Origin of the sequence: Bradyrhizobium lablabi, from assembly GCF_018131005.1 — a bacterium.
GTDB classification, from domain to species: Bacteria; Pseudomonadota; Alphaproteobacteria; order Rhizobiales; family Xanthobacteraceae; genus Bradyrhizobium; species Bradyrhizobium lablabi_D.
On record NZ_JAFCJK010000009.1, the window covers coordinates 226200 to 282583 of the forward strand.

General features: G+C 60.8%; 55 protein-coding genes, 1 tRNA gene and 2 pseudogenes (2 of these 58 cut by a window edge). 20 read left to right on the plus strand and 38 right to left on the minus strand.

The annotated features are described in order from the left end of the window. The 8 genes from JQ553_RS26165 to JQ553_RS26200 form a co-directional block, all read right to left on the minus strand. Positions 1–330, minus strand: the 5' portion of a protein-coding gene (locus tag JQ553_RS26165) for a UPF0262 family protein (protein ID WP_212502906.1). The gene continues 174 nt to the left of window position 1, outside the view; 330 of the gene's 504 nt are visible here — the first part of the coding sequence; its start codon is at positions 328–330; its stop codon lies beyond the left edge, outside the window. Beyond that, a complete protein-coding gene (hisD, locus tag JQ553_RS26170; RefSeq protein ID WP_212502907.1) occupies positions 327–1622 on the minus strand; it encodes a histidinol dehydrogenase in 1296 nt (431 codons plus the stop codon). Before hisD ends, JQ553_RS26165 begins: the two co-directional genes overlap by 4 nt. A gap of 174 nt (positions 1623–1796) precedes the next feature. Next, complete coding sequence (locus JQ553_RS26175) at positions 1797–2225, minus strand: DUF2948 family protein (protein WP_212502908.1); 429 nt, start codon at positions 2223–2225, stop codon at positions 1797–1799. Between the two features lie 105 nt (positions 2226–2330). Continuing rightward, positions 2331–2990 (minus strand): epimerase, encoded by a 660-nt coding sequence (locus JQ553_RS26180; RefSeq protein WP_212502909.1) that lies wholly within the window; start codon positions 2988–2990, stop codon positions 2331–2333. A gap of 109 nt (positions 2991–3099) precedes the next feature. Further along, positions 3100–3924 (minus strand): alpha/beta fold hydrolase, encoded by an 825-nt coding sequence (locus JQ553_RS26185; RefSeq protein ID WP_212502910.1) that lies wholly within the window; start codon positions 3922–3924, stop codon positions 3100–3102. A gap of 118 nt (positions 3925–4042) precedes the next feature. Continuing rightward, positions 4043–4552 carry a hypothetical protein gene (locus JQ553_RS26190; RefSeq protein WP_212502911.1) on the minus strand — a complete coding sequence of 170 codons (510 nt, stop codon included), beginning with the start codon at positions 4550–4552 and terminating at the stop codon, positions 4043–4045. Positions 4553–4729: 177 nt separating this feature from the next. Then, positions 4730–5038, minus strand: a complete 309-nt coding sequence (locus JQ553_RS26195) for a UBP-type zinc finger domain-containing protein (RefSeq protein ID WP_212502912.1) — start codon at positions 5036–5038, stop codon at positions 4730–4732. Positions 5039–5041: 3 nt separating this feature from the next. Beyond that, entirely contained in the window at positions 5042–6739 is a 1698-nt protein-coding gene (locus JQ553_RS26200; RefSeq protein ID WP_212502913.1) for a cyclic nucleotide-binding domain-containing thioredoxin-disulfide reductase, read from the minus strand. A gap of 561 nt (positions 6740–7300) precedes the next feature. On the opposite strand from JQ553_RS26200, the gene JQ553_RS26205 reads away from it, so the two are divergent. From JQ553_RS26205 to JQ553_RS26220, 4 genes are all read left to right on the plus strand, one after another. Beyond that, positions 7301–7375: transfer RNA gene (locus JQ553_RS26205), tRNA-Thr, on the plus strand. 145 nt (positions 7376–7520) lie between these two features. Continuing rightward, entirely contained in the window at positions 7521–7937 is a 417-nt protein-coding gene (locus JQ553_RS26210) for a hypothetical protein (RefSeq protein WP_212502914.1), read from the plus strand. Between the two features lie 598 nt (positions 7938–8535). Beyond that, positions 8536–9753, plus strand: coding sequence for a bifunctional DNA primase/polymerase (locus JQ553_RS26215; protein ID WP_212502915.1), 1218 nt, complete (start codon positions 8536–8538; stop codon positions 9751–9753). A 1539-nt stretch (positions 9754–11292) separates the two neighbouring features. Continuing rightward, positions 11293–12069, plus strand: a complete 777-nt coding sequence (locus JQ553_RS26220) for a hypothetical protein (protein ID WP_212502916.1) — start codon at positions 11293–11295, stop codon at positions 12067–12069. Positions 12070–12626: 557 nt separating this feature from the next. Here the strand turns inward: JQ553_RS26220 and JQ553_RS26225 are convergent. Next, entirely contained in the window at positions 12627–13622 is a 996-nt protein-coding gene (locus JQ553_RS26225) for an ABC transporter substrate-binding protein (protein ID WP_212502917.1), read from the minus strand. Positions 13623–14157: 535 nt separating this feature from the next. Here JQ553_RS26225 and JQ553_RS26230 point away from each other — a divergent pair. Beyond that, positions 14158–14403, plus strand: coding sequence for a hypothetical protein (locus JQ553_RS26230; protein ID WP_212502918.1), 246 nt, complete (start codon positions 14158–14160; stop codon positions 14401–14403). Between the two features lie 286 nt (positions 14404–14689). Here the strand turns inward: JQ553_RS26230 and JQ553_RS35345 are convergent, their stop codons facing one another. Continuing rightward, positions 14690–14755: a hypothetical protein gene (locus tag JQ553_RS35345; RefSeq protein WP_409363094.1), complete on the minus strand. Its 66-nt coding sequence runs from the start codon at positions 14753–14755 to the stop codon at positions 14690–14692. Between the two features lie 175 nt (positions 14756–14930). Between JQ553_RS35345 and JQ553_RS34655 the strand changes: the two genes are divergently transcribed. Both JQ553_RS34655 and JQ553_RS26240 read left to right on the plus strand, forming a co-directional pair. Next, complete coding sequence (locus JQ553_RS34655; protein WP_249144603.1) at positions 14931–14996, plus strand: DUF2237 family protein; 66 nt, start codon at positions 14931–14933, stop codon at positions 14994–14996. A gap of 368 nt (positions 14997–15364) precedes the next feature. Continuing rightward, on the plus strand, positions 15365–16234 hold the full coding sequence (locus JQ553_RS26240; protein ID WP_212502919.1) for a formylglycine-generating enzyme family protein: 870 nt from the start codon (positions 15365–15367) through the stop codon (positions 16232–16234). 252 nt (positions 16235–16486) lie between these two features. On the opposite strand, the gene JQ553_RS26245 is transcribed toward JQ553_RS26240, so the two are convergent. Beyond that, on the minus strand, positions 16487–17455 hold the full coding sequence (locus tag JQ553_RS26245) for an ABC transporter substrate-binding protein (protein WP_212502920.1): 969 nt from the start codon (positions 17453–17455) through the stop codon (positions 16487–16489). 41 nt (positions 17456–17496) lie between these two features. Continuing rightward, positions 17497–17856, minus strand: a complete 360-nt coding sequence (locus JQ553_RS26250) for a hypothetical protein (protein ID WP_212502921.1) — start codon at positions 17854–17856, stop codon at positions 17497–17499. 93 nt (positions 17857–17949) lie between these two features. Between JQ553_RS26250 and JQ553_RS26255 the strand changes: the two genes are divergently transcribed. Next, entirely contained in the window at positions 17950–18156 is a 207-nt protein-coding gene (locus JQ553_RS26255) for a hypothetical protein (RefSeq protein ID WP_212502922.1), read from the plus strand. Between the two features lie 68 nt (positions 18157–18224). Here the strand turns inward: JQ553_RS26255 and JQ553_RS34975 are convergent, their stop codons facing one another. Next, the gene (locus JQ553_RS34975) at positions 18225–18350 is read right to left on the minus strand and encodes a hypothetical protein (RefSeq protein ID WP_283817294.1); all 126 of its coding nucleotides are present in this window, start codon (positions 18348–18350) and stop codon (positions 18225–18227) included. Positions 18351–19208: 858 nt separating this feature from the next. Continuing rightward, positions 19209–19334 carry a hypothetical protein gene (locus tag JQ553_RS34980; RefSeq protein ID WP_283817289.1) on the minus strand — a complete coding sequence of 42 codons (126 nt, stop codon included), beginning with the start codon at positions 19332–19334 and terminating at the stop codon, positions 19209–19211. Between the two features lie 438 nt (positions 19335–19772). On the opposite strand from JQ553_RS34980, the gene JQ553_RS26260 reads away from it, so the two are divergent. The 4 genes from JQ553_RS26260 to JQ553_RS26275 all read left to right on the plus strand — a co-directional run bounded on the left by JQ553_RS26260 (position 19773) and on the right by JQ553_RS26275 (position 22243). Continuing rightward, positions 19773–20423: a hypothetical protein gene (locus JQ553_RS26260; protein ID WP_212502923.1), complete on the plus strand. Its 651-nt coding sequence runs from the start codon at positions 19773–19775 to the stop codon at positions 20421–20423. Between the two features lie 285 nt (positions 20424–20708). Then, the gene (locus JQ553_RS26265; RefSeq protein ID WP_212502924.1) at positions 20709–21185 is read left to right on the plus strand and encodes a hypothetical protein; all 477 of its coding nucleotides are present in this window, start codon (positions 20709–20711) and stop codon (positions 21183–21185) included. A 168-nt stretch (positions 21186–21353) separates the two neighbouring features. Then, positions 21354–21560: a hypothetical protein gene (locus JQ553_RS26270; protein ID WP_212423176.1), complete on the plus strand. Its 207-nt coding sequence runs from the start codon at positions 21354–21356 to the stop codon at positions 21558–21560. 326 nt (positions 21561–21886) lie between these two features. Further along, positions 21887–22243 (plus strand): hypothetical protein, encoded by a 357-nt coding sequence (locus tag JQ553_RS26275; protein WP_249144588.1) that lies wholly within the window; start codon positions 21887–21889, stop codon positions 22241–22243. A gap of 4 nt (positions 22244–22247) precedes the next feature. Here the strand turns inward: JQ553_RS26275 and JQ553_RS26280 are convergent, their stop codons facing one another. Next, the gene (locus JQ553_RS26280; protein WP_212502926.1) at positions 22248–23201 is read right to left on the minus strand and encodes a TIGR03619 family F420-dependent LLM class oxidoreductase; all 954 of its coding nucleotides are present in this window, start codon (positions 23199–23201) and stop codon (positions 22248–22250) included. Between the two features lie 111 nt (positions 23202–23312). Here JQ553_RS26280 and cofH point away from each other — a divergent pair, with 111 nt between their 5' ends. Next, complete coding sequence (gene cofH / locus JQ553_RS26285; protein WP_212502927.1) at positions 23313–25673, plus strand: 5-amino-6-(D-ribitylamino)uracil--L-tyrosine 4-hydroxyphenyl transferase CofH; 2361 nt, start codon at positions 23313–23315, stop codon at positions 25671–25673. Here the strand turns inward: cofH and cofC are convergent. From cofC to fgd, 4 genes are read right to left on the minus strand one after another with little or no spacing between them, the layout of a single operon-like run. Beyond that, on the minus strand, positions 25670–26347 hold the full coding sequence (cofC, locus tag JQ553_RS26290) for a 2-phospho-L-lactate guanylyltransferase (protein ID WP_212502928.1): 678 nt from the start codon (positions 26345–26347) through the stop codon (positions 25670–25672). The genes cofH and cofC overlap by 4 nt on opposite strands. Next, positions 26344–27288: a 2-phospho-L-lactate transferase gene (gene cofD / locus JQ553_RS26295; protein ID WP_212502929.1), complete on the minus strand. Its 945-nt coding sequence runs from the start codon at positions 27286–27288 to the stop codon at positions 26344–26346. The genes cofC and cofD overlap by 4 nt, the downstream gene beginning before the upstream one ends. Continuing rightward, the gene (gene cofE / locus JQ553_RS26300; RefSeq protein ID WP_212502930.1) at positions 27285–28058 is read right to left on the minus strand and encodes a coenzyme F420-0:L-glutamate ligase; all 774 of its coding nucleotides are present in this window, start codon (positions 28056–28058) and stop codon (positions 27285–27287) included. The genes cofD and cofE overlap by 4 nt, the downstream gene beginning before the upstream one ends. A gap of 17 nt (positions 28059–28075) precedes the next feature. After that, positions 28076–29080: a glucose-6-phosphate dehydrogenase (coenzyme-F420) gene (fgd, locus tag JQ553_RS26305; RefSeq protein WP_212502931.1), complete on the minus strand. Its 1005-nt coding sequence runs from the start codon at positions 29078–29080 to the stop codon at positions 28076–28078. 106 nt (positions 29081–29186) lie between these two features. Here fgd and JQ553_RS26310 point away from each other — a divergent pair, with 106 nt between their 5' ends. Beyond that, complete coding sequence (locus JQ553_RS26310; RefSeq protein ID WP_212502932.1) at positions 29187–30077, plus strand: LLM class F420-dependent oxidoreductase; 891 nt, start codon at positions 29187–29189, stop codon at positions 30075–30077. A gap of 373 nt (positions 30078–30450) precedes the next feature. Here the strand turns inward: JQ553_RS26310 and JQ553_RS26315 are convergent, their stop codons facing one another. The 6 genes and pseudogenes from JQ553_RS26315 to JQ553_RS26340 form a co-directional block, all read right to left on the minus strand. After that, entirely contained in the window at positions 30451–30744 is a 294-nt protein-coding gene (locus JQ553_RS26315) for an LLM class flavin-dependent oxidoreductase (protein ID WP_283817291.1), read from the minus strand. A 109-nt stretch (positions 30745–30853) separates the two neighbouring features. Beyond that, positions 30854–31156: pseudogene (locus JQ553_RS26320) on the minus strand (transposase); the annotation flags it as partial. 113 nt (positions 31157–31269) lie between these two features. After that, positions 31270–32187 (minus strand): alpha/beta fold hydrolase, encoded by a 918-nt coding sequence (locus tag JQ553_RS26325; protein WP_249144589.1) that lies wholly within the window; start codon positions 32185–32187, stop codon positions 31270–31272. Between the two features lie 345 nt (positions 32188–32532). Beyond that, positions 32533–32994, minus strand: coding sequence for a nitroreductase family deazaflavin-dependent oxidoreductase (locus JQ553_RS26330; protein WP_212502935.1), 462 nt, complete (start codon positions 32992–32994; stop codon positions 32533–32535). Between the two features lie 516 nt (positions 32995–33510). Beyond that, complete coding sequence (locus JQ553_RS26335) at positions 33511–33807, minus strand: recombinase family protein (protein WP_212502936.1); 297 nt, start codon at positions 33805–33807, stop codon at positions 33511–33513. 697 nt (positions 33808–34504) lie between these two features. Beyond that, positions 34505–35416, minus strand: coding sequence for a hypothetical protein (locus tag JQ553_RS26340; protein ID WP_212502937.1), 912 nt, complete (start codon positions 35414–35416; stop codon positions 34505–34507). A 350-nt stretch (positions 35417–35766) separates the two neighbouring features. Here JQ553_RS26340 and JQ553_RS26345 point away from each other — a divergent pair, with 350 nt between their 5' ends. Beyond that, positions 35767–36324: a hypothetical protein gene (locus tag JQ553_RS26345; protein ID WP_212502938.1), complete on the plus strand. Its 558-nt coding sequence runs from the start codon at positions 35767–35769 to the stop codon at positions 36322–36324. 111 nt (positions 36325–36435) lie between these two features. On the opposite strand, the gene JQ553_RS26350 is transcribed toward JQ553_RS26345, so the two are convergent. Genes JQ553_RS26350 through JQ553_RS26380 form a run of 7 tightly spaced genes read right to left on the minus strand, consistent with a single transcriptional unit; the run spans position 36436 to position 46120 of the window. Then, on the minus strand, positions 36436–38586 hold the full coding sequence (locus tag JQ553_RS26350; RefSeq protein ID WP_212502939.1) for a geranylgeranyl reductase family protein: 2151 nt from the start codon (positions 38584–38586) through the stop codon (positions 36436–36438). Beyond that, positions 38583–39557: a polyprenyl synthetase family protein gene (locus JQ553_RS26355; protein ID WP_212502940.1), complete on the minus strand. Its 975-nt coding sequence runs from the start codon at positions 39555–39557 to the stop codon at positions 38583–38585. Before JQ553_RS26355 ends, JQ553_RS26350 begins: the two co-directional genes overlap by 4 nt. A gap of 10 nt (positions 39558–39567) precedes the next feature. Next, complete coding sequence (locus tag JQ553_RS26360) at positions 39568–40020, minus strand: hypothetical protein (protein ID WP_212502941.1); 453 nt, start codon at positions 40018–40020, stop codon at positions 39568–39570. 36 nt (positions 40021–40056) lie between these two features. Then, positions 40057–41445 (minus strand): S8 family serine peptidase, encoded by a 1389-nt coding sequence (locus JQ553_RS26365; RefSeq protein WP_212502942.1) that lies wholly within the window; start codon positions 41443–41445, stop codon positions 40057–40059. Between the two features lie 19 nt (positions 41446–41464). After that, positions 41465–41776 carry a hypothetical protein gene (locus JQ553_RS26370; RefSeq protein ID WP_212502943.1) on the minus strand — a complete coding sequence of 104 codons (312 nt, stop codon included), beginning with the start codon at positions 41774–41776 and terminating at the stop codon, positions 41465–41467. Beyond that, complete coding sequence (locus tag JQ553_RS26375; RefSeq protein ID WP_212502944.1) at positions 41773–45531, minus strand: PKD domain-containing protein; 3759 nt, start codon at positions 45529–45531, stop codon at positions 41773–41775. Before JQ553_RS26375 ends, JQ553_RS26370 begins: the two co-directional genes overlap by 4 nt. Next, positions 45524–46120, minus strand: coding sequence for a hypothetical protein (locus tag JQ553_RS26380; RefSeq protein WP_212502945.1), 597 nt, complete (start codon positions 46118–46120; stop codon positions 45524–45526). Before JQ553_RS26380 ends, JQ553_RS26375 begins: the two co-directional genes overlap by 8 nt. Positions 46121–46390: 270 nt before the next feature. Here JQ553_RS26380 and JQ553_RS26385 point away from each other — a divergent pair. Further along, a pseudogene (locus JQ553_RS26385) lies at positions 46391–46889 on the plus strand (transposase); the annotation flags it as partial. A gap of 493 nt (positions 46890–47382) precedes the next feature. Here the strand turns inward: JQ553_RS26385 and JQ553_RS26390 are convergent. From JQ553_RS26390 to JQ553_RS26400, 3 genes are read right to left on the minus strand one after another with little or no spacing between them, the layout of a single operon-like run. Beyond that, on the minus strand, positions 47383–48222 hold the full coding sequence (locus JQ553_RS26390) for a DUF3037 domain-containing protein (RefSeq protein WP_212502946.1): 840 nt from the start codon (positions 48220–48222) through the stop codon (positions 47383–47385). Beyond that, on the minus strand, positions 48206–48967 hold the full coding sequence (locus tag JQ553_RS26395; protein ID WP_312015203.1) for a HipA family kinase: 762 nt from the start codon (positions 48965–48967) through the stop codon (positions 48206–48208). The genes JQ553_RS26390 and JQ553_RS26395 overlap by 17 nt, the downstream gene beginning before the upstream one ends. Before the next feature lie 58 nt (positions 48968–49025). Continuing rightward, positions 49026–49460, minus strand: a complete 435-nt coding sequence (locus JQ553_RS26400) for a hypothetical protein (protein WP_212502948.1) — start codon at positions 49458–49460, stop codon at positions 49026–49028. A 377-nt stretch (positions 49461–49837) separates the two neighbouring features. Between JQ553_RS26400 and JQ553_RS26405 the strand changes: the two genes are divergently transcribed. From JQ553_RS26405 to JQ553_RS26415, 3 genes are all read left to right on the plus strand, one after another. Continuing rightward, positions 49838–50137, plus strand: coding sequence for a hypothetical protein (locus JQ553_RS26405; protein ID WP_212502949.1), 300 nt, complete (start codon positions 49838–49840; stop codon positions 50135–50137). A 456-nt stretch (positions 50138–50593) separates the two neighbouring features. Next, positions 50594–50791 carry a hypothetical protein gene (locus tag JQ553_RS26410; RefSeq protein ID WP_212502950.1) on the plus strand — a complete coding sequence of 66 codons (198 nt, stop codon included), beginning with the start codon at positions 50594–50596 and terminating at the stop codon, positions 50789–50791. Then, the gene (locus JQ553_RS26415) at positions 50788–51384 is read left to right on the plus strand and encodes a hypothetical protein (protein WP_212502951.1); all 597 of its coding nucleotides are present in this window, start codon (positions 50788–50790) and stop codon (positions 51382–51384) included. Before JQ553_RS26410 ends, JQ553_RS26415 begins: the two co-directional genes overlap by 4 nt. A gap of 146 nt (positions 51385–51530) precedes the next feature. Here JQ553_RS26415 and JQ553_RS26420 read toward each other — a convergent pair whose 3' ends face one another. From JQ553_RS26420 to JQ553_RS26430, 3 genes are all read right to left on the minus strand, one after another. Beyond that, the gene (locus JQ553_RS26420) at positions 51531–51968 is read right to left on the minus strand and encodes a hypothetical protein (RefSeq protein ID WP_212502952.1); all 438 of its coding nucleotides are present in this window, start codon (positions 51966–51968) and stop codon (positions 51531–51533) included. A 438-nt stretch (positions 51969–52406) separates the two neighbouring features. After that, positions 52407–53126, minus strand: a complete 720-nt coding sequence (locus JQ553_RS26425) for an outer membrane protein (protein ID WP_212502953.1) — start codon at positions 53124–53126, stop codon at positions 52407–52409. A gap of 435 nt (positions 53127–53561) precedes the next feature. Then, positions 53562–55628 (minus strand): hypothetical protein, encoded by a 2067-nt coding sequence (locus tag JQ553_RS26430; RefSeq protein ID WP_212502954.1) that lies wholly within the window; start codon positions 55626–55628, stop codon positions 53562–53564. A gap of 504 nt (positions 55629–56132) precedes the next feature. Here JQ553_RS26430 and JQ553_RS26435 point away from each other — a divergent pair. Next, positions 56133–56384 carry the 5' portion of an outer membrane protein gene (locus tag JQ553_RS26435; protein ID WP_212502955.1) on the plus strand. Its footprint extends 1179 nt past the window's final position, so only the first 252 of its 1431 coding nucleotides appear in the window; the start codon lies at positions 56133–56135; its stop codon lies off the right edge, out of view.

The window sequence follows — 56384 nt, forward strand, 5'->3', positions numbered from 1 at the left end:
GCGGATCGCCTGGTAATAGCTGTCGCAGATCATGAAGTAGTCCTTCACGACGCGGCGGAACGGTGTCAGCGACAACAGATGCGCGACCACAGGGGCGCCGTCCTCCTGGCGGATATCGAACATCAGCCGGTTGCCGGTAATGGCAATGTGCAGCGTATAGGGGCCCGCCGTCGCGCCTTCGGGTGCGAACAAATTCTCCTCGATCAGATCGTAGATCGCGATGGCGCGCTCATGTTCGATGTCGGGCCCGGAACGGCCGATCGATTCCTCGTCGAGCGTCACCGCGACGATGCGATTGTTGGAATCCGCGTCGGCAGGCTGCTTGGTCATGAGAGGTTGAGGCGCATTCCGACGGAGCGTGAGTGGGCATCGAGACCCTCGGCCCGGCCGAGCGTCATCGCGGCAGGCCCGAGCGCACGCAACTGATCCGGCCCGCACTTCAGGATCGAGGTTCGCTTCATGAAGTCAAGCACCCCGAGGCCGGAGGAGAACCGCGCCGAGCGCGCAGTCGGGAGCACGTGGTTGGAGCCGCCGACATAGTCGCCGATCGCTTCCGGCGTATGGGCGCCCAGGAAGATAGCACCGGCATTGCGGACCTTTCTCGACAGGCCTTCGGCATCCGCGGTCATGATCTCCAGATGCTCGGCGGCGATCGCATTCGCGAGCTCGACGGCGTCGTCGAGCCGCTCGACCATGATGACCGCGCCAAAATCCTTCCACGAGGCGCGGGCGATTTCGGCGCGCGGCAAGGTGGCAAGCTGGGCCTCGACCGCGAGCTCGACGTCGGCGGCAAGCCGCGCCGAATCCGTGATCAGGATCGACTGCGCGCTGACGTCGTGCTCGGCCTGCGCGAGGAGATCGGCGGCGATCCAGTCGGCGTTGCCGGTGTCGTCGGCAATCACCAGCACTTCGGAGGGACCCGCAATCATGTCGATGCCGACCTTGCCGAACACCAGCCGCTTGGCGGCAGCGACATAGGCGTTGCCGGGGCCGACGATTTTTGCAACCGGCGCGATCGTCGCGGTGCCATAGGCGAGCGCGGCCACCGCCTGCGCGCCGCCGACGCGATAGATCTCGGAGACGCCGCCGAGATGCGCAGCCGCCAGCACCAGAGGATTGAGCCTGCCGTCCGGCGCCGGCACCACCATCACCATGCGCGGCACGCCCGCGACCTTGGCCGGCACCGCATTCATCAACACCGAGGACGGATAGGCCGCTGTGCCGCCCGGCACGTAGAGTCCGACCGCATCGACCGCGCTCCAGCGCCAGCCGAGTTCGACGCCGGCGGCATCGGTGAAGCGTTCATCCTTCGGCATCTGGCGCCGGTGGAAGGATTCGATCCGGTCGCGCGCGAACGTCAGGGCATCCACGGTCCTTTCGTCGCAGGCCTTCACCGCGGCCTCGATCTCGGCCGGGGTTACGCGCAGGCCCGAGGCATCGATGTCGAGCCGGTCGAACTTGCGCGTCGCCTCGATCAGCGCCGCATCGCCCCGGGCCGCCACGTCATCGACGATGGCGCGGGTGGCGCGCTCGACATCCGCCGACGCCTCGCGCTTGGCAGCCAGGAAGTCGCGGAATCGCTGGTCGAAATCGGCGCTCTGTCGGTCCAGGCGAACGGGCATGACGGCTTTCTTACGGGGGTCAAGGGGTCAGGGTCCCCTGCTCAATGGCGCGGCGGCCAATGGCCGTCAACCCTTGCCGGTCCGTAAGACGGGCAAAGACGCCCTTCGCACCGTGCCCACCTTATCTTGGGACGTCGCGGGCATGCTTTGCTTTGCCCTCCCGACCAATTGTGCCTATTCCGGCGCGGTACCGAGGTCGTCGGTCCCGAGATCGGTCAGCTCGCATTCCAGGCACTCGACATCCAGCCGCAGCGCCGCGCCATGGCCGAACATCAGGAGCGCGCAACCGCTGGGCGGATCGGAGGCATAGAACTCGATCCCGAGCAGTTCCAGTGTTGCTTCGGGCGCCTCCAGGTCGATGTTGCGCGACTTGCATGCCAGCACTCGGTCGAAGCGAAGCGCGGCGATCAACCTTCGCGAACAGGTCCCGCCCGACAGGGTCTGCTCCCAGTCCAACCTGAACATACCGATCACCAGTCGCTTCTCGTCCTGCCGCCAGACGATGTCCGAGGCCTGGACGCGGGCGTCCTGCACATGGGCGGAGATGACCGCGAGATCATCCGCATCGAGAGCGATCAGTTTCAGCGGGGCGGGCGGCGACATGGCGACACTTATAACGCCTCGGCGTGCCGGAGGTAGCCGCATGCGGGAAGAAATTCCGCGATCCGCCGTTGCGGTGGGCGGAACCGGGACCGGACGCCGATGACGTCAGAGACGATTGATATCTGCGCTCTCGAGCACCGGCCTCCGATGGCCGTCACGCGCCACCTTGAGCATGGCGCGGCCGAGTTGCTCCGACGTCGTCATGTAGTCCGGCGCGACGCGCACAAGAAGGGAGAGCAGTGGCGCGGTTACGACATAGATCGACTGCACCCAGGCAGTCTTGGAGCGCACGCCATGCAACGGCTGGATGCCGGCGGGCCGGAACATGTAGGCAGCCTTGAACGGCAGCTTGAGCAGATCGTTTTCGGTCTTGCCCTTGACGCGCGCCCACATCAGCGAGCCGCGCTCCGTTGAATCGGTGCCGCGGCCGGTGACATAGGTGAAGACCATGCCGGGATTGAGCCGCGCCAGCGTCGTCGCGGCGGCCATCGTGATGTCGTAGGTAAGATGGCGGTAGCGCGCCTCGTCCATACCGATTGACGATACCCCGAGGCAGAAGAAGCAGGCATCGTAACCGGAGAGCTGCGACTCGATCGCGCTGTAATCCACGAAATTGTCGTGGATGAGCTCGACCAGCCTGGAATCGCGCTGGCCGGTCGGGCTGCGCCCGACCGCGAGCACGCGCTCGATGCCCGTGTCGCGCAGGCATTCGCGCAGCACGCCCTGTCCCACCATGCCGGTCGCACCGAACAGGATGACCTTCATGGACCTCTCCAGTCTCGCGGGGTCACTCAGACAACGTCACGAACCGATCGCCGCAGATCGCGGTCAACTGGCCCCGCAAGGACGGCCAGAGGCGCGTTGGTGCCACTGCTCAGCCCTTGATGAAGGCGAGCAGATCGGCGTTGATCGTGGCGGCTTCCGTGGTCGGCATGCCGTGCGGAAAGCCCTTGTAGGTCTTCAGCGTGCCGTTCGGCAGCAGCTTGGCCGACAGCGGGCCCGAGTCCGCATAGGGCACGATCTGGTCGTCGTCGCCATGCATCACCAGCACCGGCACGGTGATCCTCCTGAGGTCGTCGCTGAAGTCGGTCTGCGAGAACGCGACGATACCGTCGTAATGCGCTTTCGCGCCTCCCATCATGCCCTGGCGCCACCAGTTCTGGATCACGGCCTCCGACGGTTTTGCCCCCGCCCGGTTGTAGCCGTAGAACGGCCCGGCCGGGAGGTCGCGGTAGAACTGCGAGCGGTTGGCCGCGAGCTGCGCCTGCAGCCCGTCGAACACCTCCTTCGGCAAGCCTCCCGGATTGGCCGGCGTCTGCACCATCAAGGGCGGCACCGCGCTGAGGATCGCCGCCTTGGCCACCCGGCTCTCGCCGTGCCGCGCGATATAGTGCACGACCTCGCCGCCGCCGGTGGAGTGGCCGACGTGAACCGCATTCCTCAGCTTGAGATGCAAGGTGAGCGCCGCGAGATCGTCGGCATAATGGTCCATGTCGTGCCCGTCGGAGACCTGGGTGGAGCGGCCATGGCCGCGGCGATCGTGGGCGATGACGCGAAAGCCGTGATTGAGGAAGAACAGCATCTGGCTGTCCCAATCGTCCGAAGACAGCGGCCAGCCATGGCTGAACACGATTGGCTGTCCCGAGCCCCAATCCTTGTAGAAAATCTCGACGCCGTCCTTGGTGGTGACGGTGGGCATGGAGCTGCTCCTGTTCTGGCCGTCATGCCGGGCGCACGTCGCAGCGTGGCCTGCAATCGGGTGCGGTTGACTTCGGATGACGGGCCGGCGCGGCCGCCTGGCCCGACTCACGTGCCGATCAGGCGAACGCCATCGGCCTGAACCGGCGCCACGCGCCGATGATCACGAGGACGAAGAACAGCAGCACGATGCCCTGCACGACGGCGAACACCGGCCCGGACGGCGGGTTGGGCGGCACCGCCGGTGCCAGCGCCTGCAGTGCCGGTATCTTGAGGAAGCTCTGAATCACCAGCACGAAGACGTTGAGATAGAGCGAGACCATCGCGGTCACGACATAGATCGGGCGCCAGACACCGTTGAGCCGCATCCCATAGAGCGCGATGCAGGCGATCGCGAGCAGCACCAGCGAGAGAATGCCGATCATATGCGAGGGCAGGAGCTGCGTGAACGGAAACAGAAATCCGGTGGCGCTGGTCAGGATCGTGAACAGGAGGAAGATCGCGGTCAGTCCGGGCATCGGCTTCGAGCCGAGCAGGCCGGACATCACGACCAGGCCGCTCGCGATTGCAATCAGACTGATGATCACGTGGACCATCGTCACCGTTGCCAGACTCATGCCCAGGATCATGTGACGCCACTCCCCGTTGAGGACCCGAGATCAGGTTACGATGCGTCCTGGAGAATTGCTAGTTGGAAGGACGGCCAACATCTCATCCAAAGCCGAAGCAGGGCTTTTTTGAAAGAGTAAGGCCTTTTTGAAAGTATCACCCGAACGTCACATTCCTGCGTGCGATGAGAAGCGCACTCAGTAATAGCGCGGGATCGGTCCGTCCTGTGGCGTCTTGCGCCCTGACAGATCGAACAGCACCTCGTCGACATAGCACCAGCCCCAACCTTCCGGCGGGTCATAACCTTCGATGACGGGATGGCCGGTGGCGTGGAAATGGGCGGTTGCATGCTTGTTGGGCGAGTCGTCGCAGCAGCCGACATGACCGCAGGTGCGGCAGATCCGCAAATGCAGCCAGCGGCTGCCGCTCTTCAGGCATTCCTCGCAGCCACGCGCGCTCGGCGTGACGTCCTTGATACCGGCGATGTGCGTGCAGCTCTTTGACATGATCTAGAGGGGGGCGTTCTCATTGTCGGCGAGGAAACCGTGCAAGGCCGCAACCACCTGCGCGCCCTCGCCGATCGCGCCGCCGACCCGCTTGACCGATCCAGAGCGGACGTCGCCGACCGCGAACACGCCGGGCACCGTGGTTTCGAGATGCGGCACGGCGCGCATCCCTTCGCCGCTCTGAACGCCGGTCAGCACGAAACCGCCGCGATCGACCTGCACCCCGCAGCCCTCGAGCCAGGCGGTGGCGGGATCAGCGCCGACGAACAGGAAGAGATTGCGGCTATCGAGAGTGAATTCGTCGGGCGCGAGCCGGCTGCGCCAGCGCACGCGCTCGAGCGTCTCGGCGCCCTCGAGACCGACCACTTCGGTGTTGAACATCAGCTCGATGTTCGGTGTCGCCTCGATGCGTTCGATCAGGTAGCGCGACATGCTGGCCCCGAGGCCGCCACCGCGGATCATCATGTGGACCTTGCGGGCATGGGTCGACAGGAACACCGCGGCCTGGCCCGCGGAATTGCCGCCGCCGACCAGCACGACATCCTGGTCGGCACACAGCCGCGCCTCGATCGGCGAGGCCCAGTACCAGACGCCGCGGCCCTCGAAGGCTTCGAGATTGTCGATCCTGGGCCGGCGGTAGCGGGCCCCGCTTGCGACCACGACCGACTTGGCGCGCAGCGTGTGCCCGCATTCGGTCGCGAGCGCAAAGGCGCCGGAGGCTTTCGAACAGTCGAGCGACTTGATCGAGACCGGAATCAGCATCTCGGCGCCGAACTTCTGCGCCTGGTTGAAGGCGCGGCCGGCGAGCGCAAGCCCGGAGATACCGGTTGGGAAACCCAGATAATTCTCGATCCGCGCGCTGGCGCCAGCCTGGCCGCCATAGGCACGCGAGTCGAACACCGCGACCGACAGTCCTTCGGACGCCGCATAGACCGCGGTCGCAAGGCCCGCCGGGCCGCTGCCGATCACGGCGACATCGTAGAGCTTGTCGTGCGCATGGCTGCCGATCATGCCCATTGCCAGCGCCAGCGCCGTCTCGCTTGGATTGCGCAGCACCGTGCCATTGGGGCAGACGACCAGCGGCAGGTCATCGCGGGAGGCCGAATAGCGCGCGATGAGATCGGCGGCGTCCTTGTCGGTCTCCGGATCGAGGAAATGATGCGGCTGTCCGTTGCGTGAGAGGAAGTTCTGCAGCCGCGCCATGCTGCCGAGCGACGCCGGGCCGATCAGCACCGGCCCGCCGACGCCGCCCTGGATCAGGCTGACGCGGCGCAGGATCAGCGCGCGCATGATGCGCTCGCCGAGATCGGCCTCGGCGACCAAGAGCGCGCGCAATTTGTCGGGCCGAATCAACAGCGTCTCGACGTCGCCCTCGGCGCGACCATCTACCAGCGCAACGCGCCCGGCGAGCTGGCCGATTTCGGCGAGAAATTGTCCCGGTCCCTGGTCGATGATGGGCGTGACACGGCCGAGGCCGTCGCGCTGGGTGAACGAGACGTTGCCCGACAGCACCACGAACATGCCGGGGCCGGGCTTGCCGGTTTCGAACAGCGCATCGCCGTGTTGGAAGGAGCGTGGTTCGCCGAAGCGGCGCATCCGCTCGATCTCTGGCGCCGTCAGGGCCGGGAAAGTCTGCTCATGACGCGGAAAGGCGTAGGTGGTTGCGTTCAGTCGATTGATCCTCGCCTCGTCTACAGCCATCTCACCGACCCGATCTTCGAACAAACACACACGATCCCGGCTAACGCTCGGGCTCGTTTCCGCCTGCGTCATCTAAGGGGACCGCGGCCGCTTCGGAAGATGCAGCGTCGCCGCGACCGCGCGCCTGGGACTTTCGCCGCTTCAGGTTCGCGCGCAGGGCCAGTTTCAACCGGTCCTGCCGTGAATCCTTCACGCGAGGACCGCCTGGATCGTCGCCCTTGTCAGGATCGCCTGTCACTTTCAAAACCCGCACCCGCCGGTGCCTGCCACGGCGAAGGATAGACAATGGCCGCCGCCGGCGCACCGGCCGCCCGACAGTCAGCGCGCGTTTTCTGGCATGATTCGGGCGTCGATTGGCGCCAAACGCAGGCGCTTCGCGCGATCGGGAACCAAATCAACCCGGAACCGGCCGAATTGGCCGGGATCGCTGATCCACAATGCCAATTTCGGCCGGCTTCAACTCCTGCGAACGCGCCCTTTTGCTTGCGCCTCACTGGGCCCTGTGGCAAGAACCGCCCCGCCCGTTGGGGCCAATTGGGCCGATTCCTTTTTTCCGGGCATGCTGCCGTAGCTCAGTGGTAGAGCACTCCATTGGTAATGGAGAGGTCGACAGTTCAATCCTGTCCGGCAGCACCAGCAACAGCTTGAAATTGCTTATGCTGTCGGAGCAGCCGCTCCACATTCCCCCACGCCATCACCGTGAACGGACTTTGAACTTCCCCCAAGGATTGGGGGAAAGCGCGGGGACTCTGTTCGCCGGTTGTTCTGCGGAGTCGCTGTGATGGCCGCGCCTGACATCAAGGCCGCAGCCCTTCAGCTGCGAAAGCGGGAGCGGCATGAGCTTGAGAGTTACGACGAGTATTCCCGTGTCGTGGCTCATCTCGACGACGCGACACGGGTGATTGAATGCCGGGATCGCATTCAATGGATCGTCCAGCGCCGTTCCGGGCACCGATGGAACGGCGTCTCATTCTGCCGGACCAAAGAAGCCCTGTTGTGGTGCAGTGGGGTTAGGGCTGGCGGGAATGCGTCTCTCGATGCCCTGCCGGACCGCTTTCCGGAGGCCGCCGAGGCCAACACAGCCGAGATGGCGGATGGGCGCGGGTTAGAGAGTGGTGACGGCCTCGTCACGGCTGTGTCGCCGTCCATTGTGGGATTACCGCGCCGGTTGGACATTGGGGAACGCACTAATGTCTAAGAAAGCCCGGAGACGAGCGGCCATTGCCAAGGGCCGCAGCCCTCAAGAACGCTACGCGCTGTACCTGCATGCCCGCGTGGCCGATCTAGCGAGCCTCTTGCGAGAGATAACCGCACCGTCGGCTAGCGCCGCCGCTGTGCGCGAGATTGTCGCTTTGCTGCCGCCCTTTGGCGGCTTTAGTCCGACCCCGAACCGGCACATCACCGCGCCCGCTGTTGAGCCAATTGAGGCCAAGCGAGATGTAGCCCCGCTGCGTTTGTCGCACGAGCGGGCACCGCTCGCACCGAAGACGGCGGCGCCTCGGGCCAAGCCCAAAAGCTACGATTGCATCTGCGCCGAGTGTGGCGCGGCATTTGAGTCTCCGCAGTACGTCCGCAAGTTCTGCGGATTTACCTGTCACGGAGATGGAGCAAGACGTCGCTCCCGCGAACTATGGCTGGAAAGCCGCAGGTGGCCGCCCGGCGCCAGATCGGCGGGCGTCGCATGAACACCCCCGAGCAAATCTATCAGCGCGACGACGGCCGCTTTCAGATTGGCCTCACCGACGAGGCAGCCGGACCATTCGAGTCGCGGCAATTCGCCGAGAGTGTCGCAGCCCATGAGGCCACGCGCGCCGCTTGGCTGCGGCGGGATTCGAGACACTCACCGCCGCCGCTCGGCGGCTTTTAGCACCATAGGAGGGGAATCCAATGGCCCACACAAAGGAAAAGCCGCCCGGGCAAGGGGCGGCTCCAGAGAAGGTATTTTTATGCGTATCGGTACAAAAACACATCCGGAGGCTTTTTGCAAGCCTCCAGGACTATTCGCAAACGCGCAGCCTCAATACGCCGCGCTGAATATCGCGACCTTTCCGTTCGACGGCGCGACCAAGCGCCCGATGGTGTCGCACTATAATCGGATTGGCCTGCCGGCGAGTCAGCAGATGGCGATCCGCTTTCCGGACGCGCCAGGGCTTGCCGCTGTAGCCGGTGCCCGCAACCGCTTCACCGTGGTCGATATCGATGAACGTGGCCCGGCCGGCGAGCGGCTTCTAGCTGACGTCCAGCGTCAATTCGGCAATTCGCGGTTTGTGGTCAGAACCGGCGGCGGTGGATTCCACGCCTACTACCGGCACGTTGGCGAGGCTCGGAAGATCCGACCCGATCCGCGCAAGCCCATCGATCTTATCGGCGGCGGACCGATCGTCTTGCCTCCGACCCGTGGCGCTCGCGGAAGCTATGAAATCATACACGGCCGCCTCGAGGACTTGGTGGCGCTCGAGCCTATGCGAGCCAAATCCGAAACCGTTGCGGATTCGGCCTTCGACGGTCTCCGATCGGCTCGAGACGGAGAGCGAGACAAGAAATTCTGGCCGCACGTCGCGCGCCAAGCCCACCACGCCCGAAGCCTTGACGAACTGATCGAGATCGCAAGGGAGATGAATGAAATGATGACTGAGCCGTGGCCCGATACCGAGGCACACTCCGAGATCGTCAAGCGGTGCAAGTATTGGTGGGACAAAACCCAGAAGGGCGAGAACTGGTTCGGAGTCGGTCGCCACGTAAGGATCGATCACGCGCTCGTCGACGACCTGATGATGGGCGACCCCGACGCCTTCACCCTGCTCATGTTCGTGCGCCGGCATCATTGGGGCCGCGATTTCTGCCTCGCAAATGAAGCCTGCAATTTGATGCCGGGAGGTGGATGGCGCCGACAACGCTTCACCGCCGCCAGGTCGCGGTTGATCGAGGGCGGCTACTTCATTGTGGTCAAGCCGGCGACCTTCCGCCCTCCAAGCCCCATGCTCCTCAGACTGTCCAATAATGGCCAGCAATAAGAAAAGAACACTCTCCCCCAGTTCTCTCCCGCACCCCCAACCCTGAGACAGGACCTATGCCTATGACTAAGACCATGGCCGACACCAAAACGAAGCGCACCGAGCAAGACCTTGGCGCAGCAATTGTCCAGCAGATCAAGAACGTCCTCGCCGCCACCGACCGCGATGAAAGGGCGGCCGCGGCCAAAATCGCAGAGCTGGAAGCCGAGGGATACCGGCCGAGGCGGCCACGGTCGAGGGCCTGCCGTATGGCATGGGGTCCGCAATCCAAGACATGGCCTGGGAGTCTGATGATGAGCTTCGGGCTTGGCTTGCACCATGACCGACACATGCTCACTACCTGCTTGCACCGCTGGCGCCTACCCCCCGCCTGCCCCGCTCGTCCGCGGCCTGCAGGCCGGGGCAGGCTACCCCTGCGGCGTCGGCCAGCCCTCGAGCGCCAGCCGCTCTTTTGCGAGGCCGGATGCGGAGAGCGCACCGGTGGGCGCGACAAGGGCGCAGCGGGGCAATTCCGCGAAAAAAAATCAAGGGACCGTATCGCGGCTTTTCTCCATCACGGGTCGGGACCCTGCAACATTTCAGCGTAGCCGGGATTTCCGAAATTCAAGTTGTCTTTCCAGGAGTTACCCCAATGCCATCGGCATTTAGGCTCGAAACGGGCTTTTCTGGAAAGCCGAAAGCCTTGCGTCGGGCGATCCTCGAGGCGTTGCGACGCAGGGACAGGCTGACCGCGGCAGACATCGCCGGCGCCGTCTACAGCTTCCGGCGTGTAATGGTTCGGCCCGGCTGGCGCCGGTGCACCGTTTCGGAGTTGGTCTGCACGAGGCGCGCGCTGCGCAAAATGGTTGCCAAGGGCCTTGTCCAGGAGTTGCCCCGGTGGCGGCGGCGGAAGCTGTACAGCCTGAGCGAGGATGCGCGATGACCGACGCCGAGATATCCGAGCTCGACGCCGTCATCGCATCGTTGCGGTCGACCATAGACGAAGCCGAGGCGACCTCGGCAAGCTGATCGCTCAACGTCCCGCCCGTTACATAGCGCCGTCTCAAGCTACGGCGTTCTGCGGCCGGTCGGAAAGCCAAGTTCGCAAAGACTGCGAGCAAAATCCGATCGACCGCGGCGGCTTCGGCTTGAAAGTCGCTGGTCGATGGCTTGTCGACGAGGCGCGATATCGCTTGATGCGCGGCCGGTTGATCTGATGCGTGTTTTCGCGCGTTTGCTTTGTAGCGACGCAGCGCCGCCGCTGGCATTGTATCGGCGTCGACAGGTCCAGACAGCCTGTTGATCCTCATGGTTTGAACTCGGGCGGCGCGGTTGACGCACCGTTTTTAGGAAACCCAGTGCCCCAAGAGAGCCGAGCTTGCCGCGATTGCCGATTTGCCGAACCGACGGCGTACTCGGACCAGAAGATTTGCCGCCGCGCTGCCCCGTCTGGCGTGGACGTCGGAAAGTGGCCGCGCGTCCTAGCTACCGATTGGTGCTTTCAGTACGAACCCGCTCAGAGTGGTTCGCAACCCGCGACATCGCGGGCGTCGTCTCAATATGGCGTCATCGCCGCCGGCCGAGGTGATCGTGACGCTTGCTGGTATCTGCGCCGATGTCGGAATCGAGATCATCCCCACCACGCAACGGCCAGGACCGGGTCAGACAACGGCGCGGGCAACCCTACAAGACATCCTCCGCGATCATGGCGAGGGGCACACCATCCAGCTACTTCGCACATTCACAGAGACCGAGAACCGAACCAGGGCGCGGATCGACGCGTTCTCGCTCCACGCCATCAGCGACATCCTGATCGCGTATCCGGAGTGGGCCGACTCCGGTCTCCGCTGGTTCGAGGTATTCGATGGGATAAACCTCGGCGCCATCCAGAGGCAAGCCAGAGCGAACCGCGACGCCGTTCCGCAGCGCTGGGGACTCGGCACGCTGCTGCACCGTGAGCTTGCCGAAGCATTTGCCGAGAAGCAGGACGTCGCACCGCCGAAGCAGACAGCACGGCAGCGAACCGAGGCGTTGGCGGCGAAGGCGGCGGCGATTGTCGAGAAGAAGGTCGCGCTTGGCAGGGAGTTGGCCGCGGTACGCGCCACCGTGTCGAGCAACAGGAAGTTCGGCGCGATCATTCGCCGGCAATTCGATATCCACAACGCGACCGAAGTGGGCGAGATGGCCCGCATTGCGCGGCTGTACGGCGACCGTCCAGAGATTTATCGGACCGTCGGCTGGAATGCTTTGGTGCAGTTGTCCTCGCCGTCGACGCCGGAAGATGTTCGGCAGAAGCTCGAGGCCCGAATCCTCGAGGGCGAGCGGGTGAGCGGGTGAGCGGCCAGGAAGTGGTTCGGGCGCGGCGGCCCTAGGTCGGGTTTGAGGCGCGCGCAAACCCCTTAAAAAATAGGCTCCGCGGAGGCTCTGACGACGTCTGGGCTAGGGGTATAGCTCACCGCCCCGTTTGCCACACGAAAGCGGTAAAAAGTGCCCGTTTATCGCGGGAATTTGACGTCCCTAGCGCGAGCTCGACCAGCGGCCGGACCACCACCTCAGAACGTCGAGGGCTGATCTTCCTACTTCGCGGCTCCTCGTTGGACCGACGAACAGATAGAAGTGGCTGAATAACGGCAGCGGCTGGCTCTGGCCCGGGGGTGATAGGCGGGTGCCGATCACAGCCGGCTCTGGATCGTCAAACCATCCCTAAGTCGCTCAGGTCGAGGACTTCGCGGCGCAGCGGCCCACCAGCGTGACCCGGCATGCCTGCATTCCCACTTTTCCCGGTGATGTGAGCCCGATCACAGTACCTTCCCCCTCGCAGCGGACTTCTCTCGCGCCGGTGGAGGAGTCGTTCCACAGCATCAATTCCGGACTCATACATCGCAAACAAAGACTCACTCGATCACCTCGTCGGCGCGGGCGAGCAGCGGATCCGACACTGTAAGTCCGATTTCTTTCGCAGCTTTGAGATTGATGACAAGCTCAAACTTAGTTGGCTGATAGTAGGGAATATCGGCGGGGTTTGCGCCCTTGAGAATTTGATCAATGTCACTCGCAGCCCGGCGAAAAATTTCCACCAGATCAATTCCATAAGACATAAGCCCACCCGCCTCAACAAACGACCGAAATGGATAAATGGCCGGTAGCCGGTACTTCGCTGCCAACTCCCCAATAAGTTGTCTCTTGGTGATGTGTTCAGGACTTCCATCCACGAAGAGGGCGTTGGCGCCTGACTGCGACATCGTGGCGAAGACCTCCCGGTACTCCTCATCGTTGCCTTTATCCACATAAGACGGACCTACGACCCCGATACCTGCTTTCTCGGCCGTCTCCTGCATCACGGCTGCTTCGGGGTTTTTTTGTACGCCTAAAATTCCTAATTTCGATATTGTTGGAACGACCTCCCTGAAAAGCTGAAGTCGTTTCGCCCAAAGCTGAAGACCCGCATCTACGCTAACACCAGTGATGTTTCCGCCCGGCCGGGCCATACTCTTCACAAGGCCGAGTTGGACCGGATCGCTGGTCATCGCAACAATTGGGATCGTGGAGGTTGCCTCTTTGAGAGGGCCGACCATCCAAATAGTGATCGCAAAAATAACATTTGGATTGCGAGCAGCGGCTTCACGAGCGAGCTCAGGGTAATGGTCGATATGCCCTTCACCCGAAAAACGCTCGACCACCAAGTTGTTTCCCTCAATGTACCCGACTTGACGAAGTGCATGAAAGAACTCTCGCCAATATTTGAAGCGGCTGTTTTCAGTCAGCTCGGATACCGGATGCGATGGGTGCAGTAGCGCGATCCGGTACACCTTCTTCGATTGCTGCGCCCCTGCGCCGAGCGGCAGCATGACTCCTGCACCAACGAACGCAATGAACTCCCGACGTCGCATGCAATCCTCCTTCCAAGGACCACGCTCAAAGACAGATCGAGCCTACAGCTTCCAAATTGGCTGAGGGCGGCGCGATTAGCCGCATGCAGGAGTAGCTTGATCGTTGAATTTCCGGTTTGCGTCAAAACCGGCCGAGGCTGTTCGAACATGAGCAGTTCCTCGGCTTGGGGCGGGAGCGCAATTGGTCTCTCGGTCACCGGCAAATGCCACGGATCCGTTCGGTGACGCCTATTAACGCGTATGGAACCTGATTGGTTGCCTTCGATCGTGGCTGCAGTGCTGACGGAAATCGCGGTGCCCGCTTTTGGCCGGCTGGTCCTCTGGGTCCAATTTGCAGACTGTCTCGGCTCCTGGAGGGTGTCCGCTTGACCCCGGCAAGCGGCGGGGGCGATGTCCAAAACGCCACGTTCCAACATTTCCGAGCGCGGCGGCGCTCCAATTTTCGCGGCCGCAAACTTGGCAAAACGCAAAATTCCGTTTCTCCGTGGAATTATCTACCGCCTTATCAACGCGCCTCGGCTAACGGGGATTGCCAATGATCGAGCCGTTCTACGGCAGCTTCGACGGCCACGCTTGCCGATACACGGCGAGTGAGGCTTGGGTGCTGTGCGGCTCCTGGGAGCAGCACGACATCGCGGCGGTTCTGAATGCCGTGTGTGACGTGCCCAGGGAAGTATTCGATCAGCTCTTCCCAAGCCTGCCCAACCTGCCACGCCGCGCTTTCCTGACACCAGAGGAGCGCGAGATCATTAAGGCGCTGATGGATGGACATCTGGGCTAACCTTCGAGCAAGCGCTGGAGATGCTCAACACTGGCCGGATGTAACAACTAAAGCGCAGGCCATCGGTCGGGACTTTTTTCTCTGAGCGGCGGCGAACCACTGGCCGCCCGGATGCGTCATTTCGCGCTAGGCCGCTCAGCAGACCGCAGATCAGCGTCGGGTACTGGCCGGCGGCTTCAATGCTTGGTGCCCGACTTCCAATAGATCAGACATACGCAAAACAATTGCTCGGCTGCAGAGCGGACCTCAATTGCCATATCGGGCCGTTCGTTTGCAAAGGCGGACTCTACTCCTTCACCATCCCGGCCAGGGTTTGCATCGCTTCGATTTCGGCGGCCTTTTGATCGGGCAAATCCAGCCCTTCTTCATCCGCAAAAGAATTCGCGGCCGCTTTGGATATCGAAGAAATAGAGGGCTATGGTGAGTGCTCCCCCCATCCGTGAAAGGCGGGAGCGTATAGAACTCTCAGCCACTGGCGCCCAAGCGTCTCGTGCCAGTGATCTTGGCCGGAATTCTGCTTTCGCGGCCTGAAACCCGGCGACCGTTGGTGCCTCTGTGCTCCGCGTTGGCACGAAGCACTCGAGGCGGGGTAGCGCCTCGCGTGGTCTCTTTGCGCGCCACTCAGTTGGGTCAAACTGCGAAAGTCTCGCATCGAGCACAAGTGGTCCGATCTTGCTCAGAGATCTGACCTCACAGGGGACATGTTGAATCGGCAGCAACGGGCCAAAGGCGGACGTCAAAGGATTTTGCGGACTGTGACCCAGTTCACACCGCTTCGGTCCATTGCAGACTATTCAATTGCGAACCGCCTCGAACTCGATCGACCGCGCGAATCCGACGCAACCCGCAGGGTACGCATTTGAGCAGAGCCACTAGCTCAATTGTTATTGCGGTACTGGCGGCAATCATCCCCGCTCAGCGAACACTATCGCAACCGGCACCGGCGATCGCGGGCGGCTCAATGTCGCCAGCCACCATCCTTGAAGAAATAAAAGATCTGCGTTCGGCGCGACCCCTGTCACGCAAGGAAGAGCGCGCGCTAAGACCTTTGGATCAGTTCAAGGAATGCGAACAATGTCCTGAAATGATTGTGGTGCCCGTAGGTAGCTTTTCGATGGGTGCGAATGATGGAGAGCCGGGAAGCACCGCCGGCGAAAGGCCACGGCACGAAGTAAACTTTCGACAGCCCTTTGCCGTAGGTCGCTTTCCTGTGACGATGGCCGAATGGGACGCGTGCGTTGCTGCAAAGGGGTGCAGCCATCGGCCCGCTGACAGCGGCTGGGGCCGCGGAGATCAGCCCGTGATCGATCTGCTATGGAATGATGCCAAGGAATACGTGGCTTGGCTTTCCCGAGCCACCGGTCGACATTATCGCCTGCTGAGCGAAGCTGAGCGCGAATATGTCACGCGTGCCGGGACGACGACGGCTTACTGGTGGGGAAATTCTTTCGCACCTTCAAAGGCAAATTGCGATCCAGGCAATCGTGAATTGATTTCTGCAAGCGCCGGCGATTTTCAGGACGTCGTTGCAGGAGCACGGCCTCTACCCGTTCAATCGTTCGCGCCAAATCCATGGGGGCTCTATCAAGTCCATGGCAACGTCTATGACTGGGTCGAGGATTGCTGGAACGAAAACTACGACGGAGCGCCATCTGATGGCTCAGCCTGGCTGACCGGGAACTGTGACCGTCGCGTTCTGCGTGGTGGCGCCTTCAGCCGAACTGCCCAAACGGCCCGATCATCTGCGCGACTTTGGTCCGGCTCGCCCAATCGCTTTGTCTATATGAGCGTCCGTGTCGCAAGGACATGGACCGTTAGATCCACCGAATGATGGCGCGTCGGTTTGGAAGAAGCGCCTTGCCTCGGCAAATTTCCGCTCAGGTTCAAAACCGGCAATGCTCCGGTTGCAGATTTCTGCTTAGTCCCCAAAGCACGCATCCGCGCCCTAGAATTCATCCGCGGCCGTACGCCGCGTGCTCGCGGTTCTTCACCTCAATCGGCGATGTCCGCTTAACCCCTAACAGCGGCACAGAAGCGGACATCGCGCGAGGTCCGAAAAGGGCCAGAAGCGGAAATGACCAACTCATTCGATAACCTTATCAGCACGAATGATGACCGGTTCTGGTATCGATAAGTTCAGCAACTTTGCAGTCTTGAGGTTAAGTACCAATTCAAATTTGGTAGGTCGTTCGACTGGCATGTTGGCGGGGTTCACGCCCTTAAATATTCTATCTACGTATTGCGCTGATCGCCTGAACATGGCCGACAAGCTTGGACCGTAACTTGCCAATCCACCGGCCTCAACATACTCGCTGATTTGATAGATTGCCGGGATTGGAACGGTATTGGCAAGATCAACAATCTTTCGCCGAATTGGATCGGCGAGCACGAACACAGCGTCACACTGTTCTCTTCTGACATCCTGAAACGCTCGCTCCAGATCGGCGGGAGTTAGCGCAACAACAGGAACCGTTGATAACCCGACGGTAGGCGCGGCTGCGCGCGATACCTCATACAGCCCTTGGTGGGTAGGATTTGACGACATCAACACAGCAATCTTTCTGGCGGTCGGAAGCATTGCGCTGATCACGTCAAAGATCTTGGTAGTGGTGTCGCCGTACATATTGGCTAAGCCGGTTATGTTGCCTCCGGGATGAGCAAGGCTTTTCACAAAACCGGACCCTACGGGATCAGTCGCAGGTGTCATCACAATGGGAATGGTCGATGTTGCTCGCTGCGCAGCGGCTATCGCCGGTGTTGAAACAGTAACAAGCGCGTCGGGACGAAGTGCAATGAGTTCACCAACCAACGCAGGCAACCGGTCATTTTGTCCCTCAGCTTGCCGCTTGTCGATAATGAGGTTCTTGCCTTCGATATAACCGAGAGTGCTCAACTCTTGTCTAAATACCTCAAACAGGTTGATGTCTGGACTAACTATGAAGCCGGGCGTTAGATACCCAATTCGCCAGATTTTCTCCGGTTGCGACCACCCGACCTTCGGCAAAGTAATGGCCCCGCCTGCAAGAGCCGCAATAAACTCTCGTCGTCTCATGGGCTTCGCCCTCACGTGCAGCCCCGGCAATAATTACACCCCTACCCGAAGCCCGTACATCGCTGACACTGGGTTAAGCTGCGGAACTCGGTTCGCTGAGAGTCCTTCGGCGGCAGCGCTAACTGTGCGCCGATCGGCCGGCCGAGATAGCTCTCGATGAAATCGCGGAGCGCGTCGGACACCTCAAGACCCTCGGCGACGATCCGCCACTCCAGATCATGGGCCACTTCGGCGGATGCGTCGCGCGCCCAGGCCTCGGCCGGGTTGAAGGCGACTATCCGCAGCACATGATCGTATTGGCCCGTGAGCAGCTCGTCGATGAGAGTCGGGCAGTCACCAAGCAGCGTGAGCGTACCAGATGTAGCCTCTGGCTCCCCAAGATGTAGAAACAGGCAAGCCATTATGGAACCAGTACCGCTGCCACGGCATCCGGCTTGCGGCGCTGACCCGCAGGGCTGATACCTCCCCAACATGCGTTAGACAGGAGGGAGACGATGGGACAAGATCGTGACATTCTAATACTTTCATGGCTCGCGCGTCAGCCAGAAGGGTCTGCCTACGCTGACGAAATTCCCCTTGGGCCTACGGAGGAAGAGCTTGCATCGCTTGTGCGGCGAGAGCTCATTTCGCGGGTCAAGGCGGGTGGTAAAAATAAATATGTGATCACTCGGGAAGGCAGGCAATTTCAAGAAGGCGATTAATCGCCCGACCCGTTTCCAGAACGCGCTGTCACCCGTTTCGGTTTCGGCAAAACGGTTCCGCGTCCACACTACTCCCTAGTGTGAGTCACCTCATCGGTCTCACGGAAGGCCGCGCCGCTCGTGAAGTCCTCAAGCACGAGGTAGAAGGTTCGATCCAGCCGGTCGTTCGGAATGATGGAGGGAGCCTGACCCATACGCAAAACTCCATGAACCGGAGCCAAAGGTATGGGCGGCGAGGCGCTTAAAGCGAGTCTTTAACGTTGCCCAGAATGGTACTGGGCTCTTTCTTCCGGAGTCGGGGCTCGATCTCGAATGCAAAGTTTGCCACCACCGTGCATTCCCTTGATATTACGCACGTGCCAACCCGGTCTGACGTAGTGGTGGCGGTTCATGTCCTCTTCCTGCCAACCTGGCTTCGGATGGCCGACTCTGACGCCACTATTGCAATAGCAATAGACGCCAACAGGCGTGTTGTGCGTGCAAGGAGCTGTCCCGACAGCGGCGGATACGGGGCCGCCGGCAAACAAGAACAGTAGAATGAGAGTCACTCTCATGGGAAACACTGCCCTCCGCAATTCATAAAAAATATTGATTAAGTTCCCAAGAAAGCAACCGCCTGTCAATTGCTCAACTCAGGGTTATTTGTCCGGTCGGATTCTACTTGTATCGTCGCGTTACTGATGGCGAGTTTTCCGGGCGTTGCATCGGCGCAGGTGGACTGCGGCGCGATACCCCGAAGACCGGCGCGCACCGACTGCTACCGCGGTCTAAACCAGTATCTATCATGGACAATCGGACCTTGCCGCTGCGAGAGCGCGCGGGCAAGCCGAGGCCGCTTGGTTTCGGGAAATTACCGGAACAGGCCTTCCGAAACACAAACCACATCGGCAACGATATGAGCTCAGGCCATTCCCGCGCAGCAGTCCGGGAAGTCGCACAGATCGGTCGTGCTTCCGTTTGTCGGCCGCTGACAAGTTAGTCCGACAGCTATCGCCTCCGCGTGTGGGACGTTCGGCCAGCCTCGGGCCAACCAATGGTGTGGCAGGACGATGTCAACCGTTGCCGCCGCCCTCGACAATCTGCCTGATCGTGATCCTGAGATCGCCGCCGTCCTCGCCGTCGTGGGACTGCGGCGCGCGGCCCCAGCCGCGATCCAGCAGGATGCTCGCCGCCGACACGCGCGCCGCCGGTGGCACTGCCTCTTGGCTGACGATGCCCGCAAGCACCTTAATGCATAGCTCGGTGTGCCCCCGCGCCAGCGACCGCAAATCGGTTGGTATTTTCTTTCGGGACAATGACTTGCGGGGTGAGCCTACCCCCTCCTGTTGGCGCAGGCATCGGGCCCGCATCCGGCGCGGCGACAGTCACCCACATAATCTAGCACAAAAGAGATGTACCTCCTGACAGAAGTGCGCGTCCTGCGTTTTTTACAGATCGGCCCTAACAATAGGGCTGGCCGCGTTCTACGTGATGCAAGCGAGGTCGGCGGGGTCGGCCCGTCTCCGACCCGGCCGATGGCCCCACTGTGGGAGCCATGATCCAGATCAACGCCGTGGCCCGGCGGATCCAGATCAACGCCGTGGCCCGGCGGTCGCTCAAGGAATTCGCGCTTTAAGTTGCTCAACCCGTTTTTCCGCGCTGGACGCTTCTGGGTCGCCGTCGCTTCCTGTTCGGTGATTGAGGGCATGTCACCAATGAACCGCTGTCTTGCTGCTTTCGCAATCGCCATAAGCTTGTTCACCCCAATTGCGCACGCCAACGACGCCTTGGAAGCCAAGGTGCGGGCCTACGTTCCGGTCGTCTCCCTCGCCAAGGTATGTGACATAAGGATCAATGACGCCACCTCGGGTGACCACCGCGCCATGCTCGAAGCAGCGAAATCTGACCCGGACGCCAACAAACTCGCCTACCGCCTCCATTACGAAACGCAGACGGCCTACATCAAGGCCCGCGACGGAGGTCAACGGGTCGCCTTCTGCAAGGACTTCATCACAGCCAACAGCAAATACGCCAAAGCGCGCTTCACCGCCGTGGTCGAGGGCCACATGAGTGACGTCAGCACTAGTGTGCAGAAGGCGATTGCCCACAACGTCTGCGGTGCGCCCCCCGTCAAGCTGTCCAAGGCCGACTGGAAACCGTACGCGCTTATCAAAAAGATGCTTCAGACCGAGCAAAAGTTGGCCAAGGAAAACGCCGAGACGAACGGCTGGAACGTCAACGAGGAAACGACAGCGGTCACAGAACAGTTCTGCGCGGCGATGCGGTGACTGGTACGGCATCGATCTGAAAGACTTTCCAATGCTAGCCTGCGCAAACTTGAACACGAGATCGAAAAACTGGCATGCTCCGAGTTGATTGGGCCATTTGGCGCAACAGGCGTTGCAAATCGTCCCGGGCTGGATCCTTGTCACTGGGCAGCTTTCCTGTGCCGCGTCCCACTGCCTGCCGCGTTCCGGCCGACACCTCTCGGCATGCAACTTCTTAACCAACCGTTAACCATAGCTATTCATGATGCTGCTCTTGTGTGTGTGTTGGCGACGAGCTTGAACTGCATGGCGCAGAGCAATTCCAGAACGCCAGCTGGAGGGGATGAGGACGTCCTTCCCTCACCGCTGGCACCAGACCAGGGAGCAACAGCCCTCGATCTGGTGTATCAAGCGGCCGACGCCTTCCGCAATATGGAAGAGCATGCTCGCAAGACCGAAGCCCGCGCCCAATCGCTTTGCAGCAGCGCCTTAGAAAGATTGCGGCTTGCAGAAATCCGAGCTGAGTCCGCCGAGCGGGCGCAACGTGAACTCATCATCACCGCCGAACATAAGCTGCAATATGCGTGCAAAGCACTAGAACAGGCCCGGTCTTGTATTGAAGCCCAGAAGGATAAGCTGACGGCAGTAGAACTTCGTGCCGAAGTGGCTGAAGCCGAAGCGAGACAAGCCAAGGAAGCGCTCGCGCTTGTTGAAGAAGCAATTCGCAAGCGTCTGCTTTGCGCAAACCCGAATGCCGATGGCAGGTTGACAGCGGTAGCCTGATCCATTGCGGCTGCCATGGACCACGCGCCGCGTCACCCGCGCGCGTCTATTCAAAATGACAGAGCCAAGCGGTAACTAACTATTAACCAAGTTGGATTATCTGAAGACTTGGGCATTCGGGGCGCGTGTGCTGGCTTGCGGGCCAGCCGGTAGTGTAGGCGTGGACCCATGGCCCTTGACCCGGAAGAGTTCGTCACCCTGACAAATCACGGCTCGATGAAACTGCGCGCGGCAGTATTGCGCGCGATGACGTTGCTGCCCAAGGAACGCAAGCGGACAACAATCGTCCGCGAGGGTGAACCGGCGATCCTGAATTTCGAGCAGATCAAGAACCTTGCGGCGCAGTGGGACGAACGGCTCGTGCCAATCGACTGACTAATTTCGCTGTGCTGGTTTCAATCGGGCCGCCCCCAAGAGGCGGCTCGTGCACGACCCGTCACGCGCCTCCTCACATAATGGTGGGGCCGTGCTTTTGATCTCTCACAGTGCTACGTCCGATCATCGCGACTAGTCGCGCCGCGTCGTCATTGGTAGACTTGCCGCGCGCTGTGGCAGCATGTTTTGGCGGGCGTCAACCACGGCACTGCTTTCGCAAGTCGCCACAAGCTTGCGCGCGGGCGTGTCGAGGCCATGAAGGTCATCTGGATTGAGTCAAGGGCCGAGTATCATAGCGAGTTCGTGAACTTCGAGCCGATGATGGCGTGGCCGAAGCCGGTCCAGAAGCCGCATCCGCCGGTCATCGTGGCGGCGCCTTCCCGTACGGCGTACGGCGGGCCCTGCGCTGCGGCAAACGGCCGGATGCCTCACCGCTCTCGCGCCCAGTACGCGGACGTGCAGCCCTGCTGCCGAAGTTCCGCGAGATGGCGACTGAGACGCGCCGCGATCTCGCGTCGGTACCGATCACGATCTGGGGCGCGAAGGAGAATCTGGACCTACTCAAGCGCGACCGCGACGACGGTTTCTCACGCGTGGTCGTCAGCCTCGATTCCGACAAGGGAGATAAGATGCTGCCGGCGCTCGATCGCTCGGCGAATTTGATCCGCCAGCCCGGTAGCTAAGAGGTTACACGAGCGGCAAGACCTCAGCCCTGAATTTCTGCATGGTCGCGAGGACTTCATCCGCTGCAGACCCACCGAATCCAAAATCGATGCAGCCAACACCCATGTCGCGCAGCGCGCGGATATCGGCGGCAAGCAGCGCCGGCGAACCGGCGAACAGACGATGTTCGCCGTCACTGGCCTGCGGTGGCGCGGTCTCGCCGAACACCGTAACCCGCAAGCCTAAGGCCACCACCTTAGGATCGCGACCCGCCTCAGTGACCATCTTGCGCAGGCGCGCCGCCTGGGTCTTGAAACGCGTCAAGCTATCGAGCGGATTCTGCGGGTTGGTACCGATCGGATACCAGGCATCGCCGAGGCGAGCAGCTCGCCGCAACGCCGGGCCGCTCTCGCCTCCGACCCAGATGGGCGGATGCGGCTTCTGCACGGGCTTCGGCGCGAAACCGATATTGGAGAACCGGACGTGCTTGCCATCGAATTTCGGCGCACCCTTCGTCCAGAGCTCAACGAAGGCGCGCACATATTCGTCGGTCACCGTTCCGCGCGCATCGAAGTCCGGCGCGTCGATGGCCTCGAACTCCTCGCGCATCCAGCCCGCACCGATACCGAGCGTCAGCCGGCCACCCGAGAGCACGTCGATGGTCGAGAGGATCTTGGCGGTCAACACGGCCGGGCGATGCGGCACCACCATCACGGAGGTTACGAGACGCAGCCGTGTCGTTTTCGCGGCGATCCAGGCGATCTCCGTCAGCTGTTCGTGCCGCTCGCCGCGGGTGCCGCTGGGGAACTCCCCGGAGGCGCTGTAGGGATATTCGGCCGCGATCGACGTCGGGATCACAACGTGGTCGCTGAACGTTGCATAGTCGAAGCCCATCGCCTCGCCGCCGACCACGATCTTCGCAAGGTTGTCCGCGGCCGACAGGGGTCCGGCGGTCGGTGCGTTGAAACCAATCAGCATTTGTTGCGTCCTTCATTGCTTTGCACGCGTCGATGCGACACCATGTGGCCGCCAGACGGTGGGGGCAAGCGCATCCCGCGATGACACCCCTGACGGGGGAGACGAGCGATAATGACGGCCGGTAGACAGACGAGGCGGCGGTTCGACGCGCCGCTGGCCGAACTGACAGCAGAAGCCGCGGCCTTGCGGGATTCCGCGCACGGCCGACTGCTCTCCTACTCGCGCAAGGTCTTCATTCCCCTCACCAAGCTCTGCCGCGATGTCTGCCACTACTGCACATTTGCGCAGGTGCCCCGCAAGGGCAGGCCCATCTACCTCTCACCCGGCGAGGTGCTCGCCATCGCCCGCGCCGGCGCAGCCGCAGGGTGCACCGAGGCGCTGTTCACGCTGGGCGACAAGCCCGAGCTGCGATACCAGGCCGCGCGCGACGCATTGAAGGCGCTCGGTCATGAAACTACGATCTCCTATCTGACCGCGATGTGCGCGCTCGTCCTGCGCGAGACTGGATTGCTGCCGCATGCCAATCCCGGCGTGATGACGCGCGAGGAGGTCGCAAGCCTGCGCAAGGTGACGGCCAGCCAGGGCATCATGCTGGAGTCGACCAGCGAGCGGCTCTGCGACCGTGGTGGCGTCCACTACGGTTCTCCCGACAAACATCCCGCAGTCAGGCTGGAGACCCTGCGTCTGGCCGGCGAACTGAAGGTTCCCTTCACGACTGGCATCCTGATCGGGATCGGCGAAACACGCGACGAGCGGATCGACGCGCTGGAGGCGATTGCCGATCTTCACGCCGCTCATGGTCATGTCCAGGAGGTCATCGTCCAGAACTTTCGGGCCAAGCCCGACACCAGACTCGCCGATTCGGAGGAACCCGATCTCGAGGACCTCTTGTGGACAATCGCGACAGCGCGCCTGATTCTCGGGCCCGGCATGAATATCCAGGCTCCGCCAAATCTGTCGCCGGGAGTCTATCAAAAGCTGATCGACGCGGGACTCAACGACTGGGGCGGGCTCTCACCGGTCACGCCCGATCACGTGAACCCGGAAGCACCGTGGCCTGCGATTGCCGAGCTCGCCCGCAAGAGCGCGGACACCGGCAAGCTGCTAGTGAACCGCCTGCCCGTCTACCCTGCTTATGCGCGTGCCGCCGACATTTGGCTCGCTCCCGATATTGCCGCTCGCGTGCGGAGCATGAGCGACACTGAAGGTTTTGCGCGCGACGACGACTGGGCACCGGGTAATACCAAGCCGCCACCGGCGCCGTTGGTGCTTGCTAGCAGTGTCGATGCCGGCATCGCCGGAATCATCGAGCGTGCCACATCCGGCGAACGGCTTGCTTTGAACGACATCGTGCGTTTGTTTGCGGCACGCGACGCCGACTACCGGCACATCACGCAGGCTGCCGACGCGCTCCGACGCGCGGTCAGTGGCGCCGTCGTGCGCTACGTTGTCAACCGCAACATCAATTACACGAACATCTGCTACTTCCGATGCAAGTTCTGCGCTTTCTCGAAGGGCCGCACGCACGAGGGTCTGCGCGGTTCGCCTTATGATCTCGCCATCGAGGAAATCACACGCCGTGCGATCGAGGCGTGGGATCGCGGGGCAACGGAAGTGTGCCTGCAGGGCGGCATCCATCCCGACTACACCGGGGCAACTTACGAAGCCATCTGCCGGGCAATCAAGGCGGTCGTCCCCGCGATGCACATCCATGCGTTCTCGGCTCTGGAGGTGACGCAAGGTGCGGCCACGGTCGGACTGCCGATTGAGGCGTTCCTCGCGAAGCTGATGGCGGCTGGTCTCGGCACCCTGCCCGGAACGGCGGCCGAAATTCTCGACGATGAGATACGCGCCATCATCTGCCCCGACAAGATCAACACCAGGCAATGGCTGGACGTACAGCGCGCCGCCCACCGGGTGGGATTGCGCACCACCTCGACCATCATGTATGGACACGTCGAGACCTCTCGTTCGTGGGCGAAACATCTCCTCGCGTTGCGCGATTTGCAGGCGGAAACCGGCGGCTTCACCGAGTTCGTGCCGCTCCCCTTCGTTCACATGGAAGCGCCGATGTACCGCCTCGGCATGGCCCGTCCCGGCCCGACGCTCCGCGAAGCCGTGCTTATGCACTCCATCGGGCGGCTCGCCCTGCATCCGCTGATCTCAAACATCCAGACCTCCTGGGTGAAGATGGGCCTGGCCGGCGCCGCCGTCTGCCTGAAGTCGGGCGCAAACGATCTCGGTGGCACGCTGATGAACGAGAGCATCTCCCGCGCCGCCGGCACCCAGCACGGCCAAGAGTTTCCGCCGCACGAGATGGAAGCGCTCATCCGCTCGATTGGCCGCGAACCGATGCAACGCGACACTTTGTATCGGCCGGCGCCAGAAGAACGTCGAGCGGCATCAATGACCCCGGCCGATCTCGAGCCGGTCGTGCTGACGCCGCCACGCAGGAAGGCGGCGGTCGGTTAGGCGATGCCCCGCCTGGCCAACAGCGCGGGCACGCCAAGTTCCTCGAGCAGCGTGCGCGTGCGCGTGCCGGCTGACTGCGGCAGACGCAGGAAGAGCGCCAGGTCGATCGGATGGTCGATATCAATTGCGATTCCGGGTTGACGGATCACCGTCGGCTCAATGCCTTGAAGACGCGCGGCCTCAAGGTGCGGGAAGTAGCTGTTATCGCCGAAGCGAAGCGGCACCGATTCCGGCGGCGAGCAGACCACGGCGTTAGATCCGAGATCGTCATGCGCCGGTGAAATCGTAAAAGAGGGCGCTGCGAGATGCGCCGACAATATTGCGTCTATCTCGCTTGCGCGGACGGCTGGAATGTCGCCAGGCATCGTGATCATGCCGCCGCGTCCTTCGCCCGCGAGAAGGCGGCGGCCGGCGTTGACGCTGCCAGTGTGTCCGTCGCGCGCGCCCTCGGTCACGATCCGCGCGCCGACCTTTTCACCAAACGTCGTCGCATGCGGATCGAGCGTGACGATCACCACACCGGCGAGACACCGGGAGCCGATCACTGCGTCGAATACGTCCGTCAGCATGGTCTCGGCGAGACAATGACGTTCTTGCGGCGACAACAGGCTCGACAGCCGATGCTTGGCGCCAATGAACTCTTTGACTGGAATGACAGCCCAGATGTTGCTCATCGCGAGGCCAGTGCTTCCGCAGCGTCGAGCGTCACGCGTGCCAGCGTCTCCCTGTCATGCAGACTCGTCATCAGGGTTTTGGCGATCGTGATCCGCGCGCCGACCTTGCCGATCGCGGCGTCGGCGTGGTCGACGACAAAACCATCAAGCAGGTCGCCATAGCGCGCGGCAACGCCAGCGGCACTGGCCTCCAGACCGAGTTCGCCCATCATCTTTGCAGTCGGACCCTTGACTGCCTGCCCGCCGATAATGGGCGAGACCGCAACGACTGGTGCGTCGCTCACCTTGATCGCTTCTCGCATGCCTGACATCGCGAGAATCGGCTCGATGCTGATGAAGGGATTGGACGGACAGATGATCACGGCCCGCACATCGCCCGAACGCAGCGCCGCCATTATGTCGGCCTGGGGGCGCGCGAGCGTCGCACCGTCGAAAGTCAATTCATGGACAACTGGCCGGCACTGCTGGCGCACGAAGTAGTCCTGGAAGTCGATCCAGCCCGCGTCGCTGCGCAAGCGGGTCCGCACGCGGTCGTCGCTCATCGGCACCACGCGAACACCAATGCCGAGACGTCGGCAAATGTCTGATGTCACCTCGGACAGTGTCTGCCCCAAGCGCAGGCGACGCGTGCGCTCGACATGCAGCGCGAGATCGCGATCGCCGAGCCGAAACCAGTCCTCGCCGCCGAGCTCGCCGATGCTGTCCATGAACGACCACGTCTCGTCACGCCGGCCCCATCCGGTGACGGGATTGTCGAGACCAGCAAGAACATAGGTCAACGTGTCGACGTCGGGCGAGATACTCAGTCCAAGATGCTCGAAATCGTCGCCGGTGTTGGCGACCACGAGCAGCTCGTCGGCCGGTAATACTCGGCTCAGACCGAGCGCCAGTTTCGCGCCGCCGACCCCGCCGGATAGCGCCACAACAAGTCGTTTGCTCATCGGAACATGTCCTCGGCGGCCGGGCGCACCAGCTCGGAGGCCGCATTGTTGGGACCCCGCCACGTCAGGCCGCGCACGACCACGACAGGCCGGCGTTCGGCACCCTGGCCCATCACGAGCGAGGCTGCAGCGGCGATCTCGTCCGCATGCCCGGTGATGCTAACCTGAAGCGCGCGGCCGAACAGATCGGGCGAGCCACGCAAATCCATCAGCGATGGAACGCCGGCGGCACCAATCGCCACACCGCAGGTGCCGCGCCGCCAAGCACGGCCAAAACTGTCGCTGATGACCACGGCCACCGTCACACCGAACTTTTCCGACAGGCGCCCGCGCAATATCGCCGCGGTGCCGTCTGGATCGACCGGCAGCAGCAGCGCGCGCTGGGGCTCATCGGGCGAGGCCACATTGGATTGGTCGATGCCCGCATTGGCCATCACGAAGCCCAGCCGATGCTCGACGATCAGAATACCGGGCCTCGCCCGCACGACCCGCACCGATTCCGACAGGATCAGCTCGACGAGACGCGGATCTTTCTGGACTTTCGCAGCGAGTTCGATCGCTTCAGTCGAGGGTTCGACAGTTGCGAGATCAACCATGCGCCCTTCAGCCTTGGACACGATCTTCTGCGTCAGCACGAAGACGTCGCCGCCACGCGGTGAGATGTCGCCGCGCGCCAGCCCCTGGCCGATCAACGAGACGAGATCGTCGCCCTTGCGCACCAGCGGAATACCCGGGACGGCGAGGATCTCGACGGCGTTGCTACGTGTCATCGGCCGGTCCCGCGCACTCAATCAAAACGCTTGCGCAGTCGCGGCAGCACGTGTTCGCCATAGAGCTTCAGGAAGCGCGCCTGGTCCGGTCCCGGTGCGTGGAAGACCAGATTCCGGAAGCCGAGACCGACGTAGTAACCAACCCGGTCGACGTGCTCGTCGGCGTCACTGGACACGATCCATCGGCTGGCGGCGCGCTCGAGCGGCAACGCGTCGGCAAGGTGCTGCATCTCGACGGGATCCTCCACTGTCATCTTCTCTTCCGGCGTCAGCGCCAGCGCCGCCCAGTGGCGCGTGTCCTCGAGCGCACGCACCTTGTCGGTGTCGAACGACACCTTGACCTCGATCATGCGATCGTAGGACCGCGACGGATCCTCCGAGGCCGCAATTCCTTCGGCAACCTTCGGCAACAGCGTCTGGGTGTACAGCTCCGGCTTCTTGCCGCTGGTGCAGATGAACCCATCCGCGGAGCGGCCGGCGTAGCGCGCCACCAGGGCACCCGCGGCTGCGACATAGATCGGCACTGGCGTGTCGGGACGGTCGTAGATCGTCGCCTTGTCGGTTTTGTAGTACTGACCTTCGAAGCTGACCCGCTCCTGCGTCCAGAGTGCTCGTATCAGCGCGACGGATTCACGCAGGCGAGCGAAGCGCTCCTTGAAGTCCGGCCAGGGCTGGCCGGTCGAAGGCACTTCGTTGAGCCCTTCGCCGGTACCGATGCCGAGCACGACCCGTTCGGGGAACATCGCGCCCATCGTGCCGAACGCCTGGGCGACGATGGACGGATGGTAGCGAAACGTCGGCGTCAGCACGCTGGTGCCCATGACGACGCGCGACGTTGTAGCGCCCAGTGCGCCCAGCCAAGTTAGCGAGAATGGCGCATGGCCGTCGACATGCTTCCACGGCTGAAAGTGGTCGCTGATGAAGACCGAATCGAAGCCGACTTCCTCGGCAAGGCACGAGAAGCGCAGCAACTTGCCCGGCGCGAACTGCTCCGCCGATGCCTTGTATCCGAGCTTGATCACCGCACCTCTCCTGGCTGGCGCCGGTCGATGCCGATGCCGTAGTACCCGCCGCGGAAGTCTATAGACTAGAGGGAAGCCGGCAACCAGCCAAAGTGAGGAAATGACCATGCATCTCGGACTTGCCTTGCCTTTCGGCGACATCGGTGGCGATGGCCCGATCGTGCGCGAATTCGCTGAGCTCGCCGAGGCCGAAGGCTACGATGGCCTGACGCTGGCGGACCACGTGCTCGGCGGCAACCCGGCGAACCCCGCCAGCGGCCGTGCGGGTGGGCTCGGCCTGTTTCACGATCCATTCGTAGCGTTCGGATTCATCGCTGCCTGCACGAAAAAGGTCGAGCTCTCGACCCAAGTGCTAATTCTCGCGCAGCGCCAGACGGTGCTGGTTGCCAAGCAGGCTGCTAGTCTCGACGTGCTCAGCGGCGGCCGCTTCCGCTTCGGCGTCGGCGTCGGCTGGAACGAGTTGGAGTTCGTCGGCCTCAACGAGAATTTCCACAATAGGGGCAAGCGATCCGAGGAACAGGTCCAGGTGATGAAAGCGCTGTGGGCCGATCCCTATGTTACATTCGAGGGCAAGTGGCACCGCCTCCCAGACGCCGGCATCAATCCCCGGCCACCAAGCCGTAAAATTCCGCTCTGGTTCGGCGGCCATATGGACGTGACGCTGCAGCGGATCGCAAAGTGGGGCGACGGCTGGATGATGCTGTCCGAGCCGCCGGGGCCCAAGGCGGTTGCCGAATTCGACAAACTGCGCCGCCTGGTGGAAGCCGAGGGACGCGACCCGGCCTCAGTTGGTCTCGAAGTCTGGACGTCAACCGGCACTGGCACGGAGAAGGATTGGCGCGAGGAAATCGGCTTCTGGAAGAAGGCGGGTGTCACGCATGTCACGCTGCACAACACTTTTGGCGGCTATCACCACAAGCGCATGGCGGGCCGGAGCATGAGCGACCATGTAAATGCCATGCGCCGCTACCGCAACGCCATCGCCGACCTGCTCTGAGGACCGGCGAGCGCTCAGGTATCGACGAGCGCGGCCAGCATGCAGTCGCGAGCGCCGAAATCGCCGTCGGCGTGGACGGCAGACAGACATGCGTGGCGCCGGCCGTGAGGTGCGCCCGCATGCCGCGCCTGATCGTCTCGGCGTCACCCGAGAATACCATCGCATCGATGAACCGGTCACTGCCACCGTCGGCCAGGTCAGCCTCGGTAAAGCCCTGACGGAGCCAGCTGTTGCGATAATTCGGCAGCACCATGTAACGCGACAGTCACTTGCGTCCGAGCGCCCGCGCCTTCGCGAAATCGGTTCAAGCGTGACCTTCTGCTCCACTGCGAGCCACTTCGAAGACCCGAGGATCGCGGCCGCTTGGGTCGTGCTACGGCGTCACGTTGTATGGGACGGCGCCACGCGACTTGGCATCGCTCAGCGCCAGCGGTTTCTCGTAGCGATGGCCGCATACACCTTCGACCATCGGAATGTGACCGACGCCGAGACAGAGAATGAACTGGCCGCCGTAGAGCGTGTTCAGTGAGACCATAGCGCGCTGGGCGGTGAAGGAACCGCGCGCATAGATGTTAGCGATCGAACTACCGATCGTCAGCTTCTCTCTGCTCGATGGCAGACAGGCCGCCAGCACCATCGACTCGCAGCCCCGCGATTCCGGGTACAAGCGGCCGGGTAGCCGTTGTTCTCGACCATGATCGCATCCGTGAACTGATTTAGGAGCAAGGTGCCCCCCTTACATCCCGAAGAGCAACCGGCGCTGGAAGCCCTGCTTCGTTGATGAGCTGAGTTCGCTGCCGGACCAACAGGTCTCGGGTCCGAAACGCCTGGCCCGCCGCCTGCTGCTGTTGGCTCTTCACCGCCCACAAACCGCATGTTGGGCGATGCGTCGCTTCGCAGATCGCTTCGGCATCGATCGCGTCGTTCTTCCGCCTCACAAACGGATTTACATAGGCGGGCGGGATCAGCCGAACTTCGTGGCCAGGCAGCGTCAACTGACGGGCCCAGTGATGTGCTCCACCACATGCCTCCAGTGCTACCGTGCAACTCGGCTGGGCTGCGAAGAATTCCAGCAACTTTTCCTATCCGTTTGCTGAATAGACCTCACCCTTTACCCTTTTCTGTCTGCTCCATGGGCGTGGAAAACATGCCCAGAGGCGCAACTCATCGCAGATGATCACAGACCGACCGCTCAGCCATTGAACTGCTTAACGAGCCGATTGAACTTCTCGGGGTTCTCCATGAACATGAAATGAGCACCACCCTCGTTCTCCTCGAAGATTTCGGTCTTTGCGCCCTTGATTTGTTTCCCGATCCAGACCTGAGACTTCCAAGGAACTAGGCTCGCTTTGCCGCCCACAACCAGAGTTGGAATGTTGATCGCTGGAATGACATCTCGCCAATCGTTGGTAGCGTGATCGAATAGCAAGCGTGCCGCATATTCTCGTGGAAACTTCAAGTTCTCCTGGATCACCCAGCTTACTGCGTCCACGGGGTACTGTTTGGTGAACATGCCGCGGATGAACCCCTCCGTGGTCTTCACGCCGTCGGGCCCCGAGAGCGCATTGACATTTTCAACTAACGACTTGCTGTCAAAAATCGCGCCAGCGTCCTCCAACTCTTGTGCTGACCAGCCGGGGTTACTCGTGATCATCGGCATCTGATCGATTAGAATGACCTTCGACAGGCGATCGCTGCCGTACTGTTCCCAATAACCCCATATTACGGAGCACCCCATAGAGTGACCCGCCAATGTCACTCCGCCTAGATTGTTGGCCGCAAGGAAGTCGTGGACATCCGCCGACAATCGTTGAATGCGGTACCCATGGTTCGGCTTTGCGGACTCCCCATGACCACGCATGTCGAGGGCATAGACGTGGTATTTGTCGCTCAAGCCAGTCAGCTGATATTTGAACTCCATCGCCGACTGGGACCAACCCGGAATCATCACCAAGGGGCTGCCCGAGCCGGCCTCCAAATAGTGCAACTTGACGCCGTCATTAGTTACGAACCATCCCTCCTTAAAGGTCGGTTCGGCGGCGATCGCTAAGCATGGTGCGACGATCAGTCCTAGTAGCAAAATCACTTGCGACATGGCTTTCACGCGCATGGGCCATTCCTCCCTTTAATCGCTCGTCCGACTTCTTCAGCCGTCGCCGTGGCGATATGCTACGATAGTACTGGTATTGAGTTCCACAAGCATGCGACCGCGCTTCGGCCGGCTCGCTCTGAACCTTCCCGCTTTAAACCATCTCGGACGCCCAGCTAAGCCAGCGGTAATCTCCGGCCTTTGCTTTGATAATAGTTGGTTGTCATCGGCGCGGGCGACGGCGGGCGGCGGAGCGGCGGCGGACGTCGCTGGATACAGCGCTTCACGTCGACGAGGCCAGGCAGAGTGACAATGCCGTATGCACAGCGCCGTGCTGTCGCTTGCGGCCACCTGGCCGCACGTACCCTAGTGAACTGGATCCAGTACAACCACCGGTATCTCGCGCTCGGTCTTAAGCTGATAGTCGGCGTAGGGCGGCCAAAATTCGAGCGCCTTTTTCCAAAGTCTGAGGCGTTCCTCGCCTGCCGTTGTCCTGGCCCGCGCGTTCATCTTCTTGGTCCCGACTTGTACTTCTACGTCAGGGTCCGCGAGAATGTTGCGATACCACCCTGGGTGTTGGGGCGCGCCTCCCTTTGAGGCAATTACGAAGTAACTGCCGCCGTCCGTTCCGTAAAACAGCGGGAATATGAACTTATCGCCAGACTTGCGGCCGGTGGTGGTCAGCAGCAGTGCCGGCGCCGTGATCTCACCTCGCTGGGGCACGGTTACCTTGTATATGTGCCCGTCGGTTCCGCCGCTAGCAAGATAGCGGTTCGCGTGCTCGACCATCCAGTCCGGCAGGTTCGGAGCGAGTTTCGCTTCAGCCATCGTGCCCTCCCTCAAAGCTACAGGCAACATACCATCGGCCGACGGATCGGCCAATTCCGGATTCAAAAGCAAGCCGATTTGGGGCTAAAGATTGGGTTGCGAAATCTGTTGTTGGCCCGGAACTGACTGCGGCGTGGCGGTGCCGAGTCAGGACGTGGCTGACACAACGGACGGATTGGGCAGCGGGATACGTAGCTCATCAAATCCTATCGAGGTTGCCTCCTAGGCCCCACACCCCGTTCCGATAAAAAGCACCCGAGCTGTGCTTGATATCTCGAGCTTTTTTTAGTTGTGAACACAGGGGTTCGGCGTTCTCCTCTGTTCATGCTCGTGCGGTTCGTAAGGCGCAGCTTCCGGAAATAGCCCAGCGCGAAGCCCGGCGAGGCCGATCAGGGCCTCATTGCGCCGCTCGCTCGCCGCAAAGCACGATCGAAACGCCACAAGGATGTCCTGCGGCTGCTCGCTGAGGGGCACAACGTGCGCCTTGCCCGCTATCATGCACGATGCTGGAATTGTTCAGAGCCCTTTGTCGAAATCAACCTCGTCCCAAGCGGCATCGATGAACTCCGACTTGCGCACACCGGTAATCAAAACCAGGCGGCCACCACGTTGATGTCGCGCCGAGTGACTCCCTGCAGCAGCCTGTCGAGGCCAGGGCGCTCGTTGTCCTCTTGAGCCGCTGATACTCTGATCCAGATAGACGGCCACCGCCTCCCAGCCGTCGCGTTCTGCGATGGCCTGCAGCTCGCGCTCCTGATTTTTCGTGGTTTGACCGTTCGCGGTGCTGGTCCGGATGTAGAGGCCAACTCGCATGGGCCTTGATCACTTTGCATTCATGCCGTTCGCTCCTTCGCCGACCTAGTGCTATAAACATCTGATTTTGGAACGGCAAAAAGCGAGTGGGTGATGCTTGATGTCTCAGGCTTTTTTTGGATCGTAAACGGCAGGGGTTTTTGGTACGGCGTCTGGCGATGTAATGGCCAGGCCCTGCGGTTTAATCGTCAATCCCGATGCCGGCGGCTGATTAACCAGCGGCGGAAGACCTGAAGATCGCTTGCGAGTTCATTGAAGTAGAGAGCGGTAAAGTGGCGCCCTCGAGCGGGCGCCTATTGCCGCTGCTCCGAAGCCTGCTAAGCTCGCCATATAGGCCATGCGGAAAAAAGAATTTGCGACGCGCGCTTCCCTCGCGCAGTTGTACAGGGTTGCATACCGAACCTCTAGCGTTTGATCTGCTTTCGGGCAGTTCGCTGCATCGCTCGCCTGACCTTCATCCTTGCCAATGCTGCGTAACCGCGGTTTGCTCCGCAGACCCTCAGGCCACAGCTGGTCATCGCCAGCATGCCGCAGGGAGTACCGTCTCGCTTGGTGGCGGTGCAGAGGAGACGGTTCGTCCGACCCTTTTTGAGAGCCGTCTTCATTCTCGAAAGACGCCAATAAATGTTACCCGCACCGGCGGGGCGGGGATTGGGCACGATAGCGCTCTCCCGTGGGCGACCTAAAGCCCGTCCGTCTAACCTGATACGGCCTCCTGCTCGACGAGATCGTAGGGTCCGGCAGACGTGAACTTAGCGAGATAGCTTGCCACCTCAAGCTTGCTGATGAGCCGGAGCTTATAGATCTCGCCGATAGGTCCATCATCTATCCCGGGGTCGACTACCACCCCCCCTATATCGGTGACAATCAGCCGCTCGTGGAACTGTTCGCCGTCTTTCCTCTCGCTCCATAAAAAGGCGCTGACTGAAACTCCCTGAGGGAGCGCTGCACCGAGGCAGGCTCGGCAGTTGGAAGCGAACAACCCCGAATTCCATCGACGGCGTTCTTCGCGCGGGTTTAATGCATGGACCTCAAATCGTGAGAGCCGACCGTCAGTCGCTAGCGTCGCGGTGAGCGCTTGGAGGGGCCGCAACCACTTGCTTTGGCGCACCTGGCCGGTGGGGTTGAAATACGCGTCGACCAGTATGACCGTACGAGCTTGGCAAAGCATTGGCTTGACCGCTGCCGCCAAATTTGGGGCTGTGCGCGGGATCTCCAGGCTTCTGGAGCAGTCCCAACAGGGGACACCACCGAGCCCAAGCGTGGCATTTGCGGCTGATTGATGTGCGTCTGGACCATCAAGCAAGATGCAATCGAATGGATCTGCCGCATGGACCTCGAACGCTTGCTCCCGCCACGTGCGCGCACCGTTCCAATCGCATTGTCGAGGGATGATTGCATCGCGAAGTTTGGCGAGGCGCTCAACGATGCGGCCGCGTTCGATCTCCCTCAGTTCAGCGGTCGCTAGTCGGACCTCCTTTTCCCAGCGGCGCGGCACTGCACCAACAATCCTCCCGTGCTCGATGCCGATACCGGATAGAATTGCATCGGCCAAATGATAATTAGTGAACAACGATGGCTCGATCGCATACTCCTTCCATAGCTTCATCAGAAGAGCTCCTCCCCACGCTCTCCGAAAAAGCCTCGAGGCCAACGGTCGAGAAAATCGCCGTCGGGCGTTATGCGCAATGGAGTTAGTCGCAGCTCGTCTTCGGTTGGCTCGACGTAAATGACTGCCACGTGGCCAGGCGTTAGAGACGGCGCGTCTGGCGGGAGCTCGTTTTCAGACGTTTCACGAATGCGGCGCAGCAGTCGAAGCATGATGTGCTCGCTGTGCGTTTCGATGGGCAAAGACCTTTCCGCGTCGGGGTCAAACGACTGACCTGTTGCTGAGACAGCGAGCAGAACCGAACACGCGCTCGCATCGACGCGTTTTCGCTCCACGCCATCAGCGACCTGATGCTCGCCTATCCTGCGTGGGCTGACTCTGGACTGCGCTGGTTCGAGGTATTCGACGGGATAAACCTCGGCGCCATACAGAGACAGGCCAAGGCGAACAGAGACGCCTGCCCGCAACGTCACGGTATAGCAACGCTACTATATCGCGAGTTAAGCGAGGCCTTTGCCGAGAAACCAGACGTCGTACCGCCGAAGAAGACGGCGAAGCAGCGCACCGAGGAATTGGCCGCGGCTAAGGCGCGGATTGTAGAACAGCGCATTGAATTTGGCGAGCAGTTGGCCGCGATACGCGACACCGAGCCCAATAATCGGCGGTTCGGCCGGATCGTTCGCCAACAATTTGATATCCATTGCGGAACCGAGGCGGCTGAATTGGCCCGCGTTGCCCGCGTCTACGGATCGCGTCCGGAGATATATCGCGCTGTGTCGTGGCAAGCGCTTGTGCAGTTGTCCTCGCCGTCGACGCCGGAGTCGGTGCGGGAGAAGATCGAATCCAGAATTCTCGAGGGCGAGCGGGTGAGCGGCGCCGAGGTGATCCGTGCTCGCCCCTACCCTTAGATAGGCGCCCGCCAATTGATGCGGCTAGACTAGCTTGATTGCCAGGCCTTGGCTTGATCCAAAGGGAGCCCCTCTTGTCACGAATCGACCAATCGAAAGCCGATATGCGCTCTAATTCAAGCCCGACATTGAGTGCCGCGGAAGCCGCGCCAGAAAGGTAGTTCCGGTCGTCTTTGTGATCATCTCCATTTCGCGCTCGGCTCGGCCAGCGTAGCCCCGAGCCATCTCGCGGACACTTTCAAGCACACCACAATCGAAAATCGCTTTCCGAAGTTCCTCGATATCTATAGCGCGCGACAAGTACATGTCCCGGATTCGCTTGGCGCCCGTTGTTTTGGTCTTTAGCGCCTCGATCACGGGAAGACTGAGTACACCGCTCGCATAGTCAGTTCCTAGTACCGAACTTGCGACATGTCCTGGATCAGTCAATTGTTGTAGGTCCTCAGTGAGCACATAGGAAAGGCCCAAAGCACCGCCATACCGGGCGAGGGTCGGGGCCATTTTGGATACGTGCGCTACCGATGCGGCCAGCGTACATGGCAAGACGAAAAGCGGAGCATATTTCCGGCGAAGCTGCGCGAGGTGTTTCCTACGTCCCAATCCAATATTCCAAGCGTCATTCTGCTGATCTATGCTACCGGCATAGGCGCTCTCGAACGATATCATGATCTGGGAGGAGGCGTTTCTTCCGAGTTCCGAGCAAAATTCGAAGGCCCGCGAGAGCAAGAAATCGCTCAGGAGCACAGAGAACTTGTTCCCCCAATTTACCCCGTTGCGAATGGCTGGCTCTTCCTCGATCCCGCTTTGAGCAAAGATTGCCAAGTAGGAAAGATCAAGCGCGGTCGCAGCGTTGACTAGTTTTTCTTCCTGCCCGGAGCCAAGTGTGGCGCAGGCTAGGAAAAGCACGGAAGGTCGAAAAACGATCGCACCCGACGTGCGCCCCTCAATCTCCAGGCGTGAAAGGAATGGCCAGTCGTTCCTGAGCGAGGCGACAAGGCGCGCACCAACCTTGAATAACCGTCTCCTGAGGGGAAGGCTGCCGGGAGGGAGCAGCGGCGTGAGATCCCGCGCGAACTTTTGCTGGGAAAGTGATCCCGCGCCCTCCGGCACCAGGGCGAGGCGGCGTAGGACGTCATAGACTGGACGTTCCGAATCAAACGTGCTTTCAATAACGTGCCACAACAGCTGATAGCGTCGCGCCGACTTCTGACCTGCCTCGAAATAGCCGGCGAACTTGTGGCCGAGAAGAAACTTGTACTCTTCGTGAGCGAAGTAAAGTGCGCCCGAGGTTGCAAGGCACCGAACGATGACCTCGGCGGCGAGCCGCCCGGACTCGAGGGCGTAACTGATACCTTCCCCCGTGAATGGGCTGACAAGCCCGGCCGCGTCACCCACCAGAAGCAGGCCCGGGCAAGCACTGGCGTCTGGGGAAAAGTCGAAGCGGAGTGGAGCGCCCCAGGGTTTGCCATTTCCGACGCCGCCAGGCGCGAGCCCCTCTTCGCGCGTCATCCGCGCGACAAAACGACTGTAGAGATTGCTGATATTCTCATATGGGACGTCCTCGAACAGGCCGACGCCGATGTTCACGATACCGTCGCCGGCCGGAAATACCCACCCATAAGAAGGCAGGACATAGCTGTTGGTTGAATCGGTAAGCGGCAGGGCTATAGCAAGCATGTCGCGGTTTGCCCGGGGGCAGGAGAAGTAGCCGCGTATCGCGAAGCCCGGCGACGCTTTCGGAGACCTCAGTTTGCTGTCGCGCCAGATCGCTGTAGCGGCGCCGTTGGCGCCCACGACCATGGACGCGTGCACCGATCGCATGCAGGCTGCCGTACGAAACTTAACACCCGCCACGCGCTCTTCGTTCCAAAGAAGATCCTGGTAGTCAAGACCGCTTTCGAAATGCGCGCCAGCGGCAATGGCAGCCTGACGTAGCGCGTCGTCTAACCTGACACGCGGCATCACAAGGCCATAGTTGTAGTCGTTTCCCAACGCGCCGTAAGAAAAGTCGCGCATGCGTCTGCCATGCATGACCACTCTCACCCCCTTAATCCTGTGGGCGTCCTCCAAAGCCGGGCCGACACCAAGTTCGTTAAGAAGACGAACCGAGTACGGCGTCAAGCCGTCGCCGCAGCTCTTGTCACGCGGGAAGGACTTGCGATCTGCAAGCAGAACTTTGATGCCTGCTTTTGCGAGGAGCATCGCGGTTGCGGAACCGGCAGGACCTGCACCTATTACGATGACATCCCAGCCTTCCTTCATCTGGTCCTGCCGGCCATGCTGGTTGCGAGATTGGCTAGCGAATTGGCGGCGGAGCGATCTGATAGGAAGTGTAGCGCATCGATACCTTGCCGGATTTGCGCAGCAAGAATATCGCGGGCGCGCGGGATGGCATCGGAGCAGAGGAGGAGTGTCAATGCCTCCCTGACATCTCCGTCGGATAGCCGGTTGCGAGCGAATATGCGTTTCACGATTTCGGAAGATTCTTTTCCGCTTCTTATGAGCAGCAACCATGGAAGGCTGTAGACGCCGGCCCGAATGTCCGCAAGCGTCTCCTTACCGGTCGTGGCAGCATCGCCTTCGATATCAAGGAGGTCATCGGAGAGTTGGAAAGCTAGACCGAGATGGCGAGCGTAGCGGGTCAGCGCTTCGGTCTCGGCGCGGCCGACGCCACCCAGCAAGGCACCCAGCTGCAACGCCAGCCTGAACAGCGATCCCGTCTTTAGGGCGATGACCTCCAAATGGTCTTCGGCCGGAAGCTCGGTATTGTAAGCGTTCTCGGACTCTCGAAGCTGTCCTAGGCAGAGTTCCGCCGCCGATGTGGCAGCAAGCTTGCGCGCTCGCGGGCCCAACGCCTCTGTCAGTGCCTGGGCCCGAAGGAACAGGAACGTGCCGGTCAGCATTGCGGTTGCGTTCCCCCATTTGGCATTTGCACTTGCGAAGCCACGGCGGAGCAACCCACGGTCCATAATGTCGTCGTGGTAGAGCGAAGCCAGATGGATTAGTTCGACGGACGCCGCAGCGCGCACCACCTCAATCCTCGTGCAACCCGAGCCGTGTGCAACGAAGAGCATGGCCGGACGAATCCGCTTTCCGCCCAGCGATGCAAGATAGGCCGCCCTCTCCGCCAGACTCGGATGATCGGAGCTGACCATATCCATCAGAACAGGCCCCAGCCGCTCCAGCGCCTCGTAAACTTCGGCGTTCTCGATCCATCCGCCTTCAGGAGACATGAACAGTCCGCTACTTCAGGCCGGACTGCTCTTTGAACTTCTCCAAAACTCTTTGCAGCCCCTTGGAGGCGACGGCGGATGCGGAGAATTTCACCAGGAATCCGAACGCCTTGTGCAATTCTTCCGAGGGCGCCCTCACCACTAGATCGCCGGCGTGAAACGCCTCTAACGGTGTGACCTCACCCCTGGACATGGCAATAATCGTCTCGGGATATGTAGCACCCCGTGCGATTATCCGCGTCTTCCCCTTCGCCTCGCTCTCTCCGAGGTGAACTTCACCTCGGCTTATAGCGACGTTCACCGACCCCATGCCGAAGACACCCACGACCGCGCTTTGGCCTTCATATTCCTTTACTAGGACGTCGTAGTCTTCCGGCGCATCAGCTCTGAACGCCTCCAATGCCTCGCGCGCCAGTTGCTCGACCGCGCTGCCGCGCTGCTTGTCTTCATTTCTGCTAGCCATGATCGTCCTCCATTGACCGCACGCTCTGCTTGGCTCTCAAGCAGCGTTGACGGCATCGAGCGCATTAACGCGTCCGGCACCCATTTCGTCGGGCGTGTGTCCTACATTGACTGCTGTTCGCATAATGATGTCCTTCACGTCCTGCGGGGTAAGGGCGGGGTTCTTCTCGAGCATCAGCGCGCACACGCCGGCAATGTGCGGGGCCGCCATGCTCGTGCCGTCGAATGCGATGAAATCGGTAGTCCCGGCCTTGCAGGAGTTGATTTGGACGCCCGGCGCCGCGATGTCCGGCTTTGGCCTACCGTCGGCGGTCGGCCCGAGGCTTGAGAAGCCTCCCATTGCGTCTAGATCGTCGGTAGCAGCGACAGTAATCGGAAGGGTTGCATGCCCGGGACAGCGAAGGTGGGTATCATAGCTGGAGCAGCTATCGTTGTCTTCGTTGCCAGCCGCCACGACAAAAACGACGCCGCTGTCGACGGCGGCGTTCGCCGCCGTGCAAAGCACGCAGGTGCCGTCCGCGCAGACCCAGTTGCCGTCTGCATGCGAGAAACCCCAACTATTGGAAAGCACGTCGCGGCCGTCTGACACTGCCCGCTGGATCGTGGTTACCGCGATGGAGGAAGTGGTGGTGCCGCCGCCAGATCCATCGTTGGACATTAACTTGTAATCGTGCACGGTGCAGCCCGGCGCTATGCCGCGGAATGTCCTGTCCTGCGACGCGACGATGCCGGCACAATGGGTGCCGTGGCCCACCATGTCCCCAACACCCTCGCCAGTGAAGTCCTGCTGCGTGCCCTGCACCGCCGTCAGTGCCGGGTGATTGAAATCGATGCCGGTATCGAGCACGGCGACGTCGACGTCGGAGCCGTCGAAGCCCAGATTGTTCTCGACCTGATCGGCCTGGATCAGAGGTCTGCTCACGTCGAGTAATTGTGTGATTACCAACTTGTCATGATTGACTGAGCGCACGTCCTCCCGGCCCGCGAATTGGTGCAATTGCTCGCGATTGACGTCGACCGCCAGGCTGCGCGTCAGCCACAGTGTGGCCCGGATTCTGGCGCCAGTTTCGTCGGCGGTGGCTTTGAGGCGCTGAAGGGCGCGCTCTCCGCTGCGCCGTGTCAGGTTGGTCATCTGACGTTTGGCCCGTTTCGTTCGGGTCAGCATCAGGGCGCCAGCGCCCGGCCTAACGACGCGCATGTTAACGACCACCTTGAAGATGCGATCCTTGGGCGGCTCTGCATCGGTCAGTCGCGCAAAGCTCTCGTCGCGATTCTGCCGGATGAGATCACGTGTTGAAACAGTATCCAGCTTTTTCAAGATTTTGAACCCGATCTCGCTTCGCAACGCCTCGGTCTGTCGCGCTTGACGCTTGAGGAACATTCTAACGATCTTGCGGCTTTGAGCCGTGATGGAAGCGTCTGCCATGATGCAATCCTTTCTTCCTCTAAAAGAGTGCCTTCCGCGGGTGGTCCGAGATCACGGTCTCAACATCCGCGTCCGCTGCCGTCTGGCCGAGAACAGAAACTGGTGCTCTCGCGCCTATCGAATTGGCAATCCAAAGGCGTTCCGTGATTTCGATTCCGAGCGCGCTGAGGCGAACGACGAGCGGTTGTATGCGTCTTTCGAAGTCCAGCATCTTTTCCGTCGGCGTCGCCCCTTCGCCCTTGATGTGTAACCGGATGACGACCGGGACGATGTCGCGCTGCCGGGCGGGGTCGCCGACCATCGCGCGCAACCATTCGTCGAGTTTGTTCATTGCGGCGGAATCGTCCACCTGCGGGTTCCCTTTTTTTGACTTTCCTCTCTCTGTGGAGACTCGATGCAGAGTTCAACCAATACTGACTCCTGACCTGAAATCACCAAGCCGAAGATCTCCGGCGCTTCGATCGTCAAGGTCTGCATGCCCTGTCTTGCAGGGTCTCCGACGACACGGTTGATCACGATGCCACTTCCGTCGCGGGCATCAAGCGCGGGCGGCTTGCCGCCGCGATAGAAGACTGAAGCAATGGCCTTGTCGGCCTTGAAGGGGAACGCGATTTCGATACCGCCGGGAACGAGCAGCAAGCCGGCCCTGATGACGGGGTCGCCGATGACGAAATGCAAGGGCGACTCCGAAGGACTAGCGACGGTAAAGCCACTGATCTTGACCTTCGCGTTGTGCTCATCCCTTGGTGTAACTTGGCTGAAATCCATGCAGCGGCGTTCCGGATCGCTCGGGCTCGGCTTCGGTTCATTGCCACAGCATCTGCACTCCGTCTTCCTCGCGCCTCCTTCCGGCTCGCAGCAGCAATCGCATGCCATCGCCACGAAGCTTACGTCGTCGACGCAACAGACAAGGTCTTCTTTATCTGTCGGAAGGTCGGCCTCGAGGAAAATCGTGATCAACTCGCCTAGCGCCTTCACCTGCTCGCGCAGTTGGAACCAATCGCCAGGCGTCGAACCCTGCGCCCAGACAATGTGGCCTGCTGCCGGGTCCGTGCCGCCAGCAGGATCAATGCCTAGCCTCGCACTTCCAGGCGTGGCTAGAGTAAACCACGCGGCCACTTGGTATAGCCAGCCGGGATTCGCACCGAGGTGCTGGTAGATACCCCAGCGGGTGTCGGCGATCGGCATGATCCTTTGTGATCTCTGGCCATCGTGCACGACGCATTCCTCGCAATCGAAGACGGCAGCCTTCGGCGTACCTAGGACTGCACGGGCAGCAGCTTTCGTGCTCAATGTATCGAAGGGCTTCCTGCTCGCCAGACCATAGGGCTGCCAGCCATTGGCAACGCGTCCCAAAGGCAGGTCCCGATATCCGCCCTCAAACCCGTCGTTCTGGATGGCGACGACACGCACCACCAGCCCGTCTTCTCCGCTCGACCCGTCGTCATCGGTAACCCTACACACAGCGTGGTAGACGCCGCAGCCGGTATAGGCGTGGGCAAGCGACGCTGTTCCACGGGCCGCGGGCGGCGTGTTGATCTCGCGCACAACAGCTGTCTGTTCGCCTATGCAGACGCCGGGATCCCAAGTCGCGGTATGCATGTCGCACCAACCCGGATCGCGGAAGTGCGCGCAAAGCAGGAGCGGCGAGCCAGCGTAGGCGAACATGTCCGGCCCGGCCTCGACCTCCGGCGCTACATTGAGGACCGTCACGGTCGTCGTATCTTGCGCGATGCCGCCGTTTTGGTCGCGAACGGTGAACAAGACAGTGTACGTTCCGTTGTCGCACCAAGCGTGAGTTACAGTCGAGGTTCCGAAGCCCCTTGGAGGTGTGTGCGTTTCGGAGACGGTGCCCCGCTGCGGCGGTTGGTTGTCGCCGAATATCCACGATGTTTCGTGGCTGTCCGTGGGCTCCACGTCCCAGAAGCGCCCCGTCAATGTGACGACCTCTCCTTCCTTGGCGACGATATCGGGGCCGGCATCCGCGGTCGGGGCGACGTTGGCAATTCTGACCGCCGCGAAATGCCGCGTGCTTGCGCCGCCCGGCTGATTCATCACCAGACCGTGTTTGGCTATGTACAGACCGCTCGCCGTGTAGACATGTGTAAGATTCTGAACCGTGGCCTGCGGCGTTCCGTCGCCCGGCGACCACGAGTAAAGCGCGTCCGCATGGGTGCGGCCGGCGTTCATCGTCAGCGGGCTGCTCGCGCTAGCCGTAAAGCTACCGTTGGTCTTTGCGAAGGCAATCGCCGTCGCTTCGCAGGAGCTGATGACTTCCACTGACCCAGCGAGAGTTAGACCCGATGTATCGACGATGATGGGATTGGCAAAGCGGGTAGTGACGCGACCGATGCGGCTGAGCCGGCTGGGCCAGCCACCGAGACCTACCACCTGCCCCGAGATCTTGTCCGTGACGACTTCTGCGCCAATCGACTGGGCGATCTGGTCAACCACCAGCTTGATTATCACTAGTACAATGAGCGCAATGATCCCGCCGCCGATGCCACCGGTCAGAATGCCAATGATCAGAGCGATGACCCAAAAAAGCACCGATTCCTCCGGATCGATCTCCGGCTCGCCGAGTTTGACGTGCTCGATTCGCTGTGTGCCGTCAGCGTCATCTACCCATTCGAGGCCGATGTCGGATCGGAAATCGGCATCGACGTCGATGCTTCCCAGTATCGCATCGATCACGGTGACTTCCCCCTCGATCCGGATAGCGCTGTCGACCAGAAACACGTTAAGGCTATTGAGATCGACCTTGTCGTCTCCGGACTCGATGCGCTTGGGAAGATCGGCGTCGGCCAGTCCGCCATTCTCGCGCGCCACCGCAATCGCGGCATTCATCTGATCTGCATTGATCCCGATCGCAAATTCCTGAGCAGCAGGGATGAAGTTGGTCAGACCTCCGATATCGGCGCCCGCGTCGGCATTGATGCCGATCGCCAGGAAGTCCGTGTGAACGCGAGAGGCGACGTTGTCGATGTTCAGATTGATCTCAGGCGTTGCAATGGGAGTCCAGACCGAGATGTCGTCGCGCGCCTTCAACTCGTCGAAGAAGAGATCCCCGATCGCGGACTGGATCTGGTCGGATGTCGGCACGGCGATGTCGCGGTTGCGCATCTCGTGAGCCATCGCAAGCGCGGTGTCAGCGATCCCCTTGATAAGTTGGTTGTCAAGGGCCGTCTTGATGATGCCGGGGATCGCTGCGTAGTTCGGTCCCTCTTGGTCATGTACCGCGCCAGCCGGCTGAAGCGGCTCCACTTCGACGGTGGCTTCCGACAACGCTGCGACGATATGCCCCGGCGGCATCGAGAACGGCGCGATAAGGTTGAAGCGGGTCTCGATGCCAAACGGCTGCTCGATAAGCGCGAGAGCAGCCGGCGGCCGAATATTCGATATCCGCATGTAGAGCGGTATCGAGATCTTGAGTTGGTCCGGTAGCGGCCGTGTTACATTAATCCGTCGGGATGGATCGTTCTGATCGTCATAAAGCTCGGCGTAGACATCGACGGTCGCAGTGAATAGGCCCAGGGGCCACTGCTTGTTCGCCTCGGCGATGGAATGAGGAAAGGCGCTACCATCGTCCTCGTAGAGCATGTGCACGTAGTCGCCCAGGAGGAGGTCGATCTTGTTCGCCAGCGGATCGCCGTCGGGGAGCGAGACGGCGACATTGCCGCGCTGCAGAGCTCCGAGCATGAAGTAAACGGCGTTTTCATTCGCCGGAACGGCTATGGGGGCCTTCGCACGTGCCTCCGCCCGAAAATCGAACAGTCTGGCCGATGGGACGGGCGGATCCTTAATTTCCGCTTGAATATGCAGGCCGAGCTTTAGCTCGGCTCCGTCGATGTCCGGGGCCAAGGTGGCATCCAATTCTTCACGCGGGATCTGGACCTGAGCGTCGACGATTTCATACGGGCCGAACGTCATCCCGTCCGCTTGGGTCACGTCCAGATTCTCGGGAATCCTTCCGGAATCACCCGGATCTTCAGGGCAGAGCGCTGATTTCCACGCTCCGCGAAAGGCCTTGCGAAGCACCTCCCGCCCGGCTTCAACGACGACCGAGAAGCCTTTTGTGTCAGGCATCGCGATCCCCCGAGCGCCCTGAATGGCTTGACTTCGGCTTCTGCGAGAGCCGCGCCTTCAGTCTCAGGCCTGGAATCGCGAGCCTTCGCGACCGGATCTTCCGGTAGATTGCGTCCGAAGCGAAAAGCCGTGAGTTGGCCTCTATCCTCCTAAGTTCGAGCAATGCGCCAAAAAGTGGATGCCGGGTCCGGTTTTCCGCCAGGAAGTCTTCAGAGAAGTCGAGGACCCCTGAGGCACGTCCCCCCGTTTGGCCGAGGTCGGGGCGAACATCATCGAGGCCGAGTTTGGCAAAAATCTCAACGATCGCTTCCGGTGACGAAAGATCGGCGCGTTCTTTGGTAATTTCGTCAATCTTCGCGATGGCTTTGTGCCGCCGTGCTATTTGCCGCCTCGAAAAGCGGCTGCGCTCTTCAATCTCCGCGGACACTTTTGCACTCAGGGAATATCCGATTTCATCGAGAAAGAGCAACGGGTTGACGGCCGCAGCAATTGCCAACTCAGGATCGGTGTGAATCCTTTCCAGAATGCTGGGAAGATCAGCTTCTAACTGATCGATCGAGTCGATCTTCTTCCTCAAACCGTTCTGCATTTGGGTTTCCAAAAAAGGGGTAACCCAAGCAATCTTGCGATTGCCTCCGACAAATGCCCTGGCCGGCACCGTGCAGTACGTTAAAGTTGTACGAACCGGAGATTGCTCTAAAATCTTTCGCAGGCGATAATTCAATCAAATGTTGTGATTTACAAGTGAGGAGTACTGTCTCATCAGTCGCTTGAACCGACCGCCGCGCTAAGTCTTAGTCCAAGCGCGACGCAGGTTCGCGTGTCGCGGCTCAATATGTCTCGACGCTCGGCAAAACGCATGATGATCGCGTTGCGTCCCTGGCCCCGAGAGCTGGGCCAAAAACGCGCCGGCGTATCGGTCGAATACCGAACGCCGCGATCCAATCCGGAGATTGCTTTGGCGGAGATTGATCGCGCGTGGCAGCCGGCGTGCGCTTCGGTTGTGTGCTGGCAGGCTACGGCCCCAATTCGCCGTTTCGACAAGGGCTCACGGCACGCGGACTGGCACGGGCCGTTGGCATCCCTCGTCACCTCAAGGTGTATCCGGTCGGTGTGCAGCTCATTGGGCCGATTACCAAAGTTCGAGGTCGGCCACGGAAGCGCCACGTACGAGATATCTTATCGATCGCGGCAGAAATGCTGGCCAGCGCCAAGCGGAAAACAAACTGTGAGTTGGCGCAGCCGGACCCAAGGTCGGCTGATAGCCCGATTTGCTGCTGTCCGTGTCCGCACCGCCGATGGACCTCCACAGCGGATATGGGATAAGGGTTAGCAGCCATCTCCCAGGCGGCGAAGCCTGACTCATTGGCGACTACCGCAGTAAGGGCTTGATTTCCAGCCTAGTGAACGGGGCTGCATGTCCAATCCGGTCACGCCAATTCGGCACGATGTTCACAGCGCCGGCTGCCCCGCAAACTGTGCAGACGAGACACCAGCCGACGCGCGACCAGGGCCGGTCTTGGGGCAAGGCGTCTAGGCGGAAATCCACCCTGCGATCGCAGCCGCCGTAGCACTGGATGTTGCAGGTGACGTGCCCGTCAGCGACCCAGCCCGCGGGGCTGCCCGGCGGGTAACGGCCTGACCATTTCGTGTATCGGCGGCGATGCATCGACGCATTTCAGCGCCCGCCGACACGAACGTGCAAATTATCAATCCCTTGGGCATCGGAACGCCCGAGAGCTACAGCGCGTCGTGGGTGTGGAAAAGGGCGGTCTCATGGCCGGCTGGGCAGCCTACTGCGCAAGCCCGCCGGCGGCGTGAGGGCAACGTGCCGCGGCTGAGGGCCTGACGCTACCGTTGCGCTGGCGACGGGGCCAGCTGCGCTGCAGTCACCCACGCGTGGACAAATGATTCTCTTTCGGTGCTGTTCTGCCAGTCGACAATGTCGGACGCGTGCATTCGAGCGAGTGCGAGAGCCTCGTCAATTCTCGCTGCGGGACCCTTTGCGCGATATGCAAAAACCCGCTGCGCTGCGTGCACTTCACGTTGGGCGACGTCAAGCGTCACGACACCGGCGAAAAGAGCCGGAGGCGGCGGCCCGTCATCGTCAAGATCCATGTCAACCAGCTCGCAAACGCGCATGAGGCCGTTCATAAGGGCTAAGTCAGCACGGATACTGGGTCGTGAAGGAATAGGCCAATCCGGAACGATCTTGTGCTCGGACAACGCGCCAGCGTCTCCAATGGCCGCAAGGACCTTCTCGCGGCGAAAAACCTTTCGAACCTCGGTTGCCAGCTTGGACGCGATCCGTGGTCGCGGTAGCGCGGATCGCGGCGCGGCGACAAACATATTCAGAAGCGTCGATACTTGAGCTTCGTAAGCTTCTGCCTTGTCGTCGCCTACGTTAAACGTGCCCAGCGGCCCAAGCACAAACGCGCCAAGGCTGGAGAGAGCGCGGTGTCTCTCCGCTGGCGAGACAGGAACACTTCCCAATCTCCGTAGCACGTCGATTCCGGTGCTCAGCTCGGCGTCGGTGAGTTCGGGGTAGAGGATACGCGCGCGCGTGAGCACTTCGCCAAGGCGAACATCGACCGTTCCATCCAGAAAAACCACCAAGCCGAGATTGACGCTTTCCGCTCTAGTCACGTCAGGTACGAGGCGAAGAACGGCAAATTCAAATGTACGTGCCATCTTGTAACCCCTTTGAGATCAATTGAGTCCTAGAGGCTCGTTCGCCATCCCGCCACCAAACCAAGATACGGTCGCGATCCACACTTGTCAGCCAATCTTGAGGAATTGCCGTTAAGATCGTCTCAATTTCCATCACCGGTAGCCGTTCGAGTCGGTTAATCACCTCGATCGCCGCGGCCGTATCATGGCCGTACGGCTGAACCACGCTCTTAAACCACACCCGAGTGGCGGAGTTTAGAAGAATCAGCGGGTCGAACCCCTGAACCGTGAGTGACGGTGTCAGCGCCACATGGCTGAAATCGATTGCAAAAACTACCAAAGCGCCCGTTTCGTTCAGGATCAGGTAATTGCCTGGATGCCGGTCCCAGTTCGCGCAGAAGAGGTCGAATGCGTAGATCTTAGAAAGATGTTTGCCCCCATCATGAATCTGACCACTAAGCATGTGCTGCAAGCAACTGGCATGGTCGCGCCCGATCGACGCGGGTTCTCGCCTGGATGCAAAAAGCAACCTTCCCGAGGTATCCTCCATAACTTCTGGAATCGACGCGGCGAGGCCGATCACTCGGGCGACCGAAGCCCAGAAGAACTCGCTTGCTCGAACGGTGGGCGCCGTCGGCGGAGCATCATCTTTGACGATGTAGCACAACCCGTCATCGGCCCGAATCCACCAAGGACAAGTCACGCCATTTCCGACGGGAGCAAGCCGCGCAGAGATCCTCTTCGGAAAAAGATGAGGTTGGTGCATGCGGTTATCACCGATGCCAGATAACCCAGCCGCAATCGGAGGGTGATCGCGAGGGCATCTAGGTCGCCGGCGCGGCAGAAGGTTTTGCCGGCTTGCGTGGCTTCACCGGTGAAGATGTGGCGACCGGCGCACCATCTTGCTTGCGTTTGAGATCTGCAACCGCCGCGAGCTCTGCCTGCTTCGCTTCTGCCTGATCTTCAGGAACCAGAAGATAGCCCTTCTCAGCCATGCAACCGCGTTGCACGCTGTCAGCCGCCTGGCTGCGCTCCGCGGCCGCAGCGATTCCAGCCAACCCGCCGTCCGTGACCGTAACACCGGAAAGATTGGCCTTGCTGCGTTCGCCCAGGCAGGCCGTGCCATCGAGCTCAAACTGTGTCCGCAGCACTGGGTTATCGCTCGCACGCTGACCATCAGCCCGCAGCCAAAGCATCTTGGGCGCAGCGGCGCAGCCCCCCAAGCTAGCGCACAGCACCACGATGCCCAATTTTCGCATGAAAGCCTCCCCAGCCGGGCGAAAACTAAACGCAACCCGCGGTAGAGGGCAAGCCCGTAGGCTCACGGGGCGTCTTTTTTTGCGCAAATCGCCTCGGCCTTACTTGACCGCGGGCTTTCGGCTCGCCGAAGAGGTCCGTCGCGCAGTTCTGACAATCGGGCGGGTGCCGTCGTTCTGACACCGGCCACAAGAGCAGCCCGGCCAAAACGACAACGGTGACAACGAGTTTGACCAACAGATCATCGCTCAAAGAATGCGCTCCAAGCGTCGGCGCTGCTCATCAATCACGGTTTGACCGATCACATCGAACGGTTCGAAATTCTTCCGGCCCTTTAATGAGCCGCCGCTTACGGCTGCCTTGATCCTCTGGGCTAGCCTTGGCCTCGATCATCTCGTCGATCGCGTCGCCAGCCAATTCGCGGGCGCGTTGTTTCGTGTCTCGGCGCTGTTTTGGGAGTGCCTTTGGCCTTTACGGTCAATCCGAGCTCGACGAGTCGGCGGATGGCTTCGCTGCGGCCCGGCTTGTCATCCTGTACCGCTACACGCCCGGCATGCCCTGCACGGAGATCTTTGTCGCGATCCCCGGCACATTCAGCAACGCGAACGAGGTCGCCAGCGAGCTCGGCCGGATGATCGCCCCACATACAAGGTTTGCGGGGAAAGGCGGTGGCCAATGACAGCAATCGCAACCGGCGCTCTGCTTTCCTGGATCGGCCTAGCCCTCGTTGAGGTGGTCCGGCGTATCCCGCGACGAACCTGATCCGACAACCCCAAAGCAACGAGACCTGCCGGTTCACGCCGGCGGGTTTGTTCAATGGGCGGCTTGGTGAGAACGATTGGGGAACGTTTATTGCCGTCTGGTAAGGTGGAGAAAATACGCAATTCACGACATCGTCGTAGCGACCATACCCGTGTTTGCCCCATGGTGCCGGCACGTCGAAAGCACACAGTGATTAATACGGAGTTTATTTTCTTCAATCACTCTGGGGTTGAACGACGACATTTCCCCGTGGCCAACGGGTTAAGTGCGAAACAGATTCCCTGCATTCATTGGGCCTCGGTTTCGCAGAAATGCGAACCACGACGCACTTGTGGCTTGGCCGGCCGAGTGCCCAATGGAGACTACTCGACTGATGTCCAAGGCCCTACCCTTTACTGAAGCCTCCCTCGCGCGCGCCATCAAGGGCGTCGAGCGCGCGGGCCGTTTCGTGATTGGGGTCAGGCCCGACGGCACCCTGATCGTCGGGGACAAGCCCGTCGATCTCGCTTCCCTGGTCCCCGCAATCGGGCAAGATGTCCCCGCCTCCAAATGGGAGGATCAGAGGGCATGAATGCCATGCGGACCGAACTTGACTACCTCGAACGCGACGAGGACCGTCACGGCAACCCGCGCATCTATGTCCGCCGTAACGGCAAGCGCATCCGCATCCGCGAGATCGAGGGCACGCCAGCCTTCGCGAGGGCCTATGCCGATGCCGTAGAGAAGCTGGACGGCAAGGACCCGGCGCGCGTGAAGGCGCTGCCGACCCACGCCAAGGGCACGCTCGGCTGGCTCGGAGCTCAATACTTCGTCTCGAAGGGCGACGACGAGTTCCTATCCCTCGACAAGGACTCGCAGCGCGCTCGCCGCAACAACCTCGAAGCCTGCTTCAAGGTGCCGCTGAGCGACGACGACAAAGACCCGATGGGTGACTGTCCGCTCAAATACTTTTCGGCTCAGAAGGCCAAGCGCTCGCACCCCTTAAATTATAGTGGTTCCGGAGGCCATCTCGACGCTGTTCGGTGTCTGGGTCCAGATCGTGGTTTCTGTCGCCTGAAACGCAAAAGAAATGCCTATTTTACGAGGCTTTCTTTGACGTCAGTAGCGAAAGCTAGGGCGTGTACTCATGAAATTGAGACACAGCGGATGAGAGCACACACTTGATGTCCGCCATGCCCCAATTGCGGTACAAAGGCAGACGTCAAGCATCGAAAGCAAATATGCGCTTGTGCTGTCGCGCAAAACGGATGGACAGGGCTGGAAGCAACGCTAGGCCCGAAACCGGCATGCGGCGGTTGATGCTTGACCTCCTACGATTGCACGGTGTTCATCGTTGGTCCGCGGTCCGATCGATTGAGAAGCAGCCAAGCGCCAATGCCGAGCGTCGGGTCGAGAACCGCAAACGCAAGCAATAAATGAGGAAAAACTCCGGCGATGGCCAAGGGTACGAGCACCAAGGGAACGAGCACCAGTCTATCCAATACGCTAGCGGCGACGATCCGTCTGCCGCCAGATAAGCCACCGAACAAATAGAGCCAGCCAATGACCATCACGGCCATACCCATCACTCGGATGAGTGCTGCCTCATTTCCAACGAACGCCGCATCCCTGAAGATGGTCTGCACTACTCCGGGCCAAATGAGTAACAGGCTTCCGAGCGCCAGATAGATCCAGCCGTTCATTGCCGTGTATCTTGATGTAACCGCCTGATCGAACGGCCGCTCCAGAAGATCCTCGATGAGCGACATATTGTAACCTCCGTCGTTGAGGTTGTTGGTTAGCGCAAACCTGCCGTCCACAATTGGAATCGGGCTTGTTGGCAATTCAGAATTACCGCCAACCTTTGTTACCGCGCCATCCGTTGTGGGTCACCAGCCGTAATGCTCTAACCGATCAAAAAGATTTCCCTCGGCCTTGCGAACCCGACATCGAGGCCGATCCCTCGGCTGGATAGCGGCGTCAACGGCGCCGAGATCAACTGATTCCCGACACTCGCAGCGGCCTTTCGGGTGATGGCCTGATCTGGTTGGCCGGAGCGCTTAATGTCGGCTTGCCATGCGTGGTCTCAGCGAAGACGCCCAACCGTGGGCGGTGTAATATTGCCAACGTTGCTCGGCCTTTGACAGCGATCGCAAAGAAGCTGCCGCCACCGAAAGGCGGCGGCAGCTTTAGCGCACTAAGGCATATCAGAATCCGCCGAACTTGTAGTTGATGCCAGCGCGAACGACGTTGACGTGATCCGTGCTGGCACCGGTGCCCACAGTGGCAACGTAGAGATATTCAGCCTTCGCGGTCCAGTTCGAGGCAAATCCCCACTCGGTGCCAGCGCCGACCGCCAGGCCCGGGCGCCAATGTGATTCAGCGCAGCTCGGCACGAAGCCCAAGCTGCCGCAGGGCACGCCGGAGATGGAGGTCCCGTTGGCGGTCTCCTTGACGAAGGCCGCACCACCCGTGGCGTAGATCAGCCAATTGTTAAGGGCGACGCCGGCCCGTGCCCTGACAGTGCCAAGCGCCTCCCATTTGGTGTTGAAGTTGAACACTCCCCCAATGGGAACTCCCGCGATGGCTGGAATTGTGGTGCGGCTGCCGCTGATATCCGCCCAGTCCAAGTCGCCTTCGACGCCGATCACGACGTAGCCCTGCTGGATTTGCGCGCCGACGGTGCCGCCGACCAGTCCCCCATTGATGTTGAAGCTATCGCGATCGAACCGGTTCGAGATCAGGGTGAGAGGGTCCTGCTGGCCCCAGCCCCAGCCGCCGTTCACACCAACATAGAGCCCTGTCCAATTGTAGACAGCGGCTGGCACGGGCGCCGGAGGTGCCTTGACGGAAAGGTCGGCCGCACGCGCGGCGAACGGGCTGAGCAGTATCGCGACGCCGGCAAGAACATTCAGATAATGTTTCATGTGATGTACCCTCGCATCGATAATTATCTTGCTCGTGGAGCACGCAGTGGCGGAATGGGACGGCGGAAACTCGACGCCACTTAGGCAGATACGCCAATGACAGCAAAAAACTCGCCATGTTGCAGATCAGCTACTATGCGGTTTCGGCAAATTGAGAGATCGATGATCAGCCGTTTCGTGCCATTGCGGCGACCACACATTGGGCCGCCCGCAGGCAAAGCTCGCACCCTTGCTGCGAGCGCGCCAGGCGTGGACCGCAAGGTGGGAGTGATCTGGCACACACGAGAACGTTGAGCTTTTGCTACTGCTGCGCGGATGCCGGCGCGTTAGATTAAGTGCTCGGGTATGTGGCCCCTAACAGCCAACATTCCGGCGAACGCTGGGTTTTGTCAGTAGGGGCCAGACGTCAGGTCGCCGGCAAATAGTGCACCGGCTCTAATATGGGCGGGCGGGACCTATCTGCGGTGCGCGCACAGGCTTGGCCATGCCGTAAAATACAGTCAGCCCATTCCCCCCACAGAGTGTCGAAGTTGCTTCGCTTGCGTAGGGCGCAAAGCAACTCTGCGGCCGCTGCCAGTTGTCTGCGACCCAAACGTTGCCTGCCGGATCGATGGCGATGTCCGTTAGAGGCTGCATCCCGCCGCCCACATAGCCGCCTGGCGGCGAGATCGCGTCTCCTGTCTTCATTCCTGAAGGGCAGGTCTCTGTACGCGCGCCACAAAGATGCGTAATGGATGCACCGCCAAAGTTCGAACTCCAGACCTGATCGTTGCCATCGATAACAACTCCCCACGATCCCCAGGTGCCGCCCCCATGGAATGGCGATCCTGGTGCAGGGGTCCCGTCAGGGCGCAACATTGAAATATTTCCGAGGGAGGAGTTACCGTGCAAATAGTCGAAGACCACACGATGTAGCTGGCTCATCTGTCCGGTGAGCTTCAGCTCCAGCAGCTTCAATTTCACTCTAAGATCAAGTCCGGTCCCCGCCGTGTTGGTGATCCAGGCATTGCCGAGACTATCGATCGCCATGCCCTTGCCGCTGTGCCCGCCAGTGGGCAGGACCTCGACCTTGGTCGGATCACTAGCAGGGAAACGCGTGACCGTGTCACCAATTGCATTAGTGATCCAGACGCGATCCTGCTGATCGATCGCGAGGTGGAAAGGTCCGTTCAGCTTACAGGGGCTGTCTTTGTTTGGCTTGCCGTCTGTCGATCGACAATAGAACTTGGCATTACTGGCATCCCCTTTGGGTAGATGCACCACCTGATCCTTTTCAAAGTCGAGCGTCCAAACATCACCGTTGGGCGCAACGATGACGCCCTGCATGATTCCAAGCTGGCCACCAAAATTGTACCCATCGGCTGGAGAGAGGGGTTTGCCGCTCTTGTCGAAAAGCGAAATCGTCTTTCCGCCTGTGCTGGTAACCCAGACGTTGTCATTGGCATCTATCGCAGTGCCAAAGCCAGGACCTTCGACGCCTCCCCCTTCAAACCCCGTTGTATCAGGCGACAGTGCTTTACCATTTGGCGCGAATTTCGACAGATTGCCATCCCAGAGATCATCTGATGCCTGAGAGCCGACGATGAAGTTAACTCCGGTCCAGGCATTCCCTTCAGAGTCAAACATGATCTTGCCTGGCGCACTCAATCCGCCGCCTGTGAATTTGAGCGGCAGCGTCCAGGCGGTCGGCGCATAGTTGAGGTAAGGCATGTACGGCGGTCGCCGTAAGTTTTTGCCCTGAGGGATTGGATAAAACGCATCCAACAGCGCAAAGAGCTTCTCGGGCCGATACGCAGAATTACGCGCAACGGAGAGCAACGCTCCAAGTGTGTCGGTGGGCGCCTTGCCTCCGGGCGGTGTTGTTGCGGCGAACAGACTTGCACACGCATCCGGCTTTATGCGCGTGGTGCAGCCAGCCGTCAGACTGGAGAGCGTCGCGAAATTCGCCATGGTTGTGGTTGCCGAGCTGTTGAGCACATCCTGGATAGCCGCACCCCACCCGCCGGTTTGCAAATTGACAAAGTTCGATACGTTGCCAGCAGCAATCTTTAGGCCGAGCGAATGGCCCTTAATGCTCGTTCCATCGATGAACTGATTGGCAGTCCATACCGATGCCACTGTCGTCATTTCATTGATCGTTACTCTGGCCGGTAGTGAAGCACCAAGCACGGCGAGCAGCGCGGTCGCAGGGTTATCGCCGCTGCCCTTGTTGACCATTGCTTCGCCGCCCTTGGCAACGACATACAAAATCACATCGGCAGCGGGCGTTTCCTGACTGCTGAGGTCAAAAGTGCCCTCATTATTCGTTTTTGCTTGCGCAAGCTGCCTAGGATCACCCGCACTCGCAGCCCAAAGCGTAACGGTCGAATTAACAAGCGCGCCGCCGCCGGCTTTGACTTGGCCTTCGATGCGAACCGCAGCGGGACTCGAGCCGGATTGCAAACCCAGTATGCCGAATGTCAGCAGGAGAGACGCGATGGGTGCTCTACATGACTTGATCATCTGTCTTCTCCGCAACGCTGAGTTAGAAACCTCGCGAAAATGCCAGCTGCCACGAACTGGTCTGCCAAATTTCTCGATTTGAGTATCTGTGCTTCCCTGGGTGAACCAGAGGATAGTTCCTTTTCGGCGGCATGACTGATTGATTTAAATCAACGCATCGAACGTTCGGTTTGGAGTCAAGGGGCGACGGCAGTCAGCATCAGGGCCGTGTCCGCTTTAGCCCTCGAAGGCGGACATCACGGACGTCTAATCGAATGTCCGAGAAGCGCCAAAGGCGACTTCGCCGACCCATCCGCCCTTGGTTAGCTCTCCCTCTAAAAGCCGACACGCGCGGCCAAATGGGCACATCGGCTTCGGGCCACCTTGTATGCGGTGAGCACTCAGTCTGGTTGAAATTCACGCCGGGTGTGTCCCGTAAGTGACAGTCAAACATAACGCCTTGTAGTTGAATGAGGAAGCGACAGGAAAGCTTGGCAATATCGTTACCCAACATGGGAGCGTGCCATGAAGTTGTTCCTTCCGGCTCTGCTTGCAATCTGCGTGAGTGTCACTGCGCGTGCTGCGGACATGCCAGTGAAGGCTCCGCCTGCTCCCCCACCGCCTTACAATTGGTCAGGGTTTTATCTTGGCGCAAATCTCGGTGGGGCGTGGACCAACGGCAGCTTGAACATTCCAGGCAACAATTTTTATGGCGGCCTCACCGAATTCATCGGTGGCGTTCAAGCCGGCTACAATTTCCAGGCCGGCCATCTTTTA

What these genes read in the sequence shown, in the direction of transcription:
- JQ553_RS26230 (WP_212502918.1), top strand. Translation starts at nt 14,158, where the DNA reads ATGATCGAGCCGTTCTACGGCAGCTTCGACGGCCACGCTTGCCGATAC.
- JQ553_RS26370 (WP_212502943.1), bottom strand. Translation starts at nt 41,776, where the DNA reads ATGAACAAACTCGACGAATGGTTGCGCGCGATGGTCGGCGACCCCGCC.
- JQ553_RS26195 (WP_212502912.1), bottom strand. Translation starts at nt 5,038, where the DNA reads ATGTCAAAGAGCTGCACGCACATCGCCGGTATCAAGGACGTCACGCCG.
- JQ553_RS26375 (WP_212502944.1), bottom strand. Translation starts at nt 45,531, where the DNA reads ATGCCTGACACAAAAGGCTTCTCGGTCGTCGTTGAAGCCGGGCGGGAG.
- JQ553_RS26410 (WP_212502950.1), top strand. Translation starts at nt 50,594, where the DNA reads ATGTCCAAGGCCCTACCCTTTACTGAAGCCTCCCTCGCGCGCGCCATC.
- JQ553_RS26280 (WP_212502926.1), bottom strand. Translation starts at nt 23,201, where the DNA reads ATGCTGATTGGTTTCAACGCACCGACCGCCGGACCCCTGTCGGCCGCG.
- JQ553_RS26360 (WP_212502941.1), bottom strand. Translation starts at nt 40,020, where the DNA reads ATGGCTAGCAGAAATGAAGACAAGCAGCGCGGCAGCGCGGTCGAGCAA.
- JQ553_RS26340 (WP_212502937.1), bottom strand. Translation starts at nt 35,416, where the DNA reads ATGAAGCTATGGAAGGAGTATGCGATCGAGCCATCGTTGTTCACTAAT.
- JQ553_RS26335 (WP_212502936.1), bottom strand. Translation starts at nt 33,807, where the DNA reads ATGCGAGTTGGCCTCTACATCCGGACCAGCACCGCGAACGGTCAAACC.
- JQ553_RS34975 (WP_283817294.1), bottom strand. Translation starts at nt 18,350, where the DNA reads ATGGGTCAGGCTCCCTCCATCATTCCGAACGACCGGCTGGATCGAACC.
- JQ553_RS26245 (WP_212502920.1), bottom strand. Translation starts at nt 17,455, where the DNA reads ATGAGACGACGAGAGTTTATTGCGGCTCTTGCAGGCGGGGCCATTACT.
- JQ553_RS26400 (WP_212502948.1), bottom strand. Translation starts at nt 49,460, where the DNA reads ATGCGAAAATTGGGCATCGTGGTGCTGTGCGCTAGCTTGGGGGGCTGC.
- JQ553_RS26310 (WP_212502932.1), top strand. Translation starts at nt 29,187, where the DNA reads ATGCATCTCGGACTTGCCTTGCCTTTCGGCGACATCGGTGGCGATGGC.
- JQ553_RS26330 (WP_212502935.1), bottom strand. Translation starts at nt 32,994, where the DNA reads ATGGCTGAAGCGAAACTCGCTCCGAACCTGCCGGACTGGATGGTCGAG.
- JQ553_RS26185 (WP_212502910.1), bottom strand. Translation starts at nt 3,924, where the DNA reads ATGCCCACCGTCACCACCAAGGACGGCGTCGAGATTTTCTACAAGGAT.
- JQ553_RS26220 (WP_212502916.1), top strand. Translation starts at nt 11,293, where the DNA reads ATGGCGTCATCGCCGCCGGCCGAGGTGATCGTGACGCTTGCTGGTATC.
- hisD (WP_212502907.1), bottom strand. Translation starts at nt 1,622, where the DNA reads ATGCCCGTTCGCCTGGACCGACAGAGCGCCGATTTCGACCAGCGATTC.
- JQ553_RS26175 (WP_212502908.1), bottom strand. Translation starts at nt 2,225, where the DNA reads ATGTCGCCGCCCGCCCCGCTGAAACTGATCGCTCTCGATGCGGATGAT.
- JQ553_RS26270 (WP_212423176.1), top strand. Translation starts at nt 21,354, where the DNA reads ATGGCCCTTGACCCGGAAGAGTTCGTCACCCTGACAAATCACGGCTCG.
- JQ553_RS26240 (WP_212502919.1), top strand. Translation starts at nt 15,365, where the DNA reads ATGTCGCCAGCCACCATCCTTGAAGAAATAAAAGATCTGCGTTCGGCG.
- JQ553_RS26250 (WP_212502921.1), bottom strand. Translation starts at nt 17,856, where the DNA reads ATGGCTTGCCTGTTTCTACATCTTGGGGAGCCAGAGGCTACATCTGGT.
- JQ553_RS26345 (WP_212502938.1), top strand. Translation starts at nt 35,767, where the DNA reads ATGCTCGCCTATCCTGCGTGGGCTGACTCTGGACTGCGCTGGTTCGAG.
- JQ553_RS26355 (WP_212502940.1), bottom strand. Translation starts at nt 39,557, where the DNA reads ATGTCTCCTGAAGGCGGATGGATCGAGAACGCCGAAGTTTACGAGGCG.
- JQ553_RS26425 (WP_212502953.1), bottom strand. Translation starts at nt 53,126, where the DNA reads ATGAAACATTATCTGAATGTTCTTGCCGGCGTCGCGATACTGCTCAGC.
- JQ553_RS26265 (WP_212502924.1), top strand. Translation starts at nt 20,709, where the DNA reads ATGGCGCAGAGCAATTCCAGAACGCCAGCTGGAGGGGATGAGGACGTC.
- JQ553_RS26210 (WP_212502914.1), top strand. Translation starts at nt 7,521, where the DNA reads ATGGCCGCGCCTGACATCAAGGCCGCAGCCCTTCAGCTGCGAAAGCGG.
- JQ553_RS26415 (WP_212502951.1), top strand. Translation starts at nt 50,788, where the DNA reads ATGAATGCCATGCGGACCGAACTTGACTACCTCGAACGCGACGAGGAC.
- JQ553_RS26430 (WP_212502954.1), bottom strand. Translation starts at nt 55,628, where the DNA reads ATGATCAAGTCATGTAGAGCACCCATCGCGTCTCTCCTGCTGACATTC.
- JQ553_RS26365 (WP_212502942.1), bottom strand. Translation starts at nt 41,445, where the DNA reads ATGGCAGACGCTTCCATCACGGCTCAAAGCCGCAAGATCGTTAGAATG.
- JQ553_RS26325 (WP_249144589.1), bottom strand. Translation starts at nt 32,187, where the DNA reads ATGCGCGTGAAAGCCATGTCGCAAGTGATTTTGCTACTAGGACTGATC.
- cofC (WP_212502928.1), bottom strand. Translation starts at nt 26,347, where the DNA reads ATGAGCAACATCTGGGCTGTCATTCCAGTCAAAGAGTTCATTGGCGCC.
- JQ553_RS26395 (WP_312015203.1), bottom strand. Translation starts at nt 48,967, where the DNA reads ATGCACCAACCTCATCTTTTTCCGAAGAGGATCTCTGCGCGGCTTGCT.
- JQ553_RS26390 (WP_212502946.1), bottom strand. Translation starts at nt 48,222, where the DNA reads ATGGCACGTACATTTGAATTTGCCGTTCTTCGCCTCGTACCTGACGTG.
- JQ553_RS26200 (WP_212502913.1), bottom strand. Translation starts at nt 6,739, where the DNA reads ATGGCTGTAGACGAGGCGAGGATCAATCGACTGAACGCAACCACCTAC.
- JQ553_RS26225 (WP_212502917.1), bottom strand. Translation starts at nt 13,622, where the DNA reads ATGCGACGTCGGGAGTTCATTGCGTTCGTTGGTGCAGGAGTCATGCTG.
- JQ553_RS26190 (WP_212502911.1), bottom strand. Translation starts at nt 4,552, where the DNA reads ATGATCCTGGGCATGAGTCTGGCAACGGTGACGATGGTCCACGTGATC.
- cofE (WP_212502930.1), bottom strand. Translation starts at nt 28,058, where the DNA reads ATGACACGTAGCAACGCCGTCGAGATCCTCGCCGTCCCGGGTATTCCG.
- JQ553_RS26420 (WP_212502952.1), bottom strand. Translation starts at nt 51,968, where the DNA reads ATGTCGCTCATCGAGGATCTTCTGGAGCGGCCGTTCGATCAGGCGGTT.
- cofD (WP_212502929.1), bottom strand. Translation starts at nt 27,288, where the DNA reads ATGAGCAAACGACTTGTTGTGGCGCTATCCGGCGGGGTCGGCGGCGCG.
- JQ553_RS26350 (WP_212502939.1), bottom strand. Translation starts at nt 38,586, where the DNA reads ATGAAGGAAGGCTGGGATGTCATCGTAATAGGTGCAGGTCCTGCCGGT.
- JQ553_RS26255 (WP_212502922.1), top strand. Translation starts at nt 17,950, where the DNA reads ATGGGACAAGATCGTGACATTCTAATACTTTCATGGCTCGCGCGTCAG.
- JQ553_RS26180 (WP_212502909.1), bottom strand. Translation starts at nt 2,990, where the DNA reads ATGAAGGTCATCCTGTTCGGTGCGACCGGCATGGTGGGACAGGGCGTG.
- cofH (WP_212502927.1), top strand. Translation starts at nt 23,313, where the DNA reads ATGACGGCCGGTAGACAGACGAGGCGGCGGTTCGACGCGCCGCTGGCC.
- JQ553_RS26215 (WP_212502915.1), top strand. Translation starts at nt 8,536, where the DNA reads ATGAGGCCACGCGCGCCGCTTGGCTGCGGCGGGATTCGAGACACTCAC.
- JQ553_RS26380 (WP_212502945.1), bottom strand. Translation starts at nt 46,120, where the DNA reads ATGCAGAACGGTTTGAGGAAGAAGATCGACTCGATCGATCAGTTAGAA.